General features: G+C 72.4%; 48 protein-coding genes and 4 pseudogenes. 32 read left to right on the top strand and 20 right to left on the bottom strand.

The genetic code is table 11. The annotated features are described in order from the left end of the window. Positions 1 to 96: 96 nt before the first annotated feature. From prcB to ABEA87_RS07560, 3 genes are all read left to right on the top strand, one after another. The gene (gene prcB / locus ABEA87_RS07570; protein ID WP_345627324.1) at positions 97 to 936 is read left to right on the top strand and encodes a proteasome subunit beta; all 840 of its coding nucleotides are present in this window, start codon (positions 97 to 99) and stop codon (positions 934 to 936) included. 68 nt (positions 937 to 1004) lie between these two features. Continuing rightward, positions 1005 to 1895, top strand: a complete 891-nt coding sequence (prcA, locus tag ABEA87_RS07565) for a proteasome subunit alpha (protein WP_345627322.1) — start codon at positions 1005 to 1007, stop codon at positions 1893 to 1895. Between the two features lie 499 nt (positions 1896 to 2394). Further along, entirely contained in the window at positions 2395 to 4716 is a 2322-nt protein-coding gene (locus tag ABEA87_RS07560; protein WP_345627320.1) for a hypothetical protein, read from the top strand. An 85-nt stretch (positions 4717 to 4801) separates the two neighbouring features. On the opposite strand, the gene ABEA87_RS07555 is transcribed toward ABEA87_RS07560, so the two are convergent. The 7 genes and pseudogenes from ABEA87_RS07555 to ABEA87_RS07525 all read right to left on the bottom strand — a co-directional run bounded on the left by ABEA87_RS07555 (position 4802) and on the right by ABEA87_RS07525 (position 13289). Continuing rightward, positions 4802 to 6118: a lipopolysaccharide biosynthesis protein gene (locus tag ABEA87_RS07555; RefSeq protein WP_345627318.1), complete on the bottom strand. Its 1317-nt coding sequence runs from the start codon at positions 6116 to 6118 to the stop codon at positions 4802 to 4804. After that, entirely contained in the window at positions 6115 to 6816 is a 702-nt protein-coding gene (locus tag ABEA87_RS07550) for a glycosyltransferase family 2 protein (protein WP_345627316.1), read from the bottom strand. Before ABEA87_RS07550 ends, ABEA87_RS07555 begins: the two co-directional genes overlap by 4 nt. Continuing rightward, the gene (locus ABEA87_RS07545; RefSeq protein WP_345627314.1) at positions 6813 to 7157 is read right to left on the bottom strand and encodes a DUF2304 domain-containing protein; all 345 of its coding nucleotides are present in this window, start codon (positions 7155 to 7157) and stop codon (positions 6813 to 6815) included. Before ABEA87_RS07545 ends, ABEA87_RS07550 begins: the two co-directional genes overlap by 4 nt. A gap of 10 nt (positions 7158 to 7167) precedes the next feature. Next, positions 7168 to 8064, bottom strand: a complete 897-nt coding sequence (gene rfbD / locus ABEA87_RS07540; RefSeq protein WP_345627312.1) for a dTDP-4-dehydrorhamnose reductase — start codon at positions 8062 to 8064, stop codon at positions 7168 to 7170. Between the two features lie 164 nt (positions 8065 to 8228). Continuing rightward, positions 8229 to 9203, bottom strand: a pseudogene (rfbB, locus tag ABEA87_RS07535) (dTDP-glucose 4,6-dehydratase); the annotation flags it as partial. Between the two features lie 45 nt (positions 9204 to 9248). Then, positions 9249 to 11261: a hypothetical protein gene (locus ABEA87_RS07530; RefSeq protein WP_345627310.1), complete on the bottom strand. Its 2013-nt coding sequence runs from the start codon at positions 11259 to 11261 to the stop codon at positions 9249 to 9251. Between the two features lie 51 nt (positions 11262 to 11312). After that, positions 11313 to 13289, bottom strand: a complete 1977-nt coding sequence (locus tag ABEA87_RS07525; RefSeq protein ID WP_345627309.1) for a hypothetical protein — start codon at positions 13287 to 13289, stop codon at positions 11313 to 11315. 231 nt (positions 13290 to 13520) lie between these two features. Between ABEA87_RS07525 and rfbA the strand changes: the two genes are divergently transcribed. The 4 genes from rfbA (at position 13521) to ABEA87_RS07505 (ending at position 17162) form a co-directional block, all read left to right on the top strand. After that, positions 13521 to 14405: a glucose-1-phosphate thymidylyltransferase RfbA gene (gene rfbA / locus ABEA87_RS07520; protein ID WP_345627308.1), complete on the top strand. Its 885-nt coding sequence runs from the start codon at positions 13521 to 13523 to the stop codon at positions 14403 to 14405. Between the two features lie 127 nt (positions 14406 to 14532). Continuing rightward, on the top strand, positions 14533 to 15285 hold the full coding sequence (locus ABEA87_RS07515; RefSeq protein ID WP_345627306.1) for a class I SAM-dependent methyltransferase: 753 nt from the start codon (positions 14533 to 14535) through the stop codon (positions 15283 to 15285). A 284-nt stretch (positions 15286 to 15569) separates the two neighbouring features. After that, the gene (gene pafA, locus ABEA87_RS07510) at positions 15570 to 16928 is read left to right on the top strand and encodes a Pup--protein ligase (protein ID WP_345627305.1); all 1359 of its coding nucleotides are present in this window, start codon (positions 15570 to 15572) and stop codon (positions 16926 to 16928) included. A 39-nt stretch (positions 16929 to 16967) separates the two neighbouring features. Beyond that, positions 16968 to 17162 carry a hypothetical protein gene (locus tag ABEA87_RS07505; RefSeq protein WP_345627379.1) on the top strand — a complete coding sequence of 65 codons (195 nt, stop codon included), beginning with the start codon at positions 16968 to 16970 and terminating at the stop codon, positions 17160 to 17162. A 154-nt stretch (positions 17163 to 17316) separates the two neighbouring features. Here ABEA87_RS07505 and ABEA87_RS07500 read toward each other — a convergent pair. Then, positions 17317 to 18387 (bottom strand): annotated as a pseudogene (locus tag ABEA87_RS07500) (DUF3866 family protein); the annotation flags it as partial. A gap of 107 nt (positions 18388 to 18494) precedes the next feature. Between ABEA87_RS07500 and ABEA87_RS07495 the strand changes: the two are divergent. The 6 genes from ABEA87_RS07495 (at position 18495) to ABEA87_RS07470 (ending at position 23030) form a co-directional block, all read left to right on the top strand. Beyond that, positions 18495 to 19592 carry a helix-turn-helix transcriptional regulator gene (locus ABEA87_RS07495; protein ID WP_345627304.1) on the top strand — a complete coding sequence of 366 codons (1098 nt, stop codon included), beginning with the start codon at positions 18495 to 18497 and terminating at the stop codon, positions 19590 to 19592. Continuing rightward, the gene (locus tag ABEA87_RS07490; protein WP_345627302.1) at positions 19592 to 20551 is read left to right on the top strand and encodes a helix-turn-helix transcriptional regulator; all 960 of its coding nucleotides are present in this window, start codon (positions 19592 to 19594) and stop codon (positions 20549 to 20551) included. The genes ABEA87_RS07495 and ABEA87_RS07490 overlap by 1 nt, the downstream gene beginning before the upstream one ends. Before the next feature lie 11 nt (positions 20552 to 20562). Continuing rightward, complete coding sequence (locus tag ABEA87_RS07485; protein ID WP_345627301.1) at positions 20563 to 20820, top strand: hypothetical protein; 258 nt, start codon at positions 20563 to 20565, stop codon at positions 20818 to 20820. 82 nt (positions 20821 to 20902) lie between these two features. Further along, the gene (gene tatA / locus ABEA87_RS07480; RefSeq protein ID WP_345627299.1) at positions 20903 to 21154 is read left to right on the top strand and encodes a Sec-independent protein translocase subunit TatA; all 252 of its coding nucleotides are present in this window, start codon (positions 20903 to 20905) and stop codon (positions 21152 to 21154) included. A 23-nt stretch (positions 21155 to 21177) separates the two neighbouring features. Further along, the gene (gene tatC, locus ABEA87_RS07475; protein ID WP_345627297.1) at positions 21178 to 22113 is read left to right on the top strand and encodes a twin-arginine translocase subunit TatC; all 936 of its coding nucleotides are present in this window, start codon (positions 21178 to 21180) and stop codon (positions 22111 to 22113) included. After that, positions 22110 to 23030, top strand: coding sequence for a diacylglycerol kinase family protein (locus tag ABEA87_RS07470; protein ID WP_425570792.1), 921 nt, complete (start codon positions 22110 to 22112; stop codon positions 23028 to 23030). The genes tatC and ABEA87_RS07470 overlap by 4 nt, the downstream gene beginning before the upstream one ends. Before the next feature lie 61 nt (positions 23031 to 23091). On the opposite strand, the gene ABEA87_RS07465 is transcribed toward ABEA87_RS07470, so the two are convergent. Continuing rightward, positions 23092 to 23847 carry an HAD family hydrolase gene (locus ABEA87_RS07465; protein ID WP_345627293.1) on the bottom strand — a complete coding sequence of 252 codons (756 nt, stop codon included), beginning with the start codon at positions 23845 to 23847 and terminating at the stop codon, positions 23092 to 23094. Between the two features lie 159 nt (positions 23848 to 24006). Between ABEA87_RS07465 and ABEA87_RS07460 the strand changes: the two genes are divergently transcribed. After that, positions 24007 to 26772 (top strand): DEAD/DEAH box helicase, encoded by a 2766-nt coding sequence (locus tag ABEA87_RS07460; protein ID WP_345627291.1) that lies wholly within the window; start codon positions 24007 to 24009, stop codon positions 26770 to 26772. 105 nt (positions 26773 to 26877) lie between these two features. Here ABEA87_RS07460 and ABEA87_RS07455 read toward each other — a convergent pair whose 3' ends face one another. Further along, a complete protein-coding gene (locus tag ABEA87_RS07455; protein ID WP_345627289.1) occupies positions 26878 to 27795 on the bottom strand; it encodes a 5'-3' exonuclease in 918 nt (305 codons plus the stop codon). A 185-nt stretch (positions 27796 to 27980) separates the two neighbouring features. On the opposite strand from ABEA87_RS07455, the gene ABEA87_RS07450 reads away from it, so the two are divergent. Further along, complete coding sequence (locus ABEA87_RS07450) at positions 27981 to 29120, top strand: acyl-CoA dehydrogenase family protein (protein WP_345627378.1); 1140 nt, start codon at positions 27981 to 27983, stop codon at positions 29118 to 29120. 88 nt (positions 29121 to 29208) lie between these two features. Here ABEA87_RS07450 and wrbA read toward each other — a convergent pair whose 3' ends face one another. Beyond that, complete coding sequence (gene wrbA, locus ABEA87_RS07445) at positions 29209 to 29823, bottom strand: NAD(P)H:quinone oxidoreductase (RefSeq protein ID WP_345627287.1); 615 nt, start codon at positions 29821 to 29823, stop codon at positions 29209 to 29211. Between the two features lie 30 nt (positions 29824 to 29853). Continuing rightward, positions 29854 to 31392 carry an MFS transporter gene (locus tag ABEA87_RS07440; protein ID WP_345627286.1) on the bottom strand — a complete coding sequence of 513 codons (1539 nt, stop codon included), beginning with the start codon at positions 31390 to 31392 and terminating at the stop codon, positions 29854 to 29856. A 149-nt stretch (positions 31393 to 31541) separates the two neighbouring features. On the opposite strand from ABEA87_RS07440, the pseudogene ABEA87_RS07435 reads away from it, so the two are divergent. After that, positions 31542 to 32035: pseudogene (locus ABEA87_RS07435) on the top strand (Lrp/AsnC family transcriptional regulator); the annotation flags it as partial. On the opposite strand, the gene ABEA87_RS07430 reads toward ABEA87_RS07435, so the two are convergent. After that, positions 32014 to 32595 (bottom strand): histidine phosphatase family protein, encoded by a 582-nt coding sequence (locus ABEA87_RS07430; RefSeq protein WP_345627283.1) that lies wholly within the window; start codon positions 32593 to 32595, stop codon positions 32014 to 32016. The pseudogene ABEA87_RS07435 and the gene ABEA87_RS07430 overlap by 22 nt on opposite strands. Before the next feature lie 117 nt (positions 32596 to 32712). Here ABEA87_RS07430 and ABEA87_RS07425 point away from each other — a divergent pair, with 117 nt between their 5' ends. Then, entirely contained in the window at positions 32713 to 33264 is a 552-nt protein-coding gene (locus ABEA87_RS07425) for a TetR/AcrR family transcriptional regulator (RefSeq protein ID WP_345627281.1), read from the top strand. 163 nt (positions 33265 to 33427) lie between these two features. Here ABEA87_RS07425 and ABEA87_RS07420 read toward each other — a convergent pair whose 3' ends face one another. Then, positions 33428 to 34834, bottom strand: a complete 1407-nt coding sequence (locus ABEA87_RS07420) for a KamA family radical SAM protein (RefSeq protein WP_345627376.1) — start codon at positions 34832 to 34834, stop codon at positions 33428 to 33430. A 180-nt stretch (positions 34835 to 35014) separates the two neighbouring features. On the opposite strand from ABEA87_RS07420, the pseudogene kdd reads away from it, so the two are divergent. The 9 genes and pseudogenes from kdd to ABEA87_RS07375 form a co-directional block, all read left to right on the top strand. Continuing rightward, a pseudogene (kdd, locus tag ABEA87_RS07415) lies at positions 35015 to 36031 on the top strand (L-erythro-3,5-diaminohexanoate dehydrogenase); the annotation flags it as partial. Positions 36032 to 36105: 74 nt separating this feature from the next. After that, complete coding sequence (locus tag ABEA87_RS07410; protein ID WP_345627279.1) at positions 36106 to 37647, top strand: amidohydrolase; 1542 nt, start codon at positions 36106 to 36108, stop codon at positions 37645 to 37647. Continuing rightward, entirely contained in the window at positions 37631 to 39226 is a 1596-nt protein-coding gene (kamD, locus tag ABEA87_RS07405) for a lysine 5,6-aminomutase subunit alpha (protein ID WP_345627277.1), read from the top strand. The genes ABEA87_RS07410 and kamD overlap by 17 nt, the downstream gene beginning before the upstream one ends. Beyond that, positions 39223 to 39972 (top strand): lysine 5,6-aminomutase subunit beta, encoded by a 750-nt coding sequence (gene kamE / locus ABEA87_RS07400; protein WP_345627275.1) that lies wholly within the window; start codon positions 39223 to 39225, stop codon positions 39970 to 39972. Before kamD ends, kamE begins: the two co-directional genes overlap by 4 nt. Then, the gene (kal, locus tag ABEA87_RS07395; RefSeq protein WP_345627273.1) at positions 39969 to 40343 is read left to right on the top strand and encodes a 3-aminobutyryl-CoA ammonia lyase; all 375 of its coding nucleotides are present in this window, start codon (positions 39969 to 39971) and stop codon (positions 40341 to 40343) included. The genes kamE and kal overlap by 4 nt, the downstream gene beginning before the upstream one ends. 101 nt (positions 40344 to 40444) lie before the next feature. Beyond that, on the top strand, positions 40445 to 41770 hold the full coding sequence (locus ABEA87_RS07390; protein WP_345627374.1) for a glutamate mutase L: 1326 nt from the start codon (positions 40445 to 40447) through the stop codon (positions 41768 to 41770). Between the two features lie 675 nt (positions 41771 to 42445). Further along, positions 42446 to 44131, top strand: coding sequence for an apolipoprotein N-acyltransferase (gene lnt / locus ABEA87_RS07385; RefSeq protein WP_345627372.1), 1686 nt, complete (start codon positions 42446 to 42448; stop codon positions 44129 to 44131). Between the two features lie 94 nt (positions 44132 to 44225). Next, complete coding sequence (locus tag ABEA87_RS07380; RefSeq protein WP_345627272.1) at positions 44226 to 44729, top strand: FxsA family protein; 504 nt, start codon at positions 44226 to 44228, stop codon at positions 44727 to 44729. A gap of 216 nt (positions 44730 to 44945) precedes the next feature. Then, positions 44946 to 45545, top strand: coding sequence for a YdeI/OmpD-associated family protein (locus ABEA87_RS07375; protein WP_345627270.1), 600 nt, complete (start codon positions 44946 to 44948; stop codon positions 45543 to 45545). A 169-nt stretch (positions 45546 to 45714) separates the two neighbouring features. Here ABEA87_RS07375 and ABEA87_RS07370 read toward each other — a convergent pair whose 3' ends face one another. The 4 genes from ABEA87_RS07370 to ABEA87_RS07355 form a co-directional block, all read right to left on the bottom strand. After that, entirely contained in the window at positions 45715 to 46056 is a 342-nt protein-coding gene (locus ABEA87_RS07370) for an RNA polymerase-binding protein RbpA (protein WP_345627269.1), read from the bottom strand. 137 nt (positions 46057 to 46193) lie between these two features. Next, entirely contained in the window at positions 46194 to 47876 is a 1683-nt protein-coding gene (locus ABEA87_RS07365; protein ID WP_345627267.1) for an acyl-CoA dehydrogenase family protein, read from the bottom strand. A 149-nt stretch (positions 47877 to 48025) separates the two neighbouring features. Next, complete coding sequence (locus ABEA87_RS07360) at positions 48026 to 49399, bottom strand: MFS transporter (protein ID WP_345627265.1); 1374 nt, start codon at positions 49397 to 49399, stop codon at positions 48026 to 48028. 16 nt (positions 49400 to 49415) lie between these two features. Next, positions 49416 to 50234 (bottom strand): glycerophosphodiester phosphodiesterase family protein, encoded by an 819-nt coding sequence (locus ABEA87_RS07355; RefSeq protein ID WP_345627370.1) that lies wholly within the window; start codon positions 50232 to 50234, stop codon positions 49416 to 49418. A 222-nt stretch (positions 50235 to 50456) separates the two neighbouring features. Between ABEA87_RS07355 and ABEA87_RS07350 the strand changes: the two genes are divergently transcribed. Continuing rightward, positions 50457 to 50999: a LuxR family transcriptional regulator gene (locus ABEA87_RS07350; RefSeq protein ID WP_345627264.1), complete on the top strand. Its 543-nt coding sequence runs from the start codon at positions 50457 to 50459 to the stop codon at positions 50997 to 50999. Between the two features lie 69 nt (positions 51000 to 51068). On the opposite strand, the gene ABEA87_RS07345 is transcribed toward ABEA87_RS07350, so the two are convergent. Next, a complete protein-coding gene (locus ABEA87_RS07345) occupies positions 51069 to 51866 on the bottom strand; it encodes a lysophospholipid acyltransferase family protein (RefSeq protein WP_425570791.1) in 798 nt (265 codons plus the stop codon). Between the two features lie 174 nt (positions 51867 to 52040). Here ABEA87_RS07345 and ABEA87_RS07340 point away from each other — a divergent pair, with 174 nt between their 5' ends. After that, positions 52041 to 53447 carry a cytochrome ubiquinol oxidase subunit I gene (locus tag ABEA87_RS07340; protein ID WP_345627261.1) on the top strand — a complete coding sequence of 469 codons (1407 nt, stop codon included), beginning with the start codon at positions 52041 to 52043 and terminating at the stop codon, positions 53445 to 53447. A 19-nt stretch (positions 53448 to 53466) separates the two neighbouring features. Then, on the top strand, positions 53467 to 54462 hold the full coding sequence (cydB, locus tag ABEA87_RS07335) for a cytochrome d ubiquinol oxidase subunit II (RefSeq protein WP_345627260.1): 996 nt from the start codon (positions 53467 to 53469) through the stop codon (positions 54460 to 54462). A 149-nt stretch (positions 54463 to 54611) separates the two neighbouring features. On the opposite strand, the gene ABEA87_RS07330 is transcribed toward cydB, so the two are convergent. Further along, positions 54612 to 55337 carry a hypothetical protein gene (locus ABEA87_RS07330; protein WP_345627259.1) on the bottom strand — a complete coding sequence of 242 codons (726 nt, stop codon included), beginning with the start codon at positions 55335 to 55337 and terminating at the stop codon, positions 54612 to 54614. A gap of 148 nt (positions 55338 to 55485) precedes the next feature. Here ABEA87_RS07330 and ABEA87_RS07325 point away from each other — a divergent pair, with 148 nt between their 5' ends. The 3 genes from ABEA87_RS07325 to ABEA87_RS07315 all read left to right on the top strand — a co-directional run bounded on the left by ABEA87_RS07325 (position 55486) and on the right by ABEA87_RS07315 (position 57402). Then, entirely contained in the window at positions 55486 to 55935 is a 450-nt protein-coding gene (locus ABEA87_RS07325; protein ID WP_345627257.1) for a helix-turn-helix transcriptional regulator, read from the top strand. Between the two features lie 5 nt (positions 55936 to 55940). Continuing rightward, on the top strand, positions 55941 to 56351 hold the full coding sequence (locus ABEA87_RS07320) for a VOC family protein (RefSeq protein ID WP_345627255.1): 411 nt from the start codon (positions 55941 to 55943) through the stop codon (positions 56349 to 56351). 325 nt (positions 56352 to 56676) lie between these two features. Next, positions 56677 to 57402 (top strand): hypothetical protein, encoded by a 726-nt coding sequence (locus ABEA87_RS07315; RefSeq protein WP_345627253.1) that lies wholly within the window; start codon positions 56677 to 56679, stop codon positions 57400 to 57402. The last annotated feature ends 127 nt before the right edge of the window (positions 57403 to 57529 follow it).

The raw sequence follows: 57529 nt of genomic DNA, 5'->3' as shown, positions 1-57529 counted from the left end.
TGCGCGGCAACGGGCCGGCCCGCCGCCGCGCGCGCCGCTGAGTGTGGCGACAAGCTTGGCAGCGGCAACTCGATCGCGTATCTGAAGGGAACACACGTGGCAGCGGGTCTTGATCCATCCTGGCGGCTACCGGCGGCGTTCACCGCGCCTGGCCTGTCGTCGTTCAGCGAGTTTCTTGGTGCCGCCGCGCCGGAGCTGCTGCCCGGCCGACGGCCCCTGCCGCCCGGGATCAGCGCCGACATCGCGCCGCACGCCACCACGATCATCGCTATCAGCTGCGCCGACGGGGTCGTGATGGCCGGCGACCGGCGCGCCACGATGGGCAATCTGATCGCTAGCCGCGACATCGAGAAGGTGCACGCCGCCGACGAGTTCTCGCTGATCGGGATCGCCGGCACGGCGGGCGTCGGGATCGAGCTGATGCGGCTGTTCCAGGTCGAGCTGCAGCACTACGAGAAGATCGAGGGCGCGATGCTCTCGATCGACGGCAAGGCCAACCGCCTGGCCACGATGATCCGCAACAACCTCGGCGCGGCGCTGCAGGGCCTCGCGGTGATCCCGCTGTTCGCCGGGTACGACCTGGACGCGCCGTCGCCCGAGCGGGCCGGCCGGATCTTCAGCTTTGACGTGGCCGGCGGCGTCTACGAGGAGCGCGGCTACGACGGGATCGGCTCGGGTTCGCTGTTCGCCAAGGCCGCGCTCAAGAAGCGTTACCGTCCCGGCCTGACCACCGAGGAGGCGATCGCGCTCGCCGTCGAGGCGCTGTACGACGCGGCCGACGACGACACCGCCACCGGCGGCCCCGACCTGACCCGCCGGATCTTCCCGGTCGTGATGACCGCCGGCGCGGAGGGCACCCGCCGCATCTCCGACGAGCAGTCCGCGACGATTTCCGAGGCCGTGGTGGCCCGTCGCATGGAGAACCCCGGCGGCTGACCGGGCCGCTTCGCACCGCACCGATCCGTCCGTCGCGCAACAGCCGAGACCCGAGGAGACCGCCCGCCGTGGCCATGCAGTTCTACGCCTCGCCTGAGCAGATCATGCGAGACCGGTCCGAGTACGCCCGCAAGGGCATCGCTCGCGGTCGCAGCGTCATCGTGCTCTCCTATGAGGGCGGCGTGCTGTTCGTGACGGAGAACCTGTCGACCGCGCTGCACAAGGTGTCCGAGCTCTACGACCGGATCGGGTTCGGGGCGGTCGGCCGCTACAACGAGTACGAGAACCTGCGCGCGGCCGGGGTGCGCCTCGCCGACCTGCGCGGATACTCCTACGACCGCCGCGACGTGACGGCCCGCGCGCTGGCCAACTTCTACGCCCAGATGCTAGGCGCGATCTTCACGGAGCAGTCCAAGCCGTTCGAGGTGGAGATCTGCGTCGCCCAGGTCGGCGCCACCCCGGAGCAGGACGAGCTGTACCGGCTCACCTACGACGGATCGGTCCAGCAGGAGCCCGGCGCGGTGGTGGTGGGCGGGCAGGCCGAGGCGCTGTCCGGCGGCCTGCGCGAGCGGCACAGCCTCGACATGGGGCTGGACGCCGCGCTGCGGCTGGCAGTCGAGGCGCTGGGCAGCGTCGGCGGCGAGGGCGGCGCCCCGCGCACGCTGACCGCCGCGCAGCTCGAGGTCGCCATCCTGGACCGTCGCCGCCCCGGCCGCGCCTTCCGCCGGATCACCGGCCAGGCGCTGACCGCGCTGCTGACCGCGCCCGACCAGCCGTCCACGGCCGCCGAGGGTGAGGGCGACGCCGCGGCGGCCGGCACCGGCTCGGCGCCCGGCGACGCCGCCGCCCGGCCGACCTCGCCGGTCGCGGACGAGGTGTCGGTGTCCGACGAGGACGCGACGTCCGAGGGCGGCGAGGGCACCAACGCCGATCCGAGCGGCACCTCCGGCGCCGAGTGATTTTCGGGCGCCCGGCCGGCCACCGCGCACCGGGCGCCACGAACCACTCCGCCATACCCCGGCCATACCCCCGTCGTCCCAGCCCACGGCGCCGCGTGCCGTCACCGGCGCCGTGATGGCGCAGCGCCGTAACCGCGCCGTGGGCCCGGGCGCCGTCACCGGCGCGGCCTGACCCCGCCTATCCGGTCGACCCGCGGCGTGTCCGATTCGGCCTGTGCGTCCGCGCATCGTGGCCGTTGCGTGCCGGCCCCTGCCCGGCGGTCCGGCGCGTCCCGTACCGGCCACCCTGGCGCCGGCTGACGCCTCGGTGCGACCGGCGGCCGGCAATGCCACCTTTCTCGCGCCTGGGCGCGGTTCGTCGCCGGTGCGTCCGGCGTCCCGGGCCCGTTCGGCGCAACCGCGAAACCGCCTCCGGGAACGACCGCCCGCGCCGATTCTCGGCGGCGATGTTGGGTAAGCACGGATCGCCTTCATCGACGATTCCAGGGTCTTTCGCACAATGGTTGATCATTCCGCGACGGCCGACCCGCTGGACACTCCCAGCCGCCAGGGTAGGTTCCCCGGTCTGCGCCCGTTCGTCGCCCGGACCCGGGCGACCTGGTCGGTCATCTCGCCCGCCGGCTGGGCGCTGCTTGCCGTTGCCTTCGTCGCCTCCCAGGTCAGCACGTACCTGAACCGGGCGCTGTGGATCAGCGATTCGCGGCTCTACCTCGCCTGGGCGTACCGGTACCTCGGTTACTCGGAGACCGCGGCGGCCCACCGCACCGCGGCCCACCTGCGGGGCCACTACGGCCTGACCACCTGCGGCTTCTGCTGGCCGGCCGGGTACGAGCACTCGTTCTTCCACGGCGACAACGGGGCGGTGGTCGGGCCCAGGGTGCTGTACCCGCTGCTGTCCGCCCCCTTCGTCGGGCTGTTCGGCCCGAACGGGATGCTGGTCGTGCCGGTGCTGTCCTACGCCGTGGGCGTGGCGCTGCTGGCCCTGCTCGCCGCCCGGCTGTGGGGACGGTGGTGGGGGGTCGCGGCCGGCGCCATGGTGCTGCTGCCCCCGCTGCCCTCCCGGTTCGGCCTGTACGCGCTGACCGACGCCACCGCGCTGGCGTTCACCGTGGCCGGCATGCTGTGCCTGCCGCTGGGCCGCCGTACGCGCCGCCGGGACCTGGTGTGGTTCGCGATCCTCCTGGAGTTGGGGCTGTTCACCCGGCAGTTCGCGGTCACCATCACCGCCGGGATCCTGCTCACCTGGTTCATGGTGGCCCTCCGGGACCGGCGGGTACGTAACCCGTGGCTGCCGTTCGCCGTGCTGTCGTCCGTGCTGACCGTCGCCAGCCTGGTGGCGCAGAGCGAGGTGTCCGCCCACCTGTACGGCGGCGACTCGCTCAGCCTGACCCAGCGGTACCAGCGGGTGACCGAGCAGACCTTCCATACCGACGGGTTCGCCGCGGTACCCCGGGTGCTGCGCAACATGGTGCACGTCGACTACCACTACGTGCGGTCGTTCGACCTCCTGATCATCGTGATTCTGGTGTTCGCCCTGATCTCGGCGGTCTGGCGGTTCCGCAGCGAGCTGAGCATCATGCTCATCGGCATGTCGGCCTCCACCCTGGCGCTGGCCGTGCTCATCGTCGACCCGACGTACTTCCGGTACTTCGTGCCGGTCGTGCCGCTGATGGTGCTGTGCGTGCTGGCGTTGATCTTCGACCTGACCTCGGCGCGGGGTGGCCCGCCGAGTCGATCGACCGAGGCGGTCCCGGGGGCCGGCGGCGCCCCGGCGCCCGTTGGGGACGGCGCGCGGGCTCCGGCCGAGCCGCTGGCCACGATCGGGGCGGGTCCGGGCGAGCCGGCCCGGGTGGCCGGGGCGCGCTGGCGCCAATGGCTGGCCTGGGTGCCGGGGCCGCCGCTCGCGGGGTGGGCGCTGCTGGCCCTCATGTACCTGCTGGTGATCTACGTGATGATCGCCCGCTCGCCGCACCAGCACGGATACAAGATCCTCGCGCTGGTGGGCTTCACGGCCGCGGTGCCGGCCATCGTCATCCTCGCCGCGCGCCGGGGCGGGGCCGTGGCCGGAGCGATGGCCGGCATCGCACTCACCTTGTCCGCGCCGGTGGCCTCGGCGAGCATCGCCGGTACCCGGTTCGCGCTGGCCCTGCTGGCCATCATCGGGTGCCTGGCCATGCTGCCCGGCGGCTGGGGCGGACTGCCCAGGAGCGTGTCGCTGGCCGGCTTCGGCGTGGCGCTGGCCGTGGCGCTGGCCGCCCAGTACCGCAGCGTCATCGTGGTTGTCGGGGTGCTGATCGGCTGCCTGGCCGCCGCGACGAACGGGCGCGGCCGGCGGTGGGCGCCGTACGGGCTGATCGCCCTGGTCCTGGGCGTGGCCAGTGTGCTCGCCGACCTCTGGCTGCCGCAGCGCCGGGCCCAGTACCCGCACTCCTGGTTCTGGAACAGCACCGGTTGGCTCGGGCGGGTGCTGGGCCACCTGGCCAAGCCGGAGCTGACCGAGATCACGGCCGACCGCGTGTTTCTGGGCTGCTGCGTGCTCACGCTGGCCGCGGCGGTGCTGCGGCATCGGCGGGAGTGGAGCTGGATGGCGGCCGGAACCCTGGTCGCCGGCCTGGTGCTGGTCGTCCTGTCCAACCGGACCGACCAACTGTCCTACCTGACGCTGGCCTTCCCATCGCTGGCGCTGGTCGCCGTCGACCTGCTCGTCGCGTTGTCCGGGCGGCGGCCGAGGGCGGCGGACCCGCCGGGCCCGGGGGCGCTCACCCGGGTGGGCGGCCGCCGCCGGCTCCGTAAAACACGGACCGCCCGGGTCACTGTGTGACCCGGGCGGCTTCGGTCGCGGCGCCGTGACAGACGAACAGCAGGTCACCGCGTGACCCGGATGGCTTCGCGTCGGGGGTCGAGGTTCAGCGCCGGATGCGCTGGCCGGACACTCCCGCGATCACCGCGTCGGACAGTTCGGCCTGGGCGGCGGTCTGGGCGGACCGGCGCAGCACCGCCCCCACCAGGATCAGCGCCACCACCACCGAACCGACCGTGTACGCCCATTCGACCCGCAGCCGCACGTCGATCGGCAGCGCGGTGACCGCGACCAGCGCCACCGTGCCGCCGAGCCAGGCCCAGGTCTGGTCGCGGTGGCGGCCGAGCGCCACCACCGCCTGGCCAAGAACCTGCGCGATCAGGTAGGCCGCGGTACCGAGGGAGAGCACCGCGAAGTCGACGTCGCCCAGCACCTTGTCGGCGGCGAACAGGAAGTGCAGCAGCCACGGCCCGAGCACGATGAGCGGCACGCCGCCGGCCACCGCGAGCGCGAGCACGATGCCGCAGGCGCGCATCAGCAGCCGGCGGAAACCGCCGCGGTCACCGGTCGCCGCGGCCACCGACAGCCCGGGCATCAGCGACGCCTGCATCGAGCCGAAGATGAACAGCGGGATGCGCACCAGGGTCAACGCGGACAGCAGCGCGCCGGCCAGCGACACGGCGTTGGGCGCGAGCAGCTTCACGTTGATGACGGCGATGTTCACCACGACCTGGGCGAGCAGCATCGACGCCATCAGCGGGCCCACCCGGCGGGCGAACTCCGACCAGGCCAGCGGTTCGCCCGGGGCCAGCGCGGACCGCACGGCCGGCGCCGTGGCCAGCACCGAGATGATCGGGGCGACCATGAGGATCAGGCCGAACAGCACGACGGAGTGCACGCCGGCCACGAACAGCACCGCGGCCATCACGATGCGCAGGCCGCCGTCGATGGCCAGCTGGGCGCCGTAGGCGCCGAACCGGCCGGTACCGGCCAGCACGCCCCGGGTCGGGTACTGCAGGGCCAGCCCGAAGAAGCCGCCGGCCATCACCGCCACCAGGGTGCGATCGCCGTTGAACAACTTGTCGGCCATGATCGGCCCGAACACCACCAGCAGCACGCACACCGCGACGAACAGCCCCAGGGCCAGCGCCACGGCGCGCCGGAACGCCGAGACGCTCGCCCCCTGACTTCCGGCGGCCCGGCGGGCCGACACCACCCGGGTGAGTTCCTGCTCGATCGGGAAGTACAGGCCGAGCCCGATCGTGAACACGATCGACCAGAGCACCGCGAACGAGTCGTTGTGGTGGCCCTTGAGGGCGTGGCCCGCGATCGAGATGTGCACGTACGAGGCGAGTCCGAGCACCACCAGGCCGCTGCCCACCGCGACCGTACCGGGTGGCAGCAGGTTGAGCAGCCGCCTCACTTGCGAACCATCGACAGACAGAAGATGAGCGCGGCCCGCGCCAGGTAGACCGTCGACTTGATCGGGGAGTGGCTCGGCGTGCCGGCCTGGCGGGGGCGCATGGTGACCGGCACCTGCACGATCCGGTACTCGTTGCGTAACAGTCGTACCAGAACCTCGATCGTGTCCCCCAGATACTCCACCGGGTACCAGTGCGCGAACAGCTCGACGGTGCGGCGGTTCGCGGCCCGGAACCCGGACGTGGTGTCGGTCAGCTTCGCGTGCGCCATCCGCGACAGGGCGATGGACAGCAGCGTCATCGCCCACTTGCGGGGGCCGTGCACGTTGTAGTCGCCCTCGCCGGCGAACCGGGCGCCGATGACGAAGTCGGCGTCGTCCAGCGCGTCCACCAGCTTGGGCACGTAGCGCGGGTCGTGCTGCCCGTCGGCGTCGATCTGGATGACCACGTCGTAGTGGTTCTCGTACCCGTACCGGTAGCCCAGCCGCATCGCGCCGCCCACGCCCAGGTTGTACGGCAGCCGGGCCACCGTCGCCCCCGCCTGCGCGGCCATCTCGTGCGTGCGGTCCTTGGACCCGTCGTCAACCACGAGCACGCCCACCCCGGGCAGCTCGCCGCGCACCTCGCGCACGACGTCGGCGACGCTGGCCTCCTCGTTCCAGGCCGGGATGACGATCAGCACCCGCTTCCCGTTGATCATTGGTTCACCCGCTCTCGCAACTCCGTGCGCAGCAGGGCGATGTCCTCGGCCAGGGTCCGGGTCTCCTCCTCCAGCCGGCTGACCTCCCAGCTCAGGTGGATGCAGACCACCAGGAGGAAGACCACGGCCAGGAACAGCACGAGGCTGACGCCGCTGGCCACCCCGATCGCGCGGGACAGCGGGTTGAGCACGCTGGGGAACAGCGCGAGTGGGATCACGACGATGCCCACCACGCCCCAGAGAACCGCGTACTTCTCTCGGAGCTGTCTGCGACGAACCAGCTCGAAGATGAACACCAACACGGCGAGGCCGCTGATGGCGGTCAGAATCGTGAGCTTCACCGTGCCTCTTTCACTGCGGTGCCCGTTGGGCGGAACGGATCAGGGCAGGATCGAATCGCGGCAACGCGCTCGAAAGCATGTCCCGCCAGTCGGGTAGTGCAGGAAGACCGGCCAACGTCCACCGGTCGTGTCCGAGCACACTGTACCGGGGCCGCGGAGCCGGTCGCGGGAACCTGTCCGTGGTGATTGGTCGGACTCGTTCCGGATCGAGTCCGGCCTCCTCGAACACCGCTCGAGCCAGCCCGTACCAGCTGGTCTGCCCGGTGGCGGTGCCGTGGTACACGCCGGGCTCGGCCTCCCCCGCGACCGCCCGGCCGGCCAGCGCGACCAGCTGCGCGGCCAGCCCGTGCGTCCAGGTGGGCTGCCCCTCCTGGTCGGCGACCACCTCGACGGTCTCCCGCTGAGCGGCCAACCGCAGCATGGTGGCGACGAAGTTCTTGCCGTGCGCGCCGTAGAGCCAGGCGGTGCGCACCACGTACCCGCGGCCCGGCAGCGTCTCGAGCACCGCCCGCTCGGCGACCAGCTTGCCGCGCCCGTACGCGTTCAGCGGGGCGGTGGGTGCCGACTCCGGGTACGGGCTGGTGGCGTCGCCGGCGAACACGTAGTCCGTGGACACCTGGATGAGGAACGCCCCGCTGGCCGCGCACAGGTCGGCGAGGTCGGCCACGGCGTGCCCATTGACCGCGGTGGCGGCGACCTCGTCGGCCTCGGCCCCGTCCACGTCGGTCCAGGCCGCCGCGTTGATCACGACGTCGTGGCCGGTCACCGCGTCGGCGAGCGCCGCGCGGTCGAGCAGGTCCAGGTCGGCCCGGGCCAGCGCGCTGACCTCGGTCTCGCCGGCCTCGGCGAGCACCCCGCGCAGTTCCCGGCCGAGCATCCCGTTGGCGCCCGTGACGAGCCAGCGCATCAGCCGCTGCCCTCGCCCGCCATGCCGGCCGTCCCGGCCCCGCCGGTCGGCCCGGCGCCGCCGGCGACCCCGTCCGCCGGTCCGGTGTTCGCGTTGCCCGCCCGGCTACCGGCGACCCGGCCCGAGCCCTCCGCGTCCGGCGTCGCCGGCCCGACGGGCAGCGCGGCGCCCGCCTTGAGCGGCTCCCACCAGTCGCGGTGCTCGGCGTACCAGCGGACCGTGGCGGCCAGCCCGGACTCGAAGTCGACCTGGGGCCGGTAGCCCAGCTCGTTGCTGATCTTGCTGATGTCCAGGGAATACCGCCGGTCATGCCCCTTGCGGTCGGCCACCGGCTCGACGCTGTCCCAGCCGGCCCCGCACGCCTCGAGCAGGCGCTCGGTCAGCTGCCGGTTGGTCAGCTCGGTGCCCCCACCGATGTTGTAGACCTCGCCGGCCCGACCCTTCTCCAGCGCCAGCTGGATGCCCAGGCAGTGGTCGTCGACGTGCAGCCAGTCCCGGATGTTGCCGCCGTCGCCGTACAGCGGGATCTTGCGGCCGTCCAGCAGGTTCGTCACGAACAGCGGGATGACCTTCTCCGGGAACTGGTAGTGGCCGTAGTTGTTCGAGCACCGGGTGACCACGACCTCCAGGCCGTGGGTCCGGTAGGCGGCCAGGGCCAGCAGGTCCGAGCCGGCCTTGGAGGCGGAGTACGGCGAGTTGGGCGTCAGCGGCCACGACTCGGTCCAGGAGCCCTCCTCGATCGAGCCGTACACCTCGTCGGTGGACACGTGCACGAACCGGTCGACGCCGGCCAGTCGGGCCGCGTCCAGCAGCAGCTGGGTGCCCAGCACGTTGGTGGTCACGAACGGCGCGGCGCCCAGGATCGACCGGTCGACGTGCGACTCGGCGGCGAAGTGCACCACGGCGGTGTGCCGGGGCATCAGCTCGGCCAGCAGCGTCGCGTCGCAGATGTCGCCCCGCACGAAGGTCAGCCGCGGATCATCGCGAAATTCGCGAAGATTATCCGGATTGCCGGAGTAGGTGAGCTTGTCCAGCACTGTCACTTCGGCGCCGGCCATGCTCGGGTACCTGCCCGACAGGATGGCGCGCACGTAGTTCGATCCAATAAACCCGGCTCCGCCGGTGACAAGGACTCTCACGAGGGCCAAAGTTTAGCGGACGGTCGGGTGAGAGGGTGGCAACGGTCACTGACGGCGCAGGTTGTGGAGGTCGTCGACCTCCAATTGCAGGTCAGGCCGGAGGATGGCCAGGCTCTCCAGCTCGATCAGGATGGTCGGATCGCTGGTTACCACCCGGTAGTGCCGGCCCGGGTCCGAGATGAGGTACTCCTCGTACTGGTAGAAGCCGTGCATGGTGAACGTCTTCGGGTAGACCTGCCACGCCGCGCCGTACTGGCGCTGCAGCATCCAGGTGTAGAAGGTCGCCAGGTTGTCGGTCTGCTGGTCGGTGGCGATAAGGGTGATCTTGCCGCCCGCGTCGGGAATCGCGTTCGCGACCGTGACCGCCGCCATGGCCGGCTGGGTGACCGCCAACTGCCCGCCGACCAGCAGCCGGCCCGGGCTGGTCCCGTACGCCGGGTCGTGGAACTGGGCGTCCGCCTGCTGCTGGGGGTCCCAGTCCAGGCCGCCGAGCATGGCCGAGGGGACCAGGCCCAGCAGCAGCGCGCCGGCGGCCAGCGCGACCCGGGAGCGCAGGCCGATGATCAGCCGTTGGGCCAGCCCGGCGGCGGCGCCGCTGGCGACCAGCATCAGCACGATCAGGGTGTGCAGCGACTTCTCGAAGAAGTACAGCGTGTGGCCGACCTCGCCGACCTCGTAGAGCCCGACGCCGAGGGTCAGCGCGGCGGCGCCGGTGGCGGAGACCGCCATGATCCGTGCCGCCGGTGAGCGCCACCAGGAGCGGGTCGCCGCGCCCCCCACCGCCACCAGCGCGGCCAGGCCGAGCAGGGGGCCGCGCTGCACCCGGGCCACGCCGAAGTCCTGCAGCAGCACCCCCAGCGACAGGGCCTGCTCGTGGCCGGCGGCCACCCGCAGGACCAGGCAGGCCAGGGCGCCGGCGACAGTGACCGCGCCGACCAGCACCCGGTGGCGCGCCAGCCGGCGCCGGTACACCCAGGCGTAGCCCAGCACGGCCACGGCCACCACCGGCAGCAGGATGTAGTAGCAGTACGCGACCGCGACCACCAGCGCGGCCACGATCAGTACCTGCTCCCGGGTGTCCGGCAGCGGCCGGACCAGCACCCCGACCAGCAGGGCGAGGAACGCCAGCCCGGCGATCTCCGGGAAGAAGCCGTAGGTGTAGGCCGTGATCAGCGAGCCGAACAGCAGGTACCCGGCGCACAGCCCGGCCACGGGCAGGAACGCCACCGCCCGCACGCCCGGCCCGGCCAGCCGGCGGGCCGCCCAGATCACGGCCAGCACCAGGAACAGGTAGTTGAACTGGTCGTAGTAGAGGAAGTGACTCATCGACGTCACCGGCGCCCCGGGGCTCGACGACGAGCTCAGGAAGCCGTCCACCACGGCGGCCAGCAGGTGGGCGCCCTGCGGGTATGCCAGGTCCGACGGGGCGATGCTGCCGGCGGCCGCCGCCCGGTGCAGGAACACGTACCCGCCGACCCGCCGGATGGTGTCGAACATGGCGAAGTGCCGGGCGAGATCCTCACCCCTGATCACCGTGCCCAGCCGCACCGCCATGCCCGCGCCCAGGGTGGGCCTGGTGAAGAGGTAGGCCACCGCGGCGACCGGCAGCAGCACCGCCAGGTCGATGAGGCGCGGCCGCCTCCAGCGGCCTGGCAGGCCGCCCCGCACCGCGGCGACCAGCACCAGGCCGGTCAGCGCGCAGCCGCCGAGCACCTGGGGCCGCAGGTGGCCGGGCGTGAACGACAGGCCCAGCGCCGCGACGCAGGTCAGGCCGGCCAGCAGGGCGACGGACAGCATCAGCCGGTCCAGCAGGGAGCCGGCCCCGCGCAGGCTCGCGCCGGTACCCGCGACGACCAGCAGCAGGGTCAGCGCGTCGGCGTGCGCCAGGTGGGCCAGCAGCGCCAGCAGCCACACCCCGGCCACCTTGGCCGCCGTGGCGGTGATCCGCCGCCCGAGATCGTGCCCCCACCAGGGGCCCGACGGGGCAGGCGGTACCGCGGCGGCCGGCGTGTCGGCTGCCGTGAGTTGCCGGTTGGTCACCGGGCCGTTCATGGTCATCGCTGATGCCCCTTGGTGGGATGGCCGAGGGGTATGGCGTGGATTGCCTGCTTACGACAATTTAGACAGATCTACCAGGCGTAATGGCAGCGAGGGGTGGTGGGCCTGCATCCAGCGAATGAATGTCGTCGTCGTCGTGGTCGTCGTCACCGCCTCTATCGGTTCCCTGATGTTTAGTAGCACGGTCTGGAGCGTGGCCGGATCGGTCTGGACGAGGTTGGCAGGCGTGTCGTAGAGCGCCCGGTAGACGCCGGGCCGCACGCCGCGCTGCAGCACGGACACGAACAGGGTCAGATCGTACTGATGTAGACCGATATCGGCGAAGACCAGGGTGACCTCGCCGGGCCGGGGCGGGTGGTCGGAATAGATCGCCGCCACCGTCCGTCCGGCCGCGGCCCTGGTGAGGTCGCCCCGCGCCCAGGACCGCCCCCAGTTGCTGTGCTCGGAGTCCACCCGGGGCCGGAACGGCGAGTCCCCGTTGACCACGCCCAGCGCCGCCAGCGTCGAGGTGGCCAGCAGTAACGGGGGCAGGCCGGAGGCCAGCCGGCGGCGCAGCGCGGGGCGGGCCGGGCAGCGTGCCGGCGCCGGTACCAGCCTGGCCAGCACCCCGACGCCGGCCAGCAGGCCGATCTCGAGGGCGTGCAGCGACTTCTCGAAGTAGTAGCCGGTCTCGCCCCGGGTGGCGACCTGGTACCCGCCCAGCGCGGCGGAGAACAGCGCCATCGACGCGATGGCCACCCCGTACCGGCGCCAGACTCGGGCGCGCCGGCCGGACCGGGTCAGCGCCCCGGCCATGATCGCGAGGGTGAGCGCGAGCAGGACATCCCGGCTGTTGTGGATGCTGGCCGGCGCGCTCAGCGCGGTGGCGGCCCTGCCGAGCAGGGTGCCCACCGCCGGACCGACCAGCGCCAGCGCGGTGGCCAGCGCCGCGACGGCCACGGTGAACGCCGGCCGCCCGCGCATCCGGCGCCGGCAAGCCAGCAGCCACAGCCCGGCGCCGATCGCGGCACCGGGCAGGTAGAGGTAGTAGCCGAAGCCGATGCCCACCAGCAGGGCGCAGACGATCACCAACTGGGTGCGGATCCCGGGCAGCGGCCGGGCCAGCACCGCGACGAGCAGGGCGACCAGGGCCAGGCCGAACACCTCGCTCGGGTAGCCCGACACGTAGTCCGAGGTCAGGTCGGTGTAGAGCACGAACGGCACCAGGAAGGCGACCACCAGCGCGGCGCGGGCGCCGACGCGCACGAGCGGGCCGCCGATCCACAGGGCGGCCCAGGCCACCGCGAGGATGAGCAGCCCGAAGGTCGCGGTGTGGAAGCCGAGGAAGTGGTCGAACGCGCTGGTGGAATTCGCGGGGGCGGGGGAGGAGCGCAGGAAGCCGTCCAGCAGCGCGGCGGTCAGGTGGAAGCCCTGCGGGTACCGGATGATGCCCTCGTACACGTACCGGTTGGCCTGGGCCGGGTCGAGGAACAGGTACCCACCCGTCGCCCGGATGCCATCGAAGATGCTGAAGTGGCGGGCCAGGTCCTCCCCGGCCATGGCCAGGCCCAACCGGTGCCCGAAGCCGCCGGTCAGGTACGGCCGGCCCAGGTACAGGGTGCCGCCGGTGGCACCGAGCAGGACCAGCGCGTCGACGAGGGCGGGCCGTGGCAGGTGGGGCCGGCGCCGCAGGACCGCGCCGAGCACGATCAGCACGGTCAGGCCGGCGCCGCCGACCCGGGGCGGGTCCAGCCCCCACGGCCAGACCGAGAACAGCAGCCCGGCCGCGCACGTGGCGCCCAGCAGCAGCGCCAGCGCGAGCACGAGCCGGTCCAGCAGGGTCCGCCCGCCGCGTAGCAGGCTCGCGGTGCCGACCAGGATCAGGGGCGGCACCAGCCAGTCGGCGCCAAGGCGGTCCGCGCCGGCCGTGGCGAGCCAGGCCAGCGCGACCAGGGCGGCCGTCCGGGCGATCGCGACGAGGAGTCGCGTCCTTCCCGACCCGGGTCGCGGGCGGAATTCCGCCGCGGGTTCCAGCAGGACCTGTGACATAAACGTCAAACCGCCTGAGTGACGAGTCCCAGTCACCGGGCGTCGGGAATCCGCCGAATCATTTGGGACGATTTGATGTTATTGGCGCCGATTATAGCTGGGGCGGCCCTTTGCCCGGTGGTGCGAAACGGCCCACGTCAACCGGACATCGGGCCGGATTCCAGGAACTCCTGGAGCCAGTATCGCCCGGGCCGCCCGGCGGGACGGGCTGTGTCCTATTAGTCTGCAGCGGTGCGTGGCATTCTTCTGGCCGGCGGGACCGGCTCCCGGCTCTGGCCGATCACCAGAGCCGTGTCAAAGCAGCTCATGCCCGTCTTCGACAAGCCCATGATCTACTACCCGCTGTCCACCCTGGTGATGGCCGGCATCCGCGACATACTGGTGATCACCACTCCGGAGGATCAGGACCAGTTCCGGCGGCTGCTCGGGGATGGCAGCCAATGGGGGCTGTCGCTGTCCTACGTCGTGCAGCCCCGTCCGGAGGGGATCGCGCAGGCCTTCGTGCTCGGCGCGGAGTTCATCGGCGACGAGTCGGTGGCGCTGATCCTGGGCGACAACATCTTCCACGGGGTGGGGCTCGGCCGGCAGCTGGTCGATCACCGCGACGTGCAGGGTGGCTGCATCTTCGCGTACCCGGTGGCCAACCCGCAGGAGTACGGCGTGGTCGAGTTCGACGCGTCGGGCAAGGTCCTGTCCATCGAGGAGAAGCCGGCCACCCCCAAGTCCAGCTACGTGGTCCCCGGCCTGTACTTCTACGACAACGCGGTGGTGGAGATCGCCAGCAAGCTGACCCCCAGCGCGCGCGGCGAGTTGGAGATCACCGCCGTCAACGAGGAGTACCGGCAGCGCGGCCAGCTGACCGTCGCGGTACTCGACCGCGGCACGGCCTGGCTGGACACGGGTACCTTCGGGTCGCTGGTGCAGGCGGCCGAGTTCGTCCGGGTGATCGAGGAACGCCAGGGCTTCAAGATCGGCTGCATCGAAGAGGCGGCGTGGGTTCAGGGGTTCCTGGATGACGACCAGTTGCGCGAGCTGGCGCAGCCGCTTCTCAAGAGCGGATATGGTACCTATCTCCTGAAGTTGTTGAATGCGCCGAGCGGTCGCCATTTCGCTTAACCGGGCGACACTTGCTCATTTACTTCCCCTACGAGAGAGCGTGTTGTCTATGGTCGACAGCGGTGTGCCGGTGCCGAGCCAGGCTCCTCCGGCTATTCCTGTACAAAGTAGAATGGAATCGTCAAACATGACTAATTCCGACACTGTGGCCCGGAATACGACCGCTCCGGCCGCGACCACCCAGGATCCGGCCGCGTCCGACCCGGCCGCCCCGGACTCGACCGTTCCGGACTCGACCGCCCCCGCCGCCGCACAGGCCGGGGCCGACGACAGCGTCGCCCGGGTCCGCAACGCCCAGACCCGGGACGAGGCGTACGCGCAGCGCCTCCAGCGCCTCGGCGGGGCCCGGTGGAAGCGGGTGCTGGACGCCCAGGCGCCGTACCGGTGGAACATCCGGCGGCTGAATCTGGGCTTCACTCTCGACGTGGGCTGCGGAATCGGCCGCAACCTGGCCCACCTCGGCAACAACGGGGTGGGCGTGGACCACAACCCCACCTCGATCGAGGTGGCCCGCCAGTCGGGGCTGACGGCGTTCACCACCGACGAGTTCCTCGCCAGCGAGTACGCCAAGCCGGGGCGGTTCGACTCGATCCTGCTGGCCCACGTGCTCGAGCACCTGCCGGAGCCGGAGGTGCGCGACATCGTCAGCATGTACCTGCCCTACGTCCGGTCGGGCGGCTCGGTCGTGTTCATCACGCCCCAGGAGCGCGGGTACGCCAGCGACGCCACGCACGTGCGGTTCGTCGGCTTCGCCGAATCGGCCGCGCTCGCCACCGCGCTGGGCCTGAACGTGTCGCGGCACTACTCGTTCCCGCTGCCCAGGGCCGCCGGGCGGATCTTCACCTACAACGAGTTCGTGGTGGTCAGCCGCAAGCCGTGAACCGGGCCGCCCGCCCGGGCGCGACCCGCCCGGGCGCGACCCGCCCGGGCGCGACCCGCCCGGGCCCGACCCGCCCGGGCCCGACCCGCCCGGGCCCGACCCGCCCGGGCCCGACCCGCCCGGGCCCGACGCGCCGGTGATCGGTTTCGTCGCCGGCGCGTCGGCCCGGCGCCGGCCGGTTCACCAGGTCGGATTGCTGCCGGAGTATGAGAACTGCGTCAGATACCCCGAATCGCTGTGGTGCAAAGTAACTACGTGGGGCTTCTGGCGGCTACTGTTCGTTCATGGATAGGCGAATCTTCGGCCTCGAGACCGAGTACGGAGTGACCTGCACGTACCGTGGCCAGCGGCGGCTGTCGCCGGACGAGGTGGCGCGCTACCTGTTCCGGCGGGTCGTCTCCTGGGGGCGTTCCAGCAACGTCTTCCTGCGCAACGGTGCCCGACTCTATCTGGACGTGGGCTCCCATCCGGAGTATGCGACGCCGGAGTGCGACTCCGTCACGGACCTGGTCATGCACGACCGGGCCGGTGAGCGGATCCTGGAAGGGCTGCTGGTCGACGCCGAGAAACGGCTGCACGACGAGGGCATCGCCGGCGAGATCTATCTGTTCAAGAACAACACCGACTCGGCCGGCAACTCCTACGGCTGCCACGAGAACTACCTGGTGTCGCGGCACGGAGAGTTCGGCCGCCTCGCCGACGTGCTCATCCCGTTCCTGGTGACCCGGCAGCTGATCTGCGGCGCCGGCAAGGTGCTGCAGACGCCCCGGGGCGCGGTGTTCTGCCTGTCCCAGCGCGCCGAGCACATCTGGGAGGGCGTCTCCTCGGCGACCACCCGGTCCCGCCCGATCATCAACACCCGGGACGAGCCGCACGCCGACGCCGAGCGCTACCGGCGGCTGCACGTGATCGTCGGTGACTCGAACATGAACGAGGTCACCACGATGCTCAAGGTCGGCAGCGCGGACATCGTGCTGCGGATGATCGAGGCGGGCGTGGTGATGCGCGACCTGACGCTGGAGAACCCGATCCGGGCGATCCGCGAGGTCTCGCACGACGTCACCGGGCGGCGCAAGGTCCGGCTGGCCAGCGGCAAGGAGGCCAGCGCGCTGGAGATCCAGCAGGAGTACTTCAGCAAGGCCAGCGACTTCGTCGACCGCCGGGGCGGGGACGGGGTGGCCAAGCGGGTCGTGGAGCTGTGGGGCAGGGTGCTCGGCGCGGTCGAGTCGGGCGACTACTCCAACGTCGACCGGGAGATCGACTGGATCACCAAGCTGAAGCTGATCGAGTCCTACCAGCGCCGGCACGACCTCCCGCTGGCCCACCCGCGGATCGCCCAGATGGACCTCGCCTACCACGACCTGCGCCGCAACCGCGGGCTCTACGCGCTGCTGGAGCGGCGCGGGCAGGTCGACCGGGTGGCCAACGACATCGAGATCTTCGAGGCCAAGGAGACCCCGCCGCAGACCACCCGCGCCCGGCTGCGCGGCGAGTTCATCAAGCACGCCCAGGAGAAGCGGCGCGACTTCACCGTCGACTGGGTGCACCTCAAGCTCAATGACCAGGCCCAGCGCACGGTGCTGTGCAAGGACCCGTTCCGGGCCTACGACGAGCGGGTGGAGCGCTTGATCGCCTCGATGTAGGGGGAGCCCCGGGGCAGGAGCTACGCTCGTCGGGTGGTCATGCCAGAGCACGAGGATTCGCACGCCTACAGCCGCATCGAGGCCCGCCGCGGCGCGGCGCAGCGGCGCCGCGACCGGATCGTGGCCGAGATCGAACGCAACCGGCGGGGCGAGTACTGGCTGCCCACCTGGGCGCTGGTCGCCATCCTGCTGGCGATAGTCCTCGGCTGGGCAGCGGTGATCATCTTCACCTGACCGGTCCGCCCCCTCGGGAGTCGGCTTCGCGCTTCCTGGGCGGTTCCTCCCCGGGCGGTGGCTACCGGGGCGTCACCGCGTCGATGTCTCGCTCGTCCCCTCCGGCGGCGCGAGGCAGCTGTGTAAGGTGCTCGCCCGCGCCGTGACCCGGGATCAGGCCGGCCGCGTGCCGCCCGGCCGCCGCGGCGGTCAGGAAGTAGGCGTGGTCGGCGTCCAGGTCCCGGCCCATCGTGGACAGCCGGACCGGCAGGGCGCGCAGCGCCTCGTCGAGCCCCGCCACCGGCACCCGGACGACCCGGTGCCGCTCGGGCAGCGAGGCCAGCGCCCGGTCGATCTCGGCGGCCAACGGCGCCGGCAGCCCGTCGGGCAGCACCAGGTCCGCCCCGGCCAGGGCGACCCGCCCGTACGCGGTCAGGCTGTGGTGGGACACGCCGTAGTGGCGCGGGCGCGGGTCGGCGTCGGAGACGCGCAGCGCGCCGATCGGCCGGCCGCCCAGCGCCGCCGCGGCGTTGACCGCCTCGCCGGCGGCCACCCCGGAGAAGCCCCAGGCGGTGCCGGTACCCAGGTTGCCCGGCCCCTGCGCGACGATCGCGACGTCGGCGCGCAGCACGTGCCTGGCCGCCAGCAGCCCGCTGTGCAGGCTGGTGGCCTCCAGGTCGCCGCCGAACGCCTGGCCCACCGTCACCACCCCGGCCAGCGACCCGGACAGGGCGTCGAGGGTGCGGGAGAACCAGGCCGGCAGGGCGCCACCGTCGGTCATCAGGTACGCCACCCGGGCATCCGGCCGGTCGGCGAGCACCCCGGCCAGGATCGCCGGTACGGCGGAGTGCAGGTCGGCGGTGACCACGGGCAGCTCGTCCAGGCTCTCGGCGGCGGCCATCACCTCGTGGTGCGGCGACGCCTCCTCCTCGACCGCCAGCAGGATCGGCTGCAGCGGCGTGTACCGCGCCTTGACCGCGTGCCCGCCGGAGCGGTCCACCGGCCCGGGCGGATCGTCCGGCAGCCGGTCGGGCAGCGCCACGACCAGGGCGTACCCGCCGGTGCCCAGGCCCATGGCCAGCGCGCCGATGTTGAGCAGCACCCGGTCGCCGGGCCGGGGCTCGCCCACCAGCGCCGGATAGGCGAGCGCGCGCAGTTCCTGGTCCCCGACCCGCACGTCCAGCTCGACCGCGCCCCGCCAGCGCCGGCGTACCGCGCCGACCGTGCCCCCGCGCCACCAAATCACCGCGCGAATATAGCGCGGACCCGATCGCCGCCCCCCGAGGGCGATCGGGTCGGCTTACCGGCCCGTCGGGCGACCGGGCCCGGCCCGGCACTGCTAGTTTCGAACACGTGTCGCGCACCCGGACCGAGCGCCTGGTCAACCTGGTGATCTGCCTGCTGTCCACGAGGCGGTTCCTGACCGCCTCGCAGATCGCGCGCACCGTGCCCGGCTACGAGCACGACCTGGACGATCCCCGCGACCACGAGGCGTTCCAGCGCAAGTTCGAGCGGGACAAGGCCGAGCTGCGGGAGCTGGGCGTGCCGCTGGAGACCGGCACCTCCAGCGTGCTGGACGCGGAGCCCGGATACCGCATCGCGCGGCGCGACTACGAGCTGCCGGACATCCCGCTGGAGCCGGACGAGGCCGCCGCGGTGGGCATCGCAGCCCGGCTGTGGCGCCACGCCGGCCTGGCCGCCGCGGCCTCCAGCGGGCTGGCCAAGCTGCGCGCCGCGGGAGTGGACGTCGATCCGGACGCCACGCTGGGCGTGGAGCCGGTGGTCACGGTGGACGCGGCGTTCGAGCCGCTGACCGCGGCCGTGCGGCACCGGGTGGCCGTGACGTTCGATTACCGCACCCCGGAGGACGACGCGGCCGCCAGCCGCCGGCTGCAGCCGTGGGGAGTGGTGTGCTGGCGGGGCCGCTGGTATGTGGTCGGCCACGACCTGGACCGGCGCGCGGAGCGGTGCTTCCGGCTGTCCCGCATCGTGGGGCAGGTGCGGCGCACCGGCCGTCCCGGCGCGTTCGAACCGCCCCGGGACGTCGACCTGATCACCTACGTGGCCAACTGGTCCGGGCCGGTGGAGCGGTCGAAGCGGGCGACGGTGCGGATCCGGCCGGGCCGGGCCGCCGGGGTGCGCCGCTGGGCCGAGCAGATCAGCGCGGGACCGGACGGCGACGTGGCGACGCTGCGCTACTCGGAGCCGGAGGGGCTGGCGTCCTGGCTGGTCGGCTACGGCGCGGACGTGGTGGTGCTCGACCCGCCGGAGGTCCGCGAGGCGGCCGTGGCCCGGCTGCGCGAGATCCTGGCCGCGCACGGCGACGCGCCCCGCCGGGACGCGCCCGCACCGGACCCGGTGAGCCCGATCCCCGGGTCGGTGCCCACCGCGGCCGGGCGCGGCCCCACGCTCGCCGCCGGCGACGGCGCCGCACGGGCGGGGGTCGCCTGATGGCCGCGCCGACATCGGCCGACCGGCTCGGCCGCCTGCTCAACCTCGTGCCCTATCTGCTGGCCCGGCCCGGCATCCGGCTGGCCGACGCGGCGGCCGATCTGGGGATCACCGAGCGGCAGCTGCGCGAGGACCTCGAGCTGCTGTGGATGTGCGGCCTGCCCGGGTACGGGCCGGGCGACCTGATCGACATGGCCTTCGACGGCGACCGGGTCACCATCACCTACGACGCGGGCATCGACCGGCCGCTGCGGCTGACCCCGGACGAGGCGCTTGCCCTGGTGGTGGCGTTGCGGATGCTCGCCGAGACGCCCGGCATGGGCCAGCGGGACGCGATCGAGCGGGCGCTGACCAAGATCGAGTCGACCGCCGGGGAGCTGGCCGACGCGCCGGTGGCGGTGCGGTCGCCGGGCAACGACGACCGGCTGGCCACCATCCGCGGCGCGGTGCAGCGGCGCCGGGCGCTGCGCATCACGTACTACACGGCCACTCGCGACGTGCTCACCGAGCGGGTGGTCGACCCGATGCGGGTGGTGGTCGCCTCCGGCCGCGCATATCTGGAGGCGTGGTGCCGCCGCGCCGAGGGGGTGCGCCTGTTCCGGGTGGACCGCATCGACCAGCTGATCGAGCTGGACTCCCCGGCCGCCCCGCCGCCCCAGGCGCAGCCCGGCCAGCTCAGCGACGGCGTCTTCAACCCCACCCCGGAGCTGCCGCTGATCACCCTGCGGGTGAGCCGCGGCGGCCGGTGGATCACCGAGTACTACCCGTGCGAGGAGATCATCGCCGAGTCGGCGGAGCACTGGCTGGTCAGCCTGCGCGCGGCCGACCTGGACTGGGCCCGCCGACTGGTGCTCGGGCTGGGGCCGGAGGTCAGCGTGGTGGCGCCGGCCGGGCTGGCCGACGCGGTGCGTGACCAGGCTCGCTCCGCCCTCGCGGCGTACGGCGCGGATCTGGGCTAGGGTCTGTGCCCATGATTTGGTGGATCGTCACCGGTGTGGTGGTAATTGCCGTGGTGGTGCTGGTGCTGGTGGTGCTGCCGGTGCTCCGGCGGCTGCCCGGACTGCGCCGCGCCGCGATGAAGATTCGCCAACGCGCCGTTGACACCCAGGAACTGCAAAATTCGGTGTCCGCGCTGCAGGAACGATTAGCGCAGGTCAGCGCCCATGTGGAGGCGACCAGGGATCGAGCGGCCGAGATCAGGAATCCGCGGCCCGACCGGCGACCTTGAACCAGGCCAACGGGCTAGGGCTTTTCGGCCGCGAAGAACGTATTATGGGCTCGTCAATGACAAGACAGTGAGGTGGCTTCACATGGGTGCGCTCAAGCCGTGGCACATCGCCATTCTGGCGGTTCTGCTGATTCTGCTGTTCGGCGCCAAGCGCCTGCCCGACGCTGCTCGGGGCCTGGGTCGCTCGATGCGGATCCTGAAGGCCGAGACGAAGGGTCTGGCCGAGGACGACGTCAACGCGAAGGCTGAGGCTCAGTCCGCCCGCCAGCCGCTGGACAGCCAGGCTTCGCCGGCGCCCGTGGTCGAGCCGGTCGAGCGCGTCCGCGAAAACTAGCCGAGCGGAGGAGGAGCTTCCCCGTGGCTCTCCCGGTGCGTCGGCGAGGCAAGACTCAGTTCGAGCGCGCCTCCGACGGCTCGATGACGCTGCTCGATCACCTGCGCGAGCTGCGTACCCGCCTGTTCAAGGCGGCTTTGGCGATCGTGTGTGGCATGATCGTCGGCTGGTTCCTGTCCAAGCCGGTTCTGGACCTGCTGGAGACGCCCTACTGCAACGCCACGAAGAAGCCGGGTCAGAGCTGCGGTGAATTCCTCGCGTTGGACCCCACGGGCCCGCTGGCCCTGCAGGTCAAGGTCGCGCTGATCGTCGGGCTGATCGTGGCCGCGCCGTTCTGGCTCTACCAGCTGTGGGCGTTCATCGCGCCGGGGCTGCACCGCAGCGAGCGGCGGTGGGCCTATGCCTTCGCCACGTTGGCCGCGCCGCTGTTCGCGCTGGGCGCCTGGCTGGCGTACATCATGCTGCCCCGGGCGCTGGACTTCCTGCTGAACTTCGGCGGTTCCCACGTCAGCTTCACGTTCGAGCTGTCGAAGTACATCGGCTTCGTCACGAACCTGGTGCTGCTGTTCGGCCTCGCGTTCGAGTTCCCGCTGGTCGTCATGCTGTTCAACATCGCGGGGCTGGCCTCGGCGAAACGGCTGGTGGGCTGGTGGCGCCCGGCGATCCTGGTGTTCTTCGTGTTCGCGGCGATCGCTATCCCGACCGGCGACCCGTTCACCATGACGGTGCTGGCGCTCGGCCTGACCGCGCTGTATTTCGGCGCGGTGCTGTTCGCGTACTTCAACGACAAGCGCCGCGCTCGACGTCATCGCGCCACCTTCGGCGACGTCGGTGATGACGAAGTCTCGCCGCTGGACTACGACAACGGTGACCCGGTCGAGGCGGGTGAACCCGTCAGCGTGATCGAGCCGGTGGCGCCGCCGCGTCCGCTGGACCGCCACTTCGACGACATCACCTGATCACCGTGACGCAAATCGGCGACTCAGGGCCGGTCGCGGTGCTGCTCAATCCGTCCGCTGGGCGGGGGCGGCACCGCGACGCCCTGCCCGGCGTGCTGGAGCGGCTGCGCGCCACCGGGCGTGAGGTGACGGTGCTGCCCGCCGGTTCGGTGGACGAGGCGCTGGCGTCCTGTCGCGGCGCGGTCGCGTCCGGCGTCAGCGCGCTGGTCGCCGTGGGCGGTGACGGCACCATCCACCTGGGGTTGCAGGCGGTGGCCGGCACCGGCATCCCGTTCGGCGTGGTGCCGGCCGGCACCGGCAACGATTTCGTGGTGGAACTGGGCCTGCCCGACGAGCCGGTCGCCGCCGCGGCGGCGGTCACCCGGGCGCTGGACGGCGGCAGCATCCGCAAGGTCGACCTGGGCCGGTTGACCGACGCCGGCGGCAACGTGCGCTGGTTCGGCGCGGTGCTGGCGGCGGGGTTCGACGCGATCGTCAGCGAGCGTGCCAACCGGATGCGTTTTCCGAGGGGCCCCCGCCGGTACGACGTGGCGATCGTGGCGGAGATGCTGCGGCTGCGCCCCCGGCGGTACACGATGGTCCTCGACGGCGTCGAGCACCAGCTCGACGCGGTGCTCGTGGCGGTCGGCAACACGGCCCGCTACGGCGGCGGGATGCGCATCACCCCGGACGCCGACCCGACCGACGGGCTGCTGGACGTGGTGGTGGGCGGCCGGCTGGGCCGGGTCGCGTTCGCCCGCATCAAGCCACACGTGTACCAGGGCACCCACGTGGGGCACCCGCTCGTCACCACGTACCGGGCGGCCACCGTGGAACTGCGCGCCGAGGGGATCGTGTCCTACGTGGACGGGGAGCGTGCCTTCCCGCTGCCGGTCACCGCGACCAGCGCCCCGGGAGCGCTGACCCTGCTGGCGTGAGCGCCGGCCCTCGCGCCGGCGCGGCACGGACGGCTCACCCCGGTGTCCCGGGCCGGCGCGCTCAGGCCAGGCCGGCCAGGCTGAGTACCGCGCCGAGCCCGTTGGCGGCGCCCGCCTCCGCGGCCGGCACCAGGTAGGCCCGGCAACCGGCCCGGACCGCCGCCGCGTCGGCCGTGGTGTCGCCGACCATCAGTGCCTTCTCCGGCGGCACCCCGAGGGTGGCGCAGGCGTGTTCGAAGATCGCCCGGTCCGGCTTGCACCGGCCGATCTCGTAGGACAGCACGTAGCCGTCGATGAGGTCGTCCAGGCCGTGGGCGCGCGTGATCGGCCGGATGTCGAAGCCGATGTTCGACAGCACCGCCACCGGTACCCGGGCGGCGCGCAGCGCCCGGAGGGTCGCGGCGGTGTCCGTGTACGGCAACCACCCCTCCGGTACCAGCAGGCGGTCGTACAGGGCGTCGGCGAGCCCGTCCACGCCGCACTCGACCGTGGACGCCAGCCCGGTGAACGCGGCCCGGTGCGCGTACGCCGACAGGTCCCGGTCGGCCCACACCTCGGCCAGGTGTGGGGGCACCCGCTGGGGGAGCGGTCCGCCCGCCCGGCCGGCGGTGACCAGGCGGTCGGCCAGGGCCGTGGCGCGTATCCGGTCCAGGGCGGCGCCGCAGGCGGCGGCGGCCTCCCGTACCCAGGTCACGGAGTCCTCGACCTGCATGAGCGTGCCGTGGAAGTCGAATAGCACGGCGGCCGGGGGCTCGGCGCCCGGCGTGAGCCGGGACAAATGATCACGGTCGGCGGGCGATTCTTCGTGATCGGACACGACGAGCACCATACCGATGGGCGGAACGGGGGTCGCAAGGTGACCGGCCGCCCGGCCCATCGTCCGGGTTCGGACCGTTGCGCCCGTGTTTGTGGCGCTATTCGTGCCGGCCGGGACGCCTCGTCTCTCGCCGGCCGCATGGACGGTAGCCTTTCAGGTATGACCAGCCCCGCCGAGCGGTACGCCGCGGCCCGCCGGCGGGCGGCCGAGGCATCGCGCAGTCCCGCGCTCGCCGAGTTCGCATCGACCATCGGCTTCACCCTGGACCCGTTCCAACGGGAGGCGTGCGAGGCGCTGGAGCGCGGCAGCGGCGTCCTGGTGTGCGCGCCGACCGGGGCCGGCAAGACGGTGGTCGGCGAGTTCGCCGTGCACCTGGCGCTGGTGCAGGGCCGCAAGTGCTTCTACACCACGCCGATCAAGGCCCTGTCCAACCAGAAGTACCACGACCTGGTGGCCCGGCACGGCGCGGCGAAGGTCGGCCTGCTCACCGGCGATAACGCGATCAACGGGGACGCGCCCGTGGTGGTGATGACCACCGAGGTGCTGCGCAACATGCTCTACGCCCGCTCGCCCGCGCTGGACGGACTGTCGTTCGTGGTCATGGACGAGGTCCACTACCTCGCCGACCGGTTCCGTGGCGCGGTCTGGGAAGAGGTGATCATCCACCTGCCCGCGGCGGTGACCCTGGTGTCGCTGTCGGCGACCGTGTCCAACGCCGAGGAGTTCGCCGACTGGCTGGTCACCGTCCGGGGCCGGACCGAGGCGGTGGTCAGCGAACACCGGCCGGTGCCGCTGTGGCAGCACATGCTGGTCGGCCGGCGAATGTTCGACCTGTTCCACGACGCGGAGGCGGCGCAGAAGCACGACGTGCACCCGGAACTGCTGCGGCACACCCGGGAGATGGTCCGGCGGATGGATCTCGACCCTGGGCGGGGGCGGCCGGGCCGGCGACGGTGGCCGGGGCCACTGCGCGCGGACGTGGTCGAGCGCCTGGACCGGGAGGCGCTGCTGCCGGCGATCCTGTTCATCTTCAGCCGGGCCGCCTGCGACGCCGCGGTCCAGCAGTGCCTGCAGGCCGGCCTGCGGCTGACCACACCGGACGAGCGGTCCGAGATCCGGGCGCTGGTGCAGGCGCGCACCACCGACATCAACGCCGAGGACCTCCAGGTGCTCGGGTACTGGGAGTGGCTCGACGGGCTGGAGCGCGGGCTGGCCGCCCACCACGCGGGGATGCTGCCGGCGTTCAAGGAGATCGTCGAGGAGCTGTTCGTCCGCGGCCTGGTCAAGGCGGTGTTCGCGACCGAGACGCTGGCGCTGGGCATCAACATGCCGGCGCGCTGCGTGGTGCTCGAACGGCTGGTGAAGTTCAACGGCGAGGCGCACGTGGACCTGACGCCGGGGGAGTACACGCAGCTGACCGGCCGGGCCGGGCGGCGCGGCATCGACGTCGAGGGGCACGCCGTGGTGGTGTGGGCGCCCGAGGTCGATCCGCGGCACGTGGCGGGGCTGGCCTCGACGCGCACCTACCCGCTGCGCTCCAGCTTCCGGCCCTCGTACAACATGGCGGTCAACCTGGTCGGCTCGATGGGCGGCGACCGCGCCCGGCAGCTGCTGGAGTCCTCGTTCGCGCAGTTCCAGGCGGACCGCTCGGTGGTCGGTTTGGCCCGTCAGGTGCAGCGCAACGTGGACACCGCGCGCACCTACGAGGCCGAGATGGAGTGCGACCGCGGGGACTTCGGCGAGTACTTCGACATCCGGGTGGCCATCGGCGAGCGGGAGCGGTCGCAGGCCAGGGCCAGCGCCCACCAGCGGCGCAGCGCGGCGGTCGCCTCGCTGGAGAAGCTGCGGGTCGGCGACGTCATCCGGGTGCCGTCGGGGCGGCGGGCCGGCCTGGCGGTGGTCCTCGACCCGGGCACCGGCGCGTTCAACGATCCGCGCCCGCTGGTGCTGACCGAGGACCGGTGGGCCGGCCGGATCTCGGCCGGGGAGTTCCCCGGGCCGGTGGAGGCGCTGGCCCGGGTCCGGGTCCCGAAGCACTTCAACCACCGCTCGCCGGCCGAGCGCCGGGACCTGGCGGCGGCCCTGCGCGCCGCCGGGGTGGACCCCCGCGCCGGCCGGCGCGGTTCGCGGCGCGGCGGTGGGGAGGATCGCGAGCTCGAACGGCTGCGCCACGCGCTGCGCGCCCACCCGTGCCACGCCTGCCCGGACCGGGAGGAGCACGCCCGGTGGGCGGAGCGCAAGCACCGCCTGGACCGGGACAACGCCACCCTGCGCGACAAGGTCGCCAACCGGACCGGGTCGCTGACCCGCACCTTCGACCAGGTCTGCGCGCTGCTGGAGCGGCGCGGGTACCTCCGCTCGGCCGACGGGACGCTGGGCGTGACCGACGCCGGTCGGATGCTGGCCCGGGTGTGGACGGAGGCGGACCTGCTGGTGGCCGAATGCCTGCGCCAGGGCGTGTGGGACCAGCTGTCCCCGCCGGAGCTCGCCGCCGCGGTGTCGGTGGTGCTGTACGAGGCTCGCCGCGAGAGCGACGAGCGGGCCTCGGTGCCCAGGGGGCCGGTCTCCGACGCGATCGAGCAGACCCTCGTCATCTGGTCGGGACTGGAGAGCGACGAGGCGTCCCACGGCCTGGAGCTGACCCGGGAGCCGGACCTCGGGTTCGTCTGGCCGATCTACCGGTGGGCGCGCGGCGAGCCGCTGTTCAAGGTGCTGTCCAGCGTGCACACCCTGGACGGGGACATGCCGGCCGGCGACTTCGTGCGGTGGGCCCGCCAGGTGATCGACCTGCTCGGCCAGCTCTCCGACGCGTCCGGGGCGCCGGCGGGGGTGCGGCGCAGCGCCCGCGAGGCGATCGCCGCCGTCAACCGGGGCGTGCTCGCGTACGCCGCGGTGGGCGCGGCCGTCCCGGCCGCCGACGTCTGAGGCGGTGCCGGCAGGTCGCGGCTCGGCACGTCGCGGCGCCCGCCACCGGAGCGGGCCGGCACCGGGAGGGTCCACGCCGGGGCGGCGGACCGGGGCGCGAGTCGCCTAGCGCGCCGCGGCTGCCATCGCGTCGACCAGCCGGGTGGTGGGGCCGGCGAGGTTCCACTGCTGGGCCAACTTCAGCAGGCCCTCGGGGTCGGCCGGCGCGCCGGGTAGGACGGTGTCGAACTCCGGGATCGGGGCGTCGCGGGCCACCTCGACGACCTTCGGCGCCACGGCGAGGTAGGGGCCGGCCGAGGCGAGCTTGGCGCGCAGCCCGGCGGCGAAGCCGGCCGCGGGGTCGTCCAGGGCGGCCAGCACGCCGGCCAGGCTGCCGTACCGGTCGATGAGCCGGGCCGCGGTCTTCTCGCCCACCCCGGGCACCCCGGGCAGCCCGTCGCTGGGGTCTCCGCGCAGCGCCGCGAAGTCGGCGTACCCGGCGGCCGGCACCCCGTACCGGGTGCGCACCACCGCGTCGTCGAACACCTCCAGCTTGGCCACGCCCCGGCCGCAGTACAGCACCCGGATCGGGACCTCGTCGTCGACCAGCTGGAACAGGTCCCGGTCGCCGGAGGCCACCTCGACCGGGCCGGGCTCGCGGGCGGCCAGGGTGCCCAGCACGTCGTCGGCCTCGTACCCGGCGGCCCCGACGGCCGGAATGCCCAGCGCGGCCAGCGCCTCGAGGATCACCGGTACCTGGCCGACCAGCCCGTCGGGCACCTCCTCGCCGCCGGCCGGGGACAGCCGGTGCGCCTTGTACGACGGGATCAGCGCCACCCGCCAGTCGGGGCGCCAGCTCTCGTCCAGCGCGCAGACCAGCCGGTCGGGCCGGCGGGTGCGCACCAGGGTGGCGAGCATGTCCAGGAAGCCGCGCACGGCGTTGACCGGGGTGCCGTCCGGGGCGCGGGCGGCGGACTCGGGTACGCCGTGATAGGCGCGGAAGTACAGGCTGGCCGAGTCGATCAGCAGCAGAGGCCGGGGCACGGGTACAGCGTAGAGCCTGGGCTGCCGCCGCGCCCCAAACGGGCGTTAAGCTAATTGCCGACCCTGGACGCCGGCGTCCGCGATCAACGGGCGGCGGCGCGATTCCAACAACCCACGGAGTTGATGCCGCTGTGAGCGCCGAGCTTGCGGGCCGGCGGACGGACCCCGGGCGGCCCACCGGCGCGGTGCCCCGGGTGCTTCCGACCGAGGAAGCCTATGACCTGCTCGAACTGACCCAGGAGATCGCCGACCGGGAGTTGGCGCCGCGGGTCGCGGACTTCGAGGCGCGGGGTGAGTTCCCCCGCGAGATCATGCGCGTATTGGGCCGCGCCGGGCTGCTCGGGCTGCCCTACCCGGTCGAGTACGGCGGCGGTGGCCAGCCGTACGAGGTCTACCTGCAGGTCCTCGAACTGCTGGCGGCGCGGTGGCTGGCGGTGGCGGAGGCGGTCAGCGTACACACGCTGGCCTGCTACCCGGTCGCCGCGTTCGGCACCGACGAGCAGCGCAAGCGCCTGCTGCCCGAGTTGGTGGGCGGCGAGACGCTCGGGGCATACTGCCTGTCCGAGCCGGCCGGCGGCTCCGACCCGGCGGCGATGACCACCCGGGCGCGGCGCGACGGCGACGGGTACGTGATCAACGGGACCAAAGCCTGGATCACCCACGCCGGCCAGGCCGACTTCTACAACGTGTTCTGCCGCACCGGCGGGCCGGGCGCCGCCGGCATCTCCTGCCTGCTGGTCGACGCGGGTACGCCGGGCCTCGCGCCGCAGGCGCGCGAGCGCACCATGGGCCTGCGCTCCTCGCCGGTGGCCCAGGTGGTGCTGGACGAGGTCCGGGCGCCGGGCGACCGGCTGGTCGGCGAGGAGGGCTCCGGGTTCCGGATCGCCATGCGGGCGCTGGACTCGGGCCGGCTGGGCATCGCGGCCTGCGCGGTCGGGCTGGCCCAGGCGGCGCTGGACTACGCGGCCGGCTACGCCCGGGAGCGGGAGCAGTTCGGGCAGCGCATCGTCGACTTCCAGGGGCTGGGCTTCCTGCTGGCCGACATGGCCACGGCGGTGTCCGCGGCCCGGGCGCTGGTGCTCGCGGCGGCCCGGCTGCGCGACGCCAACCTGCCGTACGGGGTGGAGGCGGCCAAGGCCAAGCTGTTCGCCACGGACGCGGCCATGCGGGTGACCACCGACGCGGTGCAGGTGCTGGGCGGGTACGGGTACGTGTCCGACCATCCGGTGGAGCGGTACATGCGCGAGGCGAAGGTGCTGCAGATCGTCGAGGGGACCAACCAGATCCAGCGACTGGTGATCTCGAGGGACCTGGCGCGCGGCTGAGCCGTCGCACCGATGCGGCGCCGGGGTGGCTCCGGCGCCGCACGGGTGAGTCAGGGGCCAGGTCCGTGGCCTGTTGCGAGGCGTCGACCTACTGCCCGGCGGTGGTCTGGGCCAGCGACTGGGCGAGGTTGACCGCCCGGGTCGTGGTCAGCGCGGTCGCGGTCAGCGCCACCTGGTCGGGGGGCAGCGTCCCGTTGTTGCTGGTGTGCGAGCCGCCGTACGGGTTGCCGCTGACGAACTGGCCGGGCTCGGTGTACCCGGGGGTGATCACGATGCCGCCCCAGTGGTACACCGTGTTGAACAGGGCCAGCAGGGTGGACTCCTGGCCGCCGTGCGCGGTGGCGGTGGAGCAGAACCCGGAGTAGACCTTGTTGGCCAGCTTGCCCTGCGCCCACATCGACCCGGTCGTGTCGATGAACTGCTTGAGCTGGGCGGCGACGTTGCCGTACCGGGTCGGTGTGCCGAAGATGACCGCCTGGGCCCAGTCGAGATCGTCCAGGGTGGCCTCCGGTACCTCCTGGGTGGCCAGCCGGTGCGCGGCCCAGCCCTCGTTGGACGAGACCGCCTCGTCGGGGGCCAGTTCGCGCACCTTGCGCAGGCGCACCTCGGCACCCGCCTTCTGGGCGGCCTCCTGCGCCGCCAGCGCCATCTGGTAGGTGATGCCGGTGGCCGAGTAGTAGATGATTGCCGCGTTGACCTTCATGGCGCCGCCACATACCCTCGGCCACCGCCGTCAAACCGTAGCCAGACCGCTACCGTCCGTTCGGGTTCCGGGCTGGTGGGGTGCGCCGGAGTCGGACGGCTCGGCGGTCAGCGGGGTGGCCAGGTCCTCCAGGCTGCGCCGCTCGGCCTTGACGCCGATGGCGGCCTCCACCAGCCCGGCGAGGATCATCAGGATGGCGCCGACGGTGAACGCCAGCACGGTGTCGCCGACCTTTCCGGTGCCCACGAGCTTGGCGAACAGCAGCGGCCCGGTGATCCCGCCGGCGGCCGTACCGACGGCGTAGAACACCGCGATGGCCAGTGCCCGGGTCTCCATCGGGAAGACCTCGCTGACGGTCAGGTAGGCGGCGCTGGCCCCGGCCGAGGCGAAGAACAGCACCACGCACCAGCACAGGGTCAGGGACAGGGCGCCGAGTACGCCGGTGTGGAACAGCCAGGCGGTGCCCAGCAGCAGCAGGCCGGACAGCAGGTAGCTACCGGCGATCATGGGACGGCGCCCGACGGTGTCGAACAGGGGCCCGAGCAGCAGTGGCCCGAGCAGGTTGCCGCCGGCGATCATCAGGTAGTACCAGCCGGTCGAACCGGAGGGCACCTTGAAGAACGTCTCCAGGATCTGGGCGAAGCCGAAGGTGACCGCGTTGTAGAGGAACGCCTGCCCGATGAACAGCGACAGCCCCAGGATCGAGCGCTTGGGGTACCGGGCGAACAGGGTGCGCACGATCGTCCACAGTCCGATGGAGCGGCGCTGGCGGATGCTGATGAAGCGGTCCGGCTTCTCGAGCCGCTCGCCGGTCTGCTGTTCGATCCGCTGCTCGATGCCGCCGACCAGTTCCTCCGCCTCGCGGCCCCGGCCGTGGATGAACAGCCAGCGGGGGCTCTCCGGCACGTTGCGGCGCACCAGCAGGATCACCAGGCCGAGTACGACGCCCAGGCCGAACGCCAGCCGCCAACCGACGTTGACCGGGAAGTCGTTGAGTACCGGGATGGTCACCACGGCGCCGATCGCCGCGCCGAGCCAGAACGTGCCGTTGATGGCCAGGTCGACCCGGCCGCGGTGGCGGGCCGGGATGAGCTCGTCGATGGCCGAGTTGATCGCCGCGTACTCGCCGCCGATGCCCAGGCCGGTGAGGAACCGGAACAGGAAGAACCACCAGGAGCTGAACGACAGCGCGGTGGCCGCGGTGGCCGCCAGGTACACGCCCAGCGTGATCATGAACAGCTTCTTGCGGCCGAACCGGTCGGTCAGCCAGCCGAAGAACAGCGCCCCGACGCACGCACCGGCCACATAGGACGCCGCGCCGAAGCCGCTGACCTGGCTGGCCGTGATGTGCACGCCGCTGCCGGCCTTGGCCAGCTGCCCGGACAGGTTGCCGACGATGGTGACCTCGAGCCCGTCCAGGATCCAGACGGTGCCGAGCCCGATGATGATTAACCAGTGCCAGCGGGCCCAGGGCAGGCGGTCCAGCCTGGCCGGGACGTCGGTCCGGACGATTTCCCCGTTCGCCGTCGCATCGCTGTTCGCCGCATCGCTGTTCGCCGTATCGACCATGTCACGCTCCCCATGTCATGCCGCGGCCGTAGCCGATCTTTGGCTTCCCGATGCCGCGAATCGGCAAACCAGGAGGTCGGCGGCTGGCGGAGGCGGGCGCCGCCGGGGGGCGTCCGCGCGGCGGCGCGGGGGCGGGTAGGTTCTTCGCCGTGGAGGCGATCGACCGCGCGATTCTGACCGCGCTGTCCGGGGACGGCCGGCTGTCGTACACCGACCTGGCCGAGCGGGTCGGGCTGTCGGTGTCGGCGGTGCACCAGCGAGTCCGCCGGCTGGAGCAGCGCGGCGTGATCAAGGGGTACGCGGCGCGGATCGACTATGAGGCCATCGGGCTGCCGCTGACCGCGTTCGTGGCGATCCGGCCGATCGACCCGGCGGCGCCCGACGACGCGCCGGAGCGGCTGTCCGGGCTGCCCGAGATCGAGTCCTGCTACTCGGTCGCGGGGGAGGACTTCTACCTGCTGCTGGTGCGGGTCAAGAGCCCGAGCGACCTGGAGCGGCTGCTGCAGGAGATCCGCACCGCGGTGAACGTGACCACCCGCACGACGGTGGTGCTGTCCACGCCGTACGAGGGCCGGGCCGCGCCGGTCGGCCGGTAGTTCGCGGCGGGCCCAGGCCGAGGTCTCAGGCGGCGCCGACCGGCGCGTTCCAGAGCACGATCGCGGGCAGGTGGTGCTCGAAGCCGAGCGCCGAGACGGTGGCGGTGCTCAGCAGCAGGCCGGCGCCGTGCGAGGCGTCCAGGCCGATCCAGCGGGCGCCGCACACCCGCAGCGAGTGGCCGTGCCCGACGAGTACCACGTCGTCGTCCCCGGCCGCCAGCTCGCGGGCCCGGGCCAGGGCCCGGTCCATCCTCGCGCCGACCTGCTCCGGCGACTCGCCCTCGGGGCAGCCGTCGCGCCACAGGCTCCAGTCGGGGCGCCCCTCGTGGATCTGCTTCGAGGTGATCCCCTCGTACGCGCCGTAGTTCCACTCGGCCAGGTCGTCGGAGGTCTCGGTGACCGTCAGCCCGGCCAGTTCGGCGGTGCGCCGCGCTCGGCGTAGCGGGCTGGACAGCACGGCGCCGATCCGCCGGCCGGCAAGCCCCGGGCGCAGGGCCTCGGCCTCCCGTTCGCCATCGGGCGTCAGGGGCAGGTCGGTGTACGACGTGTGCCGCCCGTTCGCGCTCCACTCGGTCTGGCCGTGCCGGATCAAAATGATGTCACCCACGTCGTCCATTGTCGGATACCGGCAAATCTGGCGTCGGCGAGAGGCCCCCTCTTGTGACACAGGCGATAGCCGTTAGGCTAACATTGTTAGCCGTACCGGATCTCTGGAGGAGTGCGGATGCCTCGGCGCGCAGGCCTGACCGTGGACAAGGTAGTGGAGCTGGGGCTGTCGATCGTGGATCAGTCGGGCCTGGACGGGTTGACGCTGGCCCGGGTGGCCGAGGCGGCGGGGGTGGCCACGCCGTCGCTGTACAAGCACGTGGCCGGGCTGCCGGATCTGCGTGAGCGGGTGGCCGGCGAGGGGATCGCGGGCCTGTCGGACCGGGTCCGTCAGGCGGTGATCGGGGTGTCCGGCGACGAGGCGGTGCGGGCGTTGATGGGGGCGTACCGGGCGTACCTGGTGGAGTTCCCGAACCGGGCGGGACTGCTGGTCGCGCCGCCCCCGGCGGCCGGACGCCGGGAGGACCTGCTCGCCGTCGTGCTCGCGGTGCTGAGGGGCTACCGGCTGGAGGGGGCGGAGGCGATCCACGCGGCCAGAATCCTGCGCTCCAGCGTGCACGGCTTCGCGGTGCTGGAGGCGGCCGGCGGGTTCGGGTACCGGGAGGATCTGGACGAGAGCTTCGGCCGGCTGGTCGATGTCGTGGTCGCCGGACTGCGCTCCGGCGCCTGATCGATCACAACCTAGCGTCCTAGGATGCCGTAGGGAGTGTGACCCCGATGTCCACCGACCTCAAAGGTCAAAAGCAAAAAGGAGTTTCACCGAAACACCCTGAGGCCCGGCCAGATCGGCCGGGCCTCAGGGGCTGGGAAAAGGTTGGGTCGACCCGACCGGGTCAGTCGACGTGACACTCCTGCTTGCGCCACCACCGTTGCCCGGACGGGGGCAGGGTGTCGATCGGGTCGTAGTAGGGATACCGACGGACGAGCGCGTCGGCGTCGTCGCGCTCGATCGAGGTGCGGTAGTTCTTCGTCCAGTACGAGATGCCGTGCTCCCGGTCGTACTCGGTGAGCATGTGTACCCAGCGCTTACCGACGAAGGGTACGTCGCACACGATGCGCGGGGTGGCGTATCCGGGCAGGTATCCCATGATGTCGTGCTGGAGGTCCTGCGCCTGCCACACGGCGACCCGCCAGTGCTCGGCGCCGGGGATCATGTCGCACATGTAGAAGTAGTACGGCAGGATGCCGGCCTCGCCCTGCAGCGCGAAGCACAGTTCGAGCAGGTCGAGGCCGCTGGCGTTGACCCCGCGCAGGAGCACGCCCTGGTTGCGCACGTCGCGCACGCCGACCTGCCGGGCGGTCTGCGCGGCGCGGGCGACCAGCGGGGTCAGCGAGTTGACGTGGTTGATGTGGGTGTGGATGGCGAGGTTGACGCCACGCTGGGCGGCGATGGTGGCGACCCGGCCGAGGCCCTCGACGACGTCGGGTTGCAGCCAGTGCTGGGGTAGGCCCATGAGCGCCTTGGTGGCCAGGCGGATGTCGCGGACGGTGTCGATGGCCAGCAGCCGGGTGAGGAAGGTTTCCAGGTGACGCCAGGGCACGTTGGCGACGTCGCCGCCGGAGACGACGACGTCGCGGACTCCGGGGTGGGTGCGCAGGTAGCTGATGATTCCGTCGTACCGGTCGGTGGGGCGTGGGGTCAGCCGCAGCTTCTTGACCGCCGGGGTGGAGTTGCCGACCAGGTCCATGCGGGTGCAGTGGCCGCAGTACTGGGGGCAGGTGGAGAGCAGTTCGGCGAGCACCTTGGTGGGGTAGCGGTGGGTGAGCCCTTCGGCGACCCACATGTCGTGCTCGTGCAGGGAGTCGCGGGTGGCGTAGGGGTGGCTGGGCCAGTCGGTGCGCCGGTCGGAGGCGACGGGCAGCATGTAGCGGCGCACGGGGTCGGCGTAGAGCCGGTGGATGTCGGGGACGGTGTGGGGCACCATGGTGTTGATCATCTGGGGTGGTACCAGCATGGACATGGTGGCGTTGGTGCGCTGGTCGGCTTCCAGGTCGGCGTAGAACCGTTCCTCGATCAGGTCGCCGTAGACGTCGCGCAGGCCGCGGACGCTCTTGACGCAGTGGGCGCGTTGCCACTGGGCGGATTCCCATTCCTGCCGGGTGACGTGGCGCCAGCCGGGCAGTCGGGTCCAGTCGGGTTCGACGAGTTCGCGGCGGCGGTACTCGTGGGGTTGGCCGGCGCCGGAGCTCGCCGGGGCGGGGCGGGGTGGAGCGATCACGGCTGTCGGTGAGTGGGTGATGGCCACGGTGCCTCCCTCGACTTGGCCCGGTTGACCAGACGGAGGTGGAAGATATCCTGTTACCACTTCAAGGTACAGGAAGTCTTTTCGTTTGTGACGATCGTGCGGCAAAGTTTCGGACGCTCGGCGCGGATTTGAGATGATCGGCGCCCATCGTGGCGACGTTCGAGGGGCGGCGGAATGACCTCAGCTATCGGGTTGCATCGGGTGATCGAGCCGGCGGGCGTGTTGCCGCAGGCGGCGAGCCGGTTGGACGCGTCGCCGGCGGTCGGCCGGGACGAGGTGCGGGTCGCGGTGGAGCGGCTCAATCTGGACGCGGCCAGTTTCCGGCAGTTGTCGGAGAAGCACGGTGGCGACGGTGACGCGGTGCGGGCGGAGGTGCTGGAGATCATCACCTCACGGGGCAAGATGCACAATCCGGTGACCGGCTCGGGCGGCATGCTGATCGGCACGGTGCAGGAGGTCGGGCCGGATTCGCCGCTGGGACTGGTGCCGGGCGACCGGGTGGCCACGCTGGTGTCGCTGACGTTGACGCCGCTGGTGGTCGGCGACGGGCTGGTCGGATGGGACGGCCTGACGGAGCAGGTGCCGTGCAGTGGTCACGCGATCCTGTTCGGCCGGTCGGTGGCGGCGGTGCTGCCGGCGGATCTGGACGCCGCGTTGGCGCTGGCGGTGTTGGACGTGTGTGGGGCGCCGGCGTTGACGGCACGGGTGGTGGCCGGGTATGAGCGGCCTCGGGTGGCGGTGCTGGGCGGGGCGGGTAAGAGCGGGTGCCTGTCGCTGGCGGCGGCGCGGCGGGCGGGTGCGGCGCTGACCGTGGGCGTGGTGCCGGATGAGCGTGAGGCGGGGTTGCTGCGCGGGTCGGGGTTGGCGGATCGGGTGGTGGTGGCCGATGCCCGGGATCCGGTGGGCCTGGCCGCGGCGGTCGGCGAGCCGGTGGATGTGGTGGTGGTGTGCGTGGACGTGCCGGGCTGCGAGCACGGGGCGGTGCTGGCCGCCGCGGCGGGGGGCACGGTGGTGTTCTTCAGCATGGCGACGTCGTTCTCGGCGGCGGCGTTGGGCGCGGAGGGGTTGGCGGCGGACGTGACGATGCTGATCGGGAACGGGTACGTGCCGGGTCATGCGGGGTACGCGCTGGAGCTGGTGCGTACGGTGCCGGGGGTGGCGGGGTTGTTCGGGCGGCGGTTGTGGCCGGATCGGGTGCCGGTCGGGTTCGGCGCGCCGGTGGGGGGTTGCGTCGTTGGTTCGCCGGCGGCGTCAGACTGATGGGTATGACCCCAAGTACCTTGTACCGCAACGGCCGTGTCTACAGTCCGGCCGATCCTCGGGCTACCGCTGTGTTGGTGCGCGATGGGCGCATCGCCTGGTTGGGTGAGGCCGGTGACGAGCCGTCCGCCGATCGGGTGGTTGATCTGGCCGGTTCGCTGGTCACTCCGGCGTTCGTGGACGCGCATGTGCATGCCACCAGTACCGGGATGGCGCTGTTGGGCCTTGATCTGTCGGGGGTGTCCTCGGCGGCGGAGGTGTTGCGCCGGGTGTCGGAGTTCGCGGCGGGGTTGCCGGGTGATGCCGTGGTGATCGGGCACGGTTGGGACGAGTCGGGGTGGCCGGTGCGGGAGCCTCCCTCGGCGCCGGAGTTGGATCGGGCGGCGGGTGGTCGGCGGGTGTACCTGTCGCAGGCCAGTGTGCATTCGGCGGTGGTGTCGACGGCGTTGTTGGCGGTGGCGGACCCGTCCTTGCTGGGTTGGAACGCGCGGGGGTGGTTGCGTCAGGACGCGCATCACGCGGTGCGTGAGGTGGCGTTGGGTTCGTTGTCGGTGTCGGCGCGGCGGGAGGCGCAGACGGCGGCGTTGCGGCGGGCGGCGTCGTTGGGGATCGCGGCGGTGCATGAGTGCGGTGGGCCCGGTACCTCCAGTGAGGAGGATTTCACCAGCGTGTTGGCGTTGGGTGGGCGGGGTTTGCCGGAGGTGTACGGGTACTGGGGGGAGTTGGGCGCGGCCGGTAAGGCGCGGGAGTTGGGTGCGGTGGGTGCCGGTGGTGATCTGTACGCGGACGGGGCGCTGGGGTCGCAGACGGCGCATCTGCGGGTGCGGTACGTGGACGCGGACACGTGCGGGCATGGGTACCTGACGGCGGATCAGGTCGCGGGGCATCTGGTGGACTGCACGCGGCTGGGGGTGCAGGGCGGGTTCCACGCGATCGGGGATCGGGCGATCGCGACGGTGCTGGCGGGTTTCGGGTTGGCGGCGGCGCAGGTGGGGGTGGACGCGATCCGGGAGGCTCGGCACCGGGTGGAGCATGTGGAGATCGTGGACAAGCAGCTGATCGCGGGGTTGGTGTCGTTCGGGGTGGTGGCCAGCATGCAGCCGGCGTTCGACCGGTTGTGGGGCGGGGAGCATGGGATGTACGCGCAGCGGTTGGGGGCTGCCCGGTCGATGGCGGCGAATCCGATCGGGGCGTTGGCGGGGGTGGGGGTGTCGTTGGCTTTCGGTTCGGATTCGCCGGTGACGCCGTTGGATCCGTGGGGGACGGTGCGGGCGGCGATGCTTCATCACAACCCGGTGTACCGGGTGGGGGTGCGTACGGCGTTCGCGGCGCATACCCGGGGTGGTTGGCGGGCGGTGCGCCGGGATGAGGACGGTGTGCTGTCACCGGGTGCGCCGGCCACGTTCGCGGTGTGGGACGCGGCGGGGGTGTCCGGCGGGTTGCCGGCGTTGCTGAGTTCGCAGGCGGAGGAGCCGGAGCCGGCGTTGCCGGTGTGCCGCCGGACGGTGCTACGCGGTGAGGTGATCTTCGATGGCGAGCAAGCTTGATCTGGATCGGGCGCAGGTGCGCCTGGCCCGGCAGTTGGCGCGGCGGGCCGGTCGGCCGGTGGTCGAGTTGGCCCGGGGGCATACGACGGTCGCGGTGGAGCGGGCCGTGTTGCGTCTGGCCGGGGTGGCGGGGGCCGATCCGGATGGCATTCCGTGGGTGAACCGGCTGGTCGACGCGGTGGTCGCGGATGTGGGGTTGGGGCATGGGGTGGCGGTGCCGGCGTTTCACGCGCTGGCGTCGTCGGGCATGGATGATCTGACGTTGCTGGCGCAGAAGGCGGCGGCGGGGTCGGTGCGGTTCGAGGTGCCGTCGGGGTCGGCGGCCACGGCGGCGCGGCGTTCGGCGCGGCGTTCGGTGGCGCGGGGGTTCCGGCAGATCGATCGGCGTCGGGCGGAGCGGGAGCGGTTGATCGCCCGGTTCGGGGCGGCCGGCCCGGGTCACGGCTCGCCTGGCGCTGCGCCGGGCGGGTCGAGCCGGCCGTGGATTTATCTGATCGTGGCGACGGGCGACATTTACGAGGACATTCCGCAGGCGCAGGCGGCGGCCCGGGCCGGGGCGGATGTGATAGCGGTGATCCGGTCGACGGGGCAGTCGTTGCTGGATTATGTGCCGGAGGGGGCGACCCGGGAGGGGTTCGCGGGTACGTACGCGACGCAGGAGAATTTCCGGCTGATGCGGGCGGCGTTGGATGAGACGTCGCGGGAGTTGGGCCGGTATGTGCGGTTGACGAATTACGCGTCGGGGCTGTGCATGCCGGAGATCGCGACGTTGGCCGGGTTGGAACGGCTGGACATGATGTTGAACGACAGCATGTACGGCATTTTGTTCCGCGATATCAATCCGGTGCGCACGTTCGTGGATCAGCGGTTTTCCCGGCAGGTCCATGCCCGGGCGGGGATCATCATCAACACCGGTGAGGACAATTATCTGACCACCGCGGACGCGGTGGATGAGGCGCACACGGTGACGGTGTCGCAGCTGCTGAACGAGTACTTCGCCAAGGAGGCGGGGTTGGCGGATTGGCAGTTGGGGTTGGGGCACGCGTTCGAGATCAACCCGGAGGTGCCGGATTCGTTCCGGTTGGAGTTGGCGCACGCGTTGCTGGCCCGGGAGTTGTTCCCGAAGGCGCCGTTGAAGTGGATGCCGCCGACCAAGCACATGACCGGGGACGTGTTCCGGGGCAATTTGCTGGACGGTTTCTTCAATCTGTGCGGGGTGCTGACGGGTCAGAGCATTCTGCTGGTGGGGATGATGACCGAGGCGGTGGTGACGCCGTGGTTGTCGGATCGGGACACGGCGCTGTCCAATGTGCGGTACGTGCTGGGGGCGTGTGGCGGCCTGGGTGAGGATTTCGTGCCGGCACCCGGCGGGTTCGTGCAGCGGCGGGCGCGGCTGGTGCTGGAGGAGTCGGTGGCGTTGCTGCGCCGCATCGTCGATGACGGGCTGCTGGAGGCGATCGGGGCGGGCACGTTCGGCATCATGCGGCGCCCGGCCGATGGTGGGCGCGGCCTTGACGGGGTGGCTCGGCACGAGGCGGACTACTTCAATCCGGCGACGGAGATCCTGGAGGGTCGATGAGTTCGGGTACTGTCGTGCGGCCGTACGGGGACACCACCGGTGACGGGATGGTGCAGTTGTCGTTCACCCTGCCGGTGGTGTGTGACCGGCGGGCGGAGGGTGCGGCGCTGCAGCTGGCCGGCAAGATGGGCATGGATCCGGCGATGGTGGTGCATTCCCGGCCGATCGGCGAGGGGTTCACGTTCTTCGTGGTGTACGGGCGGGTGAGTCACCTGGTGGACCTGTCCGAGGTGCGGGTGGCGGAGCGGGATTTCCCGGTGCTGCCGGCGAAGGAGATCAACGCTGTGGTGCGGCGGCGGTTGCGTCGCAAGCTGGTGGTGGTGGGTGCCTGCATCGGCACGGACGCGCACACGGTGGGCATCGACGCGATCCTCAACGTGAAGGGCATCGCCGGGGAGAAGGGGCTGGAGTCGTATCCGGAGTTCCGGGTGGTGAACCTGGGCGCCCAGGTCGGGGTGGCGGATCTGGTGGAGCGGGCGGTGACGGAGCGGGCCGACGCGGTGCTGGTGTCGCAGGTGGTCACGCAGCGGGACGCGCACCTGCACAACACTCGGCAGATGTCGGCGGCGTTCCGGGAGGCGTTGCCGGCCGGTCGGCGCCCGTTGCTGGTGGTGGGCGGCCCCCGGTTCGATGAGTTGATGGCCGAGCAGTTGGGGGTGAGCCGGATCTTCGGGCGTGGTACGACGCCGCGGGAGGTGGCCAGTTACCTGGTGCATGAGCTGACCGGTGCGGGGGTGGCCGGGTGAGCGTCGGGTTGACGGTGACGCACCGCCGGTACGTGCCGTACGGGCACGCGCATTACGCGGGTGGCCTGGTGGACGGGGCGTACGCGTTGGGCCTGTTCGGGGATGTGGCCACGGAGTTGTGTATCCGCACCGACGGGGATGAGGGCCTGTTCGCCGGGTATTCGGCGGTGCGGTTCGTGGCGCCGGTGCGGGCCGGTGACGTGGTGGAGGCGACGGGCCGGGTGGTGCGGGTGGGTACCCGCAGCCGGACGGTCGAGTTCGTGTTGACGGTGGTGTGTCGGGGCCGGCCGGATCGGCGGGAGTCGGCCGCCGAGGTGTTGGATCCGCCGCTGGTGGCGGTGGAGGCGACCGGCACCGTCGTGGTGCCGTGAGTCGGGTGCCGGCCGCCCGGCCGGCCGGTTCGGGTCGGGGTGGCGGGGCGGCGCGGCCCGCGCCGGTGGTCGAGCGTGCCGCGCGTCGGGCCGGGCCGCGGTTGGTGGTCTGCGCGGATGTCGGGTCGACGTTCACCAAGGTGGTGGTGGTCGACCTGGCCGGCGGGGCGCTGGTCGGGGCGGCGGCGCATCGGACGACGGCGGACACGGATGTGCTGGACGGGTTGGCCGCGGCGGTGTCCGCGGCCGGCGGTGACGGGTACCCGCTGCGGGTGTGTTCGAGCGCGGGTGGCGGGCTGCGGTTGGCGGTGGTCGGGTACGAGCGGTTGGTGACCGCGTCGGCGGGTGAGCGGGTCGGGTTGTCGGCCGGTGCCCGGGTGGTGCGGGTGTGCGCCGGGCCGCTGGACGCGTCGGGGGTGGCGGGGCTGGTCGAGGCGCGCCCGGATGTGGTGCTGCTGGTGGGTGGCACGGATGGCGGCGACGCGCAGGTGTTGACGCACAACGCGGCCCGGCTGGCCCGGATGCGGCCACGGGTGCCGGTGGTGGCGGCGGGCAACGCGGAGGCCCGGGACGAGGTGGTGGGGCGGTTGACGGCGGCGGGGGTGCCGGTGGTCGCGGCCGGCAACGTGTTGCCGCGCATCGGGGTGCTGGACGCGGGGCCGGCGCGGGCCGCGATTCGGGAGGTGTTCCTGCGGCATGTGATCGGCGGCAAGCGGTTGTCGCGGGGTCGGCGGTTCGCGTCGCTGGTGCGGGGCGCCACGCCGGAGGTGGTGCTGGGCGGGGTGGAGTTGCTGGGCGAAACGTTGGACGGGGACCTGGCGGTGGTGGACGTGGGTGGGGCGACCACGGACGTGTACTCGGTGCTGGCGCCGGATGAGGGCGGGGCGGCGCGGGAGGTGGCCGGGACGCTGTGGCGTGGCCGGACGGTGGAGGGTGACCTGGGCATGCGGGTCGGTGCCGCCGGGGTGGTGGAGGCCGCCGCCGGGCAGCGGTTGCTGGCCGATGGTGAGCGTGAGGTGCTGGCTGCGGCGGCGGCGGCGCGGGTGGCCGATGCGGGGCTGTTACCGGTGGACGCGGCGGGTTGGGCGGTGGACGCCCGGTTGGCGGGGTTGGCGACCACGGTGGCGCTGCGCCGCCATGCCCGGCCGGGACCGGATGGTGGGACGGGTCGGGACCTTCGCGGGGTGCGGCTGCTGATCGGTTCGGGTGGGGTGCTGCGGCACGGTCCGCCGGGGTTGGCGGGGCGGGTCCTGGCCGAGGCGTTGGGCGACCATGGGGGCGGGTGGGCGCCGCCCCGGTCGGCGCAGGTCGTGGTGGACGTCGACGGGGTGTTGGCCGCGGCCGGGTTGCTGGCGGCGGACCATCCGGACGCGGCGGCGGGGTTGCTGCGTTCACGGCTGTCCGGGGTGCGGTTCGCGGCGCGGTAGCGCGTGGGCGGGTCGACACGCCAGCCGCGACACGCCGGGTGGTCGTGCCTGATCCGAGGGGACCCGTTGACAGGCTCCGGGGGGCAGCGCGTACCGTCATCTGGTCCTACTTCGGGGAGCGACAAGGTGCGTGTCGTCCCTTCGTCCGCTGGTCGAGCGGTGGCGAACCAGCCGCCGCGGCGGCCAGGCCCAGCGGGCGGGGGTTTGGCGGGGCGACACGCGTCTGTTGTCGCATCGGTGGTACGGGCAGGGGGTTAAACGCGGCCAGTAGACAACGGTCAGGTGCGGGCGGCCAGCTCGTATCGGATCGGTCCGAAGGTCGCGGGGGATCGTAGCTGCCGCACCGGCCTGGGAGGGCCTGGGAGCACGGGGCGCGGCCAGTGGCCGCGCCCCGATTCCTTTGCCCGGCTCTTGCCTGTCTTCTCCTCTTTCGCCCCTGACACCCCGATCAGTGCCTGTTTCGCGGCGGGTGTCCTGGTTCGGCGGGCCGTTAGTGATCCAGATCGGTGACTCCGCTCGGCGTCCTTTGAGCGAGATGGGGCACAGTAGACGGGTGGTGAACGCATGACGGCGATCGAGGCGATCGGTGAGCCCGCCCCCCAACCGGCCGGTGAGCCGCCGGCCCCGCAGCAGACCGGCGAGCCGGCGCGCGAGGCTGCCGCCTCCGAGGCTCAGATGTCCGAACCGGCCCTGACCGGGGACGCGGCCGGGCCGGCGGCGACCGGTCGGGGTGGCGTGCCGCTGTGGGTCGGGGTGGTCCTGGCGCTGGCCGCCGGCGGGGCGATGCTGCTGTCCTTCCCGCCGTACGGCCAGTGGTGGCTGGCGCCGGTCGGGGTCGGCCTGCTCGCGGTGGCGGTGCACCGCCGCCGGTTGCGTGCCGGTGCCGGCCTGGGGGCGCTGGCCGGGGCGGCGCTGTTCGCGCCGCTGCTGGACTGGACCCACATCGTGGGCGGGGTGGCCCCGTGGCTGCTGTTGGCGGCCTCGCAGGCCGGGTACCTGGCGGTGCTGGGGCTCGCGGCGGCGTGGTGCGGCCCGCTGATCGACCGGCACCGGTGGGTGTGGCCGCTGGTGACGGCCACCCTGTGGGTGGGCCAGGAGGCGCTGCGCGACCGGGAGCCGTTCGGTGGCTTCCCCTGGGGGCGCCTGGCGTTCAGCCAGGGCGACTCGGCGCTGCTGAGGTTCGCCGCCCTCGGCGGCGCCCCGCTGGTCACGTTCGCGGTGGCGCTGTGCGGCGGGTTGCTGGCCGCGGCGGTGTGGCGGCCGTGGCGGTCGCTGCCGCGGCGGGGCCGGATCCTGGGCGGGGCGGCCGCGCTGGGCGCCGTGCTGGTGGTGCTGGCCGGGCTGGTGGTGCCGCTGACCCAGCCGAACGGCAAGACGCTGACGGTCGCGGTGATCCAGGGCAACGTGCCCCGGTTGGGGCTGGACTTCAACGCCCAGCGCCGGGCGGTGCTCGACGACCACGCCAACGCCACTCTGAAGCTGGCTCAGCGGGTCGCGGCGGGCACCGCGAAGCAGCCGGACATCGTGATCTGGCCGGAGAACTCCAGCGACATCGACCCGCTGATCCCGCAGGACGCGGACGCCCGGGCGGAGATCAACGAGGCGGCCACCGAGATCAAGGCGCCGATCCTGGTCGGCGCGGTGCTGGAGGGGCCGGGGCAGAACCTGCGCAACGCCGGGATCGTCTGGCAGCCGGGTACCGGCCCGGTCACCCCGTACTACGTCAAGCAGCACCCGGTCCCGTTCGCCGAGTACATGCCGATGCGCGGGCTGGCGCAGATGGTCAGTAGCCGCGCCGCCCTGGTCGGCAACTTCGTGCCCGGGCACCGTTCCGGGGTGTTGAACATGGGCCCGGCCACGGTCGGCGACGTGATCTGCTTCGAGATCGCCTACGACAACCTGGTCCGCTCGTCGGTCACCGGCGGCGGACAGCTGATCACGGTGCAGACCAACAACGCCGACTTCACCACGGCCGAGGCCCGCCAGCAGTTGGCCATGGTGCAGTTGCGGGCAGTGGAGCACGGCCGGGACGCGTTGATGGCCTCCACGGTGGGGGTCTCGGCGTTCGTCACGTCCGACGGCAAGGTGCACGACGCCACCCAGTTCAACACCGCGGCGGAATTGGTCCGCACGCTGCGGCTGGGGCAGGAGCAGACGCTGGCTACCCGGCTGGGCGCGGTGCCGGAGTTCGTGCTGGCCGGCGTGGCGGTGCTGCTGCTGGTAGCGGCCGGCGTGGTGCGCCGGGACCGCCGACGGGTCGCCCTGGCCGGCCGGTCGCTGGGCGACCAGGCCCGCTCCGACCAGGCCCGCTCCGACCGGGCCGGCTCCGATGAGGCCGAGCGGCCCGACGCGTTGGCGTGAGGGCGTGCCTGGTCGCGGGGAACGCGCACCGGCGTGCCATTGTTGAACGGGGGGTGGACGGCGTGAGCCGTCATTCGGCTCAGGGAGGCCGCTCATGCAGCGAGTTGTGGGTTTGGCCGCGATTGGCCTCATCGTCCTGATCGCTGCCGAGATTGTCGCTTTCGTACTGGTAGCGCATTGGCTCGGGGCCCTACTGGCGGTGGTTCTGCTGCTGGCCTTGTCGCTGGTGGGCGGCGGGCTGCTGCGCCGGGAGGGCGCGCGGGCCTGGCGGCGGCTGCGGGCCGCCGGCATGGACGGGCGGCCGATGGGCTCCGACGTCAGCCAGGGCCTGCTCGGCCTGCTCGGCGGGCTGCTGCTGGCGGTGCCCGGATTCATCACCGGCGTGCTGGGGTTGGCCCTGCTGGTGCCGCCGGTGCGCAGGCTGGCCGGGGTCGGGATGCAGCGGCTGGCCGAGCGCCAGCTGTCCTCGGCGGTGGCCGGTGACCTGTTCGGCCCCCGGCGGGTACGGGTACGCCCGGGGCAGCCGTTGCACGACCCGCAGCCCTCGGGCGCGCAGCGCGGCGCCCCGATCGAGGGCGAGATCATCGACCCCCGGTAAGAGCCCGCGCGGCGGGAGCGCCGCGGGCAAGCCTCGACCCCACGCTTGATCCATTCGGGCGCCTTCGGGGCACCGCACCGACGACGAGACCGCCGAGGTCGGCCGCCTGGGTGTCGGCCGACTGGCCCTGCGGTGAGGCCGGGCACGCCCGCCGACGCGCGGCTGGGGGGCGATCAAGGACCGTCCCTGACCGGGTCCTGCCGTAGCGTCGCGGGGGTGAGCGACGACATCGTGGAGTTGACCGTGGCCGACGAGCGGGCCTGGGGGCGGTGGCTGGGCGAACATCACGCCGACTCGGCCGGGGTGTGGTTGACGCTGGCCAAGCGGAACACGACCCGGCCCACCAGCCTGACCTACGACCAGGCGTTGGACGAGGCGCTGTGCCACGGCTGGATCGACAGCCAGGTCCGGCGGGGCGACGAGACCACTTACTGGCAGCGGTTCACCCCGCGCGGACCGCGTAGCCGCTGGTCGGCGCGCAACGTCGCGATGACCGCCCGGCTGATCGACGCGGGCCGGATGCGCCCGGCCGGCCTGGCGCAGATCGAGTTGGCCAAGGCCGACGGCCGGTGGGAGGCTGCCTACGCGGGGCCGGCCACCGCCGAGGTACCGGAGGACCTCGCCGCCGCGCTGGCCGCGTCACCCCGGGCCCAGGCGATGTTCGACATCCTCACCTCGCAGAACCGCTACTCGGTGCTGCACCGCGTCGAGGCCGCCAAGCGGGCCGATACCCGGGCCCGGCGCATCGCGCAGTTCGTCGACGCGCTGGCCCAGGGCCAGACGGTGCACCCGCAGAAACGCACCCTGGATGGCTGACCGGCACCACCGTGCCCCAACCGGGCAGGTGGGCACGAGGGGTCGTGGAGGGCACGAAGGGTGACTGAGGGCACGAAGGGTGGCTCAGGTCACGAGGGGTGAGTAAGGGCACGGAAAAGCCGCCTGGAGCCGATCGGCTCCAGGCGGCTTCGCGTGTCGCGCGATCCGCTCAGATCCGGCCGCGCCGGGTCCGTACCTCTTCCAGCCGCTCGGCCAGGATGTCCTCCAGCTCCGCGATGGAACGCCGCTCCAGCAGCATGTCCCAGTGGGTACGCGGCGGCTTGGCCTTCTTCTGCTCCGGCTCGCTACCATCGACCAGGCGTGCCACGGTTCCGTCGAACTTGCACTCCCAGGTCGTCGGCACCTCGGCGTCCACGGCGAACGGCACCTCGAACTGGTGCCCGCGGGCGCAGAGGTATTCGCGGGTCTGTCGCGGAGCCAGCTCGGTGTTGCGGTCGGACTCGTAGCTGACTGCTCCGAGGCGGCTTCCGCGCAGCATGCGCTCGCCCATGATCGGCCTTTCCCCTTTCGGGTCTGTTGAGTCGGTACAGGGTGTAACGATGCGCTCAGTCTGACGATTCCCCGTCTAATCGTCAGACCTGTCCAGCCTAGCCCGCGTCGGCCGGCTTCTCCCAGTCAGCGGGCGTCTCAAAGGATCTCTACGTGCCGGTGGGCGTCCTCGGCGATGTCCTGCCCGGCCAACTGCTGGCGCGCCCACAGCTGCGCGGCCACCGCCGGGCCCTCCTCACCCCGCCCAGCACCGTACGCAGCGTGTTCGGCCAGCAACGCCGCGCTCAGCAGGACGCCCAACCGCAGGGCCAGGCCGCGGGCCCCGGCCACCGTCGCCGGTGCGGTCGGGTCCTTCGCCGCGTACCCGATCTGGTCGCGCGCCTGCGCCAGGCCGGTTTCGAGGATCCCGGCCAGGCGGGGCAGTCGGATTCCCGTCAGTTGCGCCGCGGCACCCACCCGGCCGGTCAGCTGCTCGACGCCCTCGTCGCGGCTCAGCGCCCGCAGCACGTCCAGGGACAGCACGTTGGTGGTGCCCTCCCAGATCGGCAGGACCTGGGCGTCACGCAGCAGGCGCGGGATGCCGGTGTCCTCGACGAACCCGGCGCCACCGAAGCATTCGAGGTATTCGCTGGCCGAGGCGACGGCCAGCTTCCCGGTCAGCAGCTTGGCCAGCGGCGCGACCAGTCGCAGCTCCGCCTCGGCGGCCGCGTCGGCGGCCACCTCGACCCGGCCCAGCAGGGTGAACGCGTGCGCGGCCAGGGCGTACGCGGCCTGGGCGTGCACCGCGAGGGTGCCCAGCGTGGCGCGGTGCAGCGGGTTGCCCGACAGCTGCCCGCCGGCCACCCGCCGCGCGCCGGCGTAGGCCCGCGCGTAGTCCAGGCCCCTGCGCATGCCGGCGGCCGCGGCGGCGGCGTTGTGCACCCGGGTGACCACGACCAGGGTCATCATCCGGTGCAGGCCCCCCTCGCCGGGCTCGCCGAGCGGCAGCGCGGACGCGTCGGTCAGGCCGATCTCGGCGGTGGGCACGGCCCGGGTGCCGAGCTTGTCCTTGAGCCGGTGCAGCGTGATGCCGGGTGCCGGGCCGCCGTCGGGTCCGAAGCGGGGGATGAGGAACGGGGCGAGGTTGCGGCTGCCCGGGCCGGCGCCGGCCGGGCGGGCCAGCGCGACGGCCATCGCGGAGTCGGCGGCTGAGCAGAACCACTTCTCCCCGGTGACCCGCCAGCCGTCACCGTCCCGGCGGGCCGAGGTGTCGGAGCGGGAGATGTCGGAGCCGCCCTGCGCCTCGGTCATCCACTGCCCGCTGGTGATCGCGGTGTCCGGGTCGGTGGAGATCAGCCCAGGTAGCCAGGAGTCGCGGACCGAGGCGTCGACGTCGGGGCGGCTCAGCAGCGCGGCGGCGCCGTCGCTCATCGCCACCGGGCAGCTGAAGGTGGCCGACTCCGGGCCGTACAGGTGCAGCAGGGCGTGCTGCACAACCCTGGCGTGCACCCCGAAGGACTGTCTTGCTTCAGGCAAGTAAGGCGTGGCGACCAGGGCGTGGGCGGCGGCGGCGCGGCGCTGGGCCTGCCAGCCGGGCGACGTGTCGATCGCGTCGATCCGGGCGCCCCACGCATCGTAGCGGCGCAGCACCGGCGGGTGGGCCTCCGCTTCGGCGTGCGCGTCGCGCAGCGTCGAGACCACCTGGGCGCCCAGCGCGGCGAGGCGCCCGGCCGCCGCGGCGTGGCCGTCGGGACCGAGGATCCGGTCGAGGTGGGAGCGCAGGACGTGGTCGGAGGCGTACGGGTCGCCGAGGGCCGGTACCGGCTGCACGAAACGGGACATGCCGCCAGTCTGGTTACCGGCCGGTACGTCCGCAAGGGCGCCCGAGCGCGCACCGGCGCCGGGCCCGCCCCGTTCGTGCCGGGCAACGGCGTCGGGGCCGGGTCTCGGCCGGGTGGCCCCGGTCGGGGGCGGACCGACCGGGGGCTGTCTCACAGCAGCCGGGGAGCGGCGTTGCCGGCCGCGATGACGGCCCGGCGCATCGGCACCGCCAGCAGCGCCACGAACCCGACCACGAAGAACACCAGCAGCGACACGATCGCCGCCCGGTAGGTGTGGGTGATCTGGTACGCCAGGCCGAACAGCAGCGGCCCCAGCCAGCTCGTCCCGTCGGAGGAGATCTCGTACAGGCCGAAGTACTCCGCCTCCTGCCCGTGCGGGATCAGCTGGCTGAACAGCGACCGGCTCAGCGCCTGGCTGCCGCCCAGCACGATGCCGATCAGGCAGCCCAGCAGCACGAACGGGATCGCCCGGCCGGCCGGCAGCAGGTACGCCAGGCCCAGCGCGACCACCCACACCACCAGGCTGCCCAGCACCGTGCGCTGCCCGCCGATCCGCGCCGCTACCCGGCCCATCGCCCAGGCCCCGAAGAACGCGAGGAACTGCACCAGCAGGATCGTCTCCACCCGTACCGACTGGGACAGGTGCAGCTGCTTGTCGGCGTACACGCCGGCCAGGGTGACCACGGTCTGGATGCCGTCGTTGTAGATCAGGTACGCGACCAGGAACAGCAGCGTCAGCCGGTAACCGGCCAGGTGGCGCAGGGTACGGCCGAGCTGGCGGAACCCGTCGGTGAGCACCGAGCCGTGCCGCTGCCCGGCCACGGCGGGCCGGTTGCGCAGCCGCACCAGCGGGATGGTGGTGAACGCCGCCCACCACAGCCCGGCCGACACCAGGCACCACCGGGCCACCAGCGACTCGTGCGCGTCGCCGCCGAACTGCACCGCGATCACGTTGAGGCCCAGCAGCAGCCCGCCGCCGATGTAGCCGATCGCCCAGCCGACGCTGGAGATGCGGTCGCGATCGTCGGGGCCGGCCAGCTGCGGCAGGAACGAGTTGTACACCACGTTGGTCGCGCCGTAGCAGATGTTGGCGAACAGGAACAGCAGCGCGCCGAGCAGGTACCGGTCACCGGTGACGAACACCAGCGCGACGGTGGCCGCGGCGCCGAGGTACGTGAACAGCGCCAGCAGCTGCTTCTTACGGGCGGACCGGTCGGCCACGGCGCCGACCACCGGCAGGATGAACACGGTCAGCAGCACCGACAGCGAGACGGTGTAGGCGAACAGGGAACCGGCGGCCACCGGGATGCCCAGCGGGTGCACCCGACCGTGCGCGTCGGCCGCGTTGTCGGCGACCGACCCCAGGTACGGGCCGAGGAACACGGTCACCACGGTGGTGGCGAACGCCGAGTTGGCCCAGTCGTAGAAGTACCAGCCGGTGCGTTCGCGCCGGTCGGAGCGTGGCGGGTCCGGCGTGGGCGGTGCGAGGTGGTCGCCGGTGGGTGCGGTGGACTCGGCGGTCATGTCGTGGTCCCCGGGCTCAGGCGGGCGGCCAGTGGCCGCGTTGGGTGTAGACGTCGCGCAGCACGTCGATGTGATCGGTCATGATGCCATCCACCCCGAGATCCAGTAACTCGTGCATCCGTTTCGCGTCGTCGATCGTCCAGACGTGCACCTGCAGGCCCAGCCGGTGGGCGTAGCGCACGAAGCGGCGGTCCACCAGCCGCAGCCCGCCGGCCGTCGGCGGCACCTGGGCCGCGGCCACGCCCTGGGTGGCCCGGGTGGCGCCGCGGCCCAGGCGGGACGCGGCGAACAGGGTGGCCGCCGCCCGGGTACCGAGCGAGGTGGCCAGCGTCGGGCCGAGTTCGGCGCGCAGCCGGGCGGTACGGGCGTCGGCGAACGCGGCCAGCAGCACCCGGTCCAGGGCGCCGGTACGGCGTACCACCTCGACGACCGGGGTGATCGCGGCGTCGCACTTGACGTCGATGTTGAACCGCACCGTCGGCCACGCGGCGATGACCTCCTCCAGCCGGGGCACGACCGGGTCGCCGTCGACCTGGATGCTGGCCAGGTCGGCGTAGCGCAGCGCGTCGACCCGGGCGTCGCGGCCGAAGATCCGGTGCAGGGTGTCGTCGTGGAACACCACCGCGACCCCGTCGGAGGTGGCCTGCACGTCGGTCTCCACGTAGCGGTAGCCCATCGCCACGGCCCGGCCGAAGGCCTCCACGGTGTTCTCGTCGCCCTGCGCCGCCCCGCCGCGATGGGCGAAGGCCAGCGGGGTGGGCGCGTCCAGAAAGGGGTAGCGGACGTTCACGAGCCGCACCTTACCGACCCCGACCGGCAGTAGGGTGTCGCACATGCGGGCGCTGGGTATCCATTCCGGTACGCCGACCACCGCGGCCGCCGTGGCGCCGCGCGGGTGGGGGCCGCCGGCACCGCGCACCGGCGAGCCGACCCGCGGGATCGCTGGACAGCCTGCCATCTGTCGCGAGACGGTGGAGACGCACATCCACTCGGGAACGCGTGGGATCGTCGCGTGTACCCGGGTGGAGGCTGCAACCGTCGCCCTGGAGGTTCTCGGATGAGTACCCCCCGCTACGTGGTCCCCACGGGCAACGAGGCGGTCAGCGCACTGCGCCGGCTCGCCCGCGCTGGCTGGCGCACCCGGGAGGGATTCGTGCTGGCGGAGCCGGCCTGCGATCTGACCGTGATGCGGCTGGTGCTCTACGGCCGGGTGGCCGACCTGGACACCGCGCAGCTGGCCGTGGCCGCCGCCAGCCGGGGCGCCGGGGTGGTCGCCATCGCGGACATCACCAGTGAGGTGGGGCGGGCACTGCTGGCCGACCTGGGCCGGCTCGGGCCGGTCATCCGGGACCCCGAGGCCGACGTCGGCAACGGCGAGTCCATCCTCGCGGTGCCCGAGCCGACCAGCCTGCTGCCCGAGCAGCGGGCCCTGCTGGAGCGGCTGGCCAACGGCGAGACGATCGCGGCCGCGGCGGCGGCGGAGTACCTGTCGCTGCGCACCGCGAACCGGCGCATCGCGCAGGCCCGCCAGACGCTGGGCGTGCGCACCACCCGGGAGGCGGTGCTGGCGTTCCTGCGTCAGCGCAGGCCCAGCAGCTGAGGATCCGCACCCGGCCGGGCGGGCTGGCCGGTAACTGAAGCACACCGGTGACCGGGCGGGTGCGGGGCCTCAGCGCGGCCGGGTGCGGGACCGGGCGGTGGACAGCGGGCGGTTCGGGTCGACCCAGGCGGGCAGTTCCGGCTCGTCGGGGCGCAGCGCGGCCAACTGCTCGGTCAGCGCCGCCATGATCTGGTCGGTCGCCTGCGGCACGCGGGTGCCGGTCAGGTCCAGCGGCTCGGCGAAGTGGACCCGGATGACCGGGCGGTGTACCAGCGCCCACAGCAGCCGTCCGACCAGGCCGCGCGGCGCGCCCCACGGCGCGAGCAGGTGCGCGCCCCACTGCGCCACCGGCACCACCGGCGCCCCGGTGTCGTGGGCCAGCCGGGCCAGTCCGGTGCGGCCCCGCTCCGGCCAGCCGCCGGGATCCAGGGTGATCCGGCCCTCGGGGTAGGCCAGCAGCGCCGAGCCCTGGTCCAGGGCGGCCCGGGCGGCCGGCAGCGCGGCGGTCACGTCGACCCGGCGCCGGTCCACCCGGATCTGCCCGCTGCGGCGCAGCACGGGGCCGAGTACGGGGGCCCGGAACAGTCCACCGGTGGCCATGATGCGTGGCGCGACGCGGCGTACCCGGCAGGCGGCCATGAGCACCACCGGGTCGGCGGCGCCGATGTGGTTGGCGGCCAGGATCACCGGCGCCCCGGCCAGCGGCTGGGCGCCGGTGACCCGCAGCCGGCACACCGGCAGCAGCGCGACGCGCGAGGCCAGCAGCAGGCCCCGCCACAGCAGGGGCGCCCGCCACGGCGTCACCCCACCATTCGGCCCGGACGGCGGCGCCCCCTCGGCGGCGGCCGGGCCCGGCGCCAGCGGCATCGACGGGGACGGGGACGGTGGCTCGGGCGCGGAGGGCGGCGGGCCGGGCGCGCTCACGCCGGCACCCCCGGCAGTGGCCCACGGCACATCGGGGGGCCGGGGCGGGGGAGAGCACCCACCGGCGGGATACGTTGGTTGCCTACATGTAGCGAGGATAGAGATGAGGCGATCACGGTGAACTCCCTCGACGTCTCCCGGTGGCAGTTCGGTATCACCACCGTGTACCACTTCCTGTTCGTACCGCTGACCATCGGCCTTTCTTTCCTGGTGGCCGGCATGCACACCGCCTGGGTACGCACCGGTCACCCCCGGTGGTACCAGCTGACCCGCCTCTACGGGCAGCTGTTCCTCATCAACATCGCCATGGGGGTGGTCACCGGCATCGTGCAGGAGTTCCAGCTCGGCATGAACTGGAGCGACTACTCCCGGTTCGTCGGCGACGTCTTCGGCGCCCCACTGGCGCTGGAGGGGATGGTCGCCTTCTTCCTCGAATCGACCTTCATCGGCCTGTGGGTCTTCGGCTGGGACCGGCTACCACGCCGGCTGCACCTGGCCACCATCTGGATCACCGCGACCGGAAGCCTGCTGTCCGCCTACTTCATCCTGGCCGCCAACTCCTGGATGCAGCACCCCGTCGGGTACCGCATCGACCCGGCCACCGGCCGCGCACAGCTCACCGACTTCGTCGCCGTACTGACCAACAAGGTCGCGCTGATCACCCTCGCGCACACCCTGGCCGGAGCGTTCCTCGCCGCCGGCGCTCTGGTCACCGCGGTCGGCCTGTGGCGGCTGATCCGCCGTACCGGCGACGCGCACGACACCCCCGCGATGCGCACCGCGGTACGCCTCGGCGGCTGGACCACCCTGGCCTCCGGCGCCGCGCTCGCCCTCACCGGCGACACCCAAGGCAAGATCATGACCAGCGTGCAGCCGATGAAGATGGCCGCCGCCGAGGCGCTCTACCACACCGCCACGCCGGCCCCGTTCTCCGTGCTGACCATCGGCTCCCTGGACGGCAGCCACCCGATCCTGTCGCTGGAACTGCCCCGCCTGCTGTCCTTCCTGGCCACCGGCAGCTTCAGCGGCACGGTCCAGGGCATCGACAACCTCCAGGCCCAGTACACGGCGCTGTACGGACCCGGCTCCTACGCCCCCATCATCCCGGCCACCTACTGGAGCTTCCGACTCATGATCGGCGTCGGGATGCTCGCCATGCTCACCGCCGCCTGGGGCCTCTACAGCACCCGTCGCGGCCGGACCCCCTCCTCGAAGTGGCTGCTGCGCGCCGCCGCCGTCACCCCGCTGCTGCCACTGCTCGGCGGCGTCTTCGGCTGGATCTTCACCGAGGTGGGCCGCCAACCCTGGATCGTGTTCGGCCAGCTGCGCACCGCCGACGGCGTCTCGCCCGGCGTGTCGACCGCCGACGTGATCACCTCACTGACCCTGTTCACCCTGCTCTACGCGGTGCTGGCCGTCATCGAGGTCCGGCTGGTGCTGCGCGGCGCCCGCGCCCCGTTGCCCGACCCGGCCGCACCCGGCGAACCCGCCGACGACGAACCGCCGCTGGCGTTCGCGTACTGAACCGAGGGGAGCGCACACCATGCACCTGCCCACCGCCTGGTTCGCCGTCATCGCGTTCCTGTGGACCGGCTACTTCGTACTCGAAGGCTTCGACTTCGGGGTCGGCATGCTGCTGCCCGTGCTGGCCCGCGACCAGGATCAGCGCGGCACCATGCTGCACACCATCGCGCCGCTGTGGGACGGCAACGAGGTGTGGGTCATCACCGCCGTCGGCGCCACCTTCGCCGCGTTCCCCGACTGGTACGCCAGCCTGCTGTCCGGCTTCTACCTGCCGCTGCTACTGATCATCCTTGCCCTGATCGTGCGCGGCGTCGGCCTGGAGTACCGCGGCAAACGCGACGAGCCGTCCTGGCGCCGCCGCGCCGACGCGGCCATCACCGTCGGCTCCCTGCTGCCCGCCCTGGGCTGGGGCGCCATCTTCGCCGCGATGGTGCGTGGCGTGCCGCTGGACGCCGCGCACACCGACACCGGGGCAGCGGGCGGACTGCTGCACCCGTTCGTGCTGCTGGGCGCGGTGTGCACGCTGGCCCTGTTCGCCACCCACGGCGCGATCTTCCTGGCCCTCAAGACCGGCGGCGCGCCGCGCGAGCGGGCCCGCCGGCTGGCCCTGCGACTCGGACCGGCCGCCGCCGCGCTCCTGGCGGCCTACCTGGGCTGGACGCTGCACCTGCGCTACACCCCGGTCGCGGCGATCCTGGCCGCCGCCGCGGTGGCCTGCCTGTGCGGGGCGCTGCTGGCCACCGTCCGCGGCCGGGACGGCTGGGCGTTCACCGGCGCCGCCGCCACCATCGTCTTGACCATGGCGGCACTGTTCGGCACGCTCTACCCGGACCTGCTGCCCTCCACCATCGACCCGGCCAACAGCCTCACCGTGACCAACGCCGCGTCCAGCCCCTACACCCTGAAGATCATGACCTGGGCGGCGGCGGTGTTCACCCCGGTCGTGCTGCTCTACCAGGCGTGGACCTACTGGGTGTTCCGCAAGCGGATCATGGTCCCGGCCCCACCCCACTAGGCCCGGCACAATCCCCGAGCCGGCCCGCCACCACGGCCCGCCACCACGATTGGCGCGGCGGGCCGGCTCGCGGATCGGGACTGTGGGGGACCGGGGGACCGGTGCCGGTCCGCCGGGCGCGGACCGGCCCACCTCCGGGCGCGAGCGCCCTACGACGCGTCGCCCAGCTCGGCCAGCTTCGCCTCGATCTCGGCCAGCTCGGCGCGCAGCCGGTCCGCCTGGTGCTGCGCCTCGGTCCGCTCGGCGGACACGATCTGCTCGACCGCCTCCTGCACGCCGGGCACGTCCAGCAGCCCGACCATCTTCAGCGCCTCGGCGGGCTTGATGAGGTAGGGCTTGGCGAGCACCTTGGCACCCTGCTGCGCGGCCACCGTCCACTCACCCTCGGCGTAGGCCAGGGTCACCGTCAGCCCGGTCTGCGGCTTGGGTTTGGCCTGCTTGACGGCCTTACGCGCCGGCTTGGCCGCCTCCACCGGCTCGCCGGCGGGGGAGTCCGACTCGGCGGGGGAGTCCGACTGCTCGTCCACGGTAGGCATCGACATCGTTGACTTCTCCTCTCGGGGGGCCGGGGCCGGCGGATCGGCCAGCTTGAACTCCGGCTCGGGCTTGGCCGCCGCCTTGCGGGGCGGGTTTTTTGGCGCGATGGCCAGGTCGACGGGGGAGAACGGCAACTCGTCACGGCCGAACCGGACCACCAGAAAATCCTCGCTGCCGTCCGGATCGGTCAACTCCACGACCTGCCCGATCTGCCCCGCGATCTGCCCGGCGGACTCGGTGAACACCACCTTGGGCCGGCGCCCGGCGGCGAGGCTGTCACGGATCGAGTCGACGTCCTGCGTGGACAGACCGCGGGCGGCGGTTGGCGCGGTGCTCATCGCATCCCTCCGAACACTAGTTTGATTCAAGATTCCTACCAGTCGCCTGTGACACTTCCTCACGACACCCCGGTGAACATTCGCCGCCGGGCCGGGGCACCCGGGCCAGGCTGGGCAACTCCGCGACCGTCGTGGCACGATTCGGCGGGTGACCAGCAGACTCGACCCAGCGCGGCACCTGCGCGACCTGGTGCTGCTGCGGCGCGTCCGAGACCGGATCGACCGCGAGTACGCGCAGCCACTGGACGTCGAGGCGCTGGCCCGGGGCGTGAACCTGTCGGCCGGGCACCTCAGCCGCGAATTCCGCAAAGCCTACGGCGAGTCGCCGTACGGCTACCTGATGACGCGGCGGATCGAGCGCGCGATGGCGCTGCTACGCCGTGGCGACCTCAGCGTCACCGAGGTCTGCTTCGCGGTCGGCTGCGCGTCGCTGGGCACCTTCAGCACCCGCTTCACCGAACTCGTCGGCGTGCCGCCCAGCGTCTACCGGCGCCAGGCCTCGGACGCGACAGCGGAATTGCCGTCGTGTGTGGCCAAACAGGTGACCAGGCCGATCAGGAATCGAGAAGCGCCGGCGGCCGGCCCACCCGTAGCGTGAACGCCATGGACCTCAGCATTCACGGGACCTTCCTGGCGCACAACGACCCGGACGCGGCCCTGGCCTTCTATCGCGACATCCTCGGCTTCGAGGTCCGCAACGACGTCGGACGCGGCGGGATGCGCTGGATCACGGTCGGCCCGGTGGGCCAGCCCGGCACCTCGATCGTGCTGCACCCGCCCGGCGCCGACCCGGGCGTCACCGACGACGAGCGGCGCACCATCGCCGAGATGATGGCCAAGGGGACCTACGGCATCATGACACTGGCCACCACCGATCTCGACGACACGTTCGAACGGCTGGAGGCCGGCGGTGCCGAGGTTGTCCAGGAACCGACCGAGCAGCCCTACGGCGTGCGCGACTGCGCCTTCCGGGACCCGGCCGGCAACCTGATCCGGATCAACGAAATCCGCTGAGGCGGCCGCGGCGCCGTACTCCCGCCGCACTTCCGTCCCGATTCGATAATGCACATTATGTCAACCTGAGAGAATGACACTCCGCCCCGCCGGGTTGGCCGCGCTGTTCCTTCTCAAATAACTTGAGGCATCCCACACCGGGAGAAGCCCGATCGGACACGGAAACGTCCTCGTGCGACGCCGCAACCGCTGACGTCACGCCCTCCGCTGCAGATGTGTACGCGACCACCGTCGACGACCTTGCCCTTACCTTCGACTACCCCAGCTTCGGGTTCCAGGTCGACCAGGGCGGAACCGATACCTGCATGGAACCGGAAGGTCCGTGATGCTCGACGAGCTGCCCGCCCTGCGTACCGCCACCGAGGCCTACCGCGCCGCGGCGGCGGGCGCCGGGCTTGCCTGGCCCGACCTCCCGGCCCCGACCCGTCGGCAGCCGCCCGAGGTGGTCTACCGCGCCTTCGAGGTGGACCACGTGGCCGAAGAACTGGTCTGGCTGGAGTCCCAGGGTTGGGACTCGCGGCGCATCTTCCCCGACAGCGCGTGGCTCCAACCCTGGCCGACCGAGGCCGACCCGTCGCTGCGCTACCTGTCCTTCGCGATCGGCACACCGTTTCCCTGGCGGCACCAGCTGCCGCTGTTCATCTGCCAGGACGTCACCTACACGTTCGTGCTTGCCGGCGAGTACGAGGGCGAGATCTGGCGCTTCGAATCCGACCCCGACACCTGGGGTACGGTCCGCGCCGCCACCAGCCTCGCCGCCCTGTTCACCGAGTGGACCAGAGGTATCGAGGCCGGTGTGGTCCGCGACACCGGCGACGGTGGCGGACTACAGGTCGGCGATGGAGTCAACGATCCGCTCGACGTGCTCCTGGACCAGGCGCCGGACCTCGACCCGTTCGCCTTTCCGGTCGCGTCCATCGGCAACGAGCCGCTGCTGCGCGACCGGCAGCGCGAATGCGGCGTCGACATGGACTGCATCGACCGCGGCGAAGACTGCCACGAGGAGCTGGCGGACGCCATCGAGGCCGTTCGTACCTCCCTTCGCGGATAGTCCGGTCTGGTCTGCACCAGCACCACCCGCTCTCGGTTGTCGATGCGAGCGGCCCCTCCTCGGCGAAGTCCGGTTCGGCCTCGATCGGCGGCTACGGCTCGGACATCGCCACGATCCCGACCGCCTC

This window comes from Rugosimonospora acidiphila, from assembly GCF_039543385.1.
Lineage (GTDB): Bacteria > Actinomycetota > Actinomycetes > Mycobacteriales > Micromonosporaceae > Rugosimonospora > Rugosimonospora acidiphila.
Note: the sequence above shows the minus strand (reverse complement) of the source record. Positions and strands in the feature narration are given on the sequence as shown.

Coding starts and splice junctions, on each gene's coding strand:
- kamE (WP_345627275.1), top strand. CDS start 39,223: ATGAGTTCGGGTACTGTCGTGCGGCCGTACGGGGACACCACCGGTGAC.
- ABEA87_RS07330 (WP_345627259.1), bottom strand. CDS start 55,337: ATGAGCACCGCGCCAACCGCCGCCCGCGGTCTGTCCACGCAGGACGTC.
- ABEA87_RS07440 (WP_345627286.1), bottom strand. CDS start 31,392: ATGGTCGATACGGCGAACAGCGATGCGGCGAACAGCGATGCGACGGCG.
- ABEA87_RS07345 (WP_425570791.1), bottom strand. CDS start 51,866: ATGCCGCTGGCGCCGGGCCCGGCCGCCGCCGAGGGGGCGCCGCCGTCC.
- ABEA87_RS07560 (WP_345627320.1), top strand. CDS start 2,395: ATGGTTGATCATTCCGCGACGGCCGACCCGCTGGACACTCCCAGCCGC.
- ABEA87_RS07355 (WP_345627370.1), bottom strand. CDS start 50,234: ATGTGCGACACCCTACTGCCGGTCGGGGTCGGTAAGGTGCGGCTCGTG.
- ABEA87_RS07550 (WP_345627316.1), bottom strand. CDS start 6,816: ATGATCAACGGGAAGCGGGTGCTGATCGTCATCCCGGCCTGGAACGAG.
- ABEA87_RS07380 (WP_345627272.1), top strand. CDS start 44,226: ATGCAGCGAGTTGTGGGTTTGGCCGCGATTGGCCTCATCGTCCTGATC.
- rfbD (WP_345627312.1), bottom strand. CDS start 8,064: ATGCGCTGGCTCGTCACGGGCGCCAACGGGATGCTCGGCCGGGAACTG.
- ABEA87_RS07360 (WP_345627265.1), bottom strand. CDS start 49,399: ATGACCGCCGAGTCCACCGCACCCACCGGCGACCACCTCGCACCGCCC.
- cydB (WP_345627260.1), top strand. CDS start 53,467: ATGCACCTGCCCACCGCCTGGTTCGCCGTCATCGCGTTCCTGTGGACC.
- wrbA (WP_345627287.1), bottom strand. CDS start 29,823: ATGAAGGTCAACGCGGCAATCATCTACTACTCGGCCACCGGCATCACC.
- ABEA87_RS07490 (WP_345627302.1), top strand. CDS start 19,592: ATGGCCGCGCCGACATCGGCCGACCGGCTCGGCCGCCTGCTCAACCTC.
- pafA (WP_345627305.1), top strand. CDS start 15,570: ATGGATAGGCGAATCTTCGGCCTCGAGACCGAGTACGGAGTGACCTGC.
- ABEA87_RS07370 (WP_345627269.1), bottom strand. CDS start 46,056: ATGGGCGAGCGCATGCTGCGCGGAAGCCGCCTCGGAGCAGTCAGCTAC.
- ABEA87_RS07315 (WP_345627253.1), top strand. CDS start 56,677: ATGCTCGACGAGCTGCCCGCCCTGCGTACCGCCACCGAGGCCTACCGC.
- ABEA87_RS07530 (WP_345627310.1), bottom strand. CDS start 11,261: ATGACCATGAACGGCCCGGTGACCAACCGGCAACTCACGGCAGCCGAC.
- ABEA87_RS07320 (WP_345627255.1), top strand. CDS start 55,941: ATGGACCTCAGCATTCACGGGACCTTCCTGGCGCACAACGACCCGGAC.
- tatA (WP_345627299.1), top strand. CDS start 20,903: ATGGGTGCGCTCAAGCCGTGGCACATCGCCATTCTGGCGGTTCTGCTG.
- lnt (WP_345627372.1), top strand. CDS start 42,446: ATGTCCGAACCGGCCCTGACCGGGGACGCGGCCGGGCCGGCGGCGACC.
- ABEA87_RS07505 (WP_345627379.1), top strand. CDS start 16,968: ATGCCAGAGCACGAGGATTCGCACGCCTACAGCCGCATCGAGGCCCGC.
- ABEA87_RS07350 (WP_345627264.1), top strand. CDS start 50,457: ATGAGTACCCCCCGCTACGTGGTCCCCACGGGCAACGAGGCGGTCAGC.
- kamD (WP_345627277.1), top strand. CDS start 37,631: ATGGCGAGCAAGCTTGATCTGGATCGGGCGCAGGTGCGCCTGGCCCGG.
- ABEA87_RS07365 (WP_345627267.1), bottom strand. CDS start 47,876: ATGTCCCGTTTCGTGCAGCCGGTACCGGCCCTCGGCGACCCGTACGCC.
- ABEA87_RS07525 (WP_345627309.1), bottom strand. CDS start 13,289: ATGTCACAGGTCCTGCTGGAACCCGCGGCGGAATTCCGCCCGCGACCC.
- ABEA87_RS07460 (WP_345627291.1), top strand. CDS start 24,007: ATGACCAGCCCCGCCGAGCGGTACGCCGCGGCCCGCCGGCGGGCGGCC.
- ABEA87_RS07410 (WP_345627279.1), top strand. CDS start 36,106: ATGACCCCAAGTACCTTGTACCGCAACGGCCGTGTCTACAGTCCGGCC.
- ABEA87_RS07425 (WP_345627281.1), top strand. CDS start 32,713: ATGCCTCGGCGCGCAGGCCTGACCGTGGACAAGGTAGTGGAGCTGGGG.
- ABEA87_RS07515 (WP_345627306.1), top strand. CDS start 14,533: ATGACTAATTCCGACACTGTGGCCCGGAATACGACCGCTCCGGCCGCG.
- ABEA87_RS07485 (WP_345627301.1), top strand. CDS start 20,563: ATGATTTGGTGGATCGTCACCGGTGTGGTGGTAATTGCCGTGGTGGTG.